This window comes from Lapidilactobacillus achengensis (assembly GCF_003946655.1).
GTDB lineage: Bacteria > Bacillota > Bacilli > Lactobacillales > Lactobacillaceae > Lapidilactobacillus > Lapidilactobacillus achengensis.
The window spans coordinates 1-52,966 of the sequence record NZ_RHOV01000019.1 but is presented as its reverse complement, the minus strand read 5'-3'; the positions used below and the strand labels follow the sequence as shown (position 1 = coordinate 52,966).

The window sequence follows — 52,966 nt, the reverse complement described above, 5'->3', positions numbered from 1 at the left end:
CTCCAGGTCGGGCTGGGGGTGGTGGAACGCAGCGGGCACGATTTTGAGCTTTTCGGAAGTGCACCGAAAATCTCAAAACTCGGCCTTATTGTAGGCGATAAATCGCCAACAATAATATCGCGGCTGACTCACCCCCAGCCCGACCTTCCGCCAACTAGTAAACGGACCACCAACGCCACGCTCCGCTCCAGCCGCTCAACGTTTTAACAGCCGTTTGAGCACTCACGCCGAGTGGCAAGCTATCGCCAATTGATGGGGAGCCACGCAATTGACGACCTTGGTTAGTGGTCACAATTTTTTAATTGGTGACACCAGTACAGTCGGTCTGATGAACAAACCTAGTCTCAGTGAATCCACTGAATCAGTCGGTTTCCACTCAGAGATTGTTTATCACGCAGGTAAAGATGTTCAACTAACGCAAACTGGTCTAACTAATCCAAATCTGTTGATGCTACTGTACCACCAAAAAAGAGGGAGTTGTTTGACCTCTAGCTCGCAAAAGTACTTTGTCAGATGCTTCGCTTAGATTGCAGATAAGCTCAGTTCTGCCCAGCAGCCGGGTGCGCTCACGCACAACGCCCACTCACACCTGCAATCAAGCAAAGATTCAATAACAGCGCACAGACCTTTGGAATCCGTTGGTGTTGCCGTACCACCAAAAAAGAGGGAATTGTTTCACCTCTAGCTCGCAAAACAATTTCATCTATTACTTCGCTTAGATTACAGATAGGCTCAATTCTGCCTAGCAACCGGCTGGGACTGCACGGCTCAGTGGTGAAATTGTCCTTGGCGGCTTTGCCGCTTAGGACAAGGCTCGATTTGAAGACAAGCCGCCGGGCTTGCGGATTGGCTTCAAACGATGCCCACCACGTTCCAGTCCGCATCAGCAGTCCCAGCCGGTTGCGCTCACGCGCTACACCCACCAAAACCTGCAATCAAGCAAAGGTTCAATAACAGCGCACAGACCTTTGGAATCCGTTGGTGTTGCCGTACCACCAAAAAAGAGGGAATTATTCCACCTCTAGCTCGCAAAAGCACTTTGTCAGATACTTCGCTTAGATTGCAGATTGGCTCTATTCTGCCTAGCAACCGGGTCGGGCCATGCGGCTCAGCGGTGAAATTATTCGGTTCTTTCTAACGTTTGGCGAATGGCCTGAAAATTTCTCTTGCAACACGCAACATTAGATAATAGGTTGGCTTGATGTGGCCATTTATTTCCTATCGCTCCAATTAATTTAGTTGGAGTATTTATTCGTCGTCATGAAAGCTGCTATATCAGTGTTGATCGCGTCTTCGCCAAAGTTTAGAAAGAACCAATTATTCTTTGCGGCTTTGCCGCTTAGAATAAGGCTCGATTTTGAGACAAGCCGCGGGTTTTGCGGATTGGCTCAAAACGATGCCCACTGCGTTCCAGCCGCACAAATGGCCCGACCCGGTTGCGCTCACGCGCAACACCCACCAAAACCTGCAATCAAGCAGAAGATTCAGAACAAAAAAAGGAACATCCCCGTAGAGACATCCCTAAAAATCTACAAATCCCGCTCACGCTTACTAGCCGCAGCTTGGGCGACCAATTCAGCGGCGTGTTCCTCGGCTAACGTGGTGACTTCTTTGCCCGCGATCATTTTGGCGATCACTTCGACCCGCTCTTCGCCGGTGACCGGGTGCAATGAAGTCGTGGTGGCATCGTGCTGGATCGTCTTTTCAATCAAATATTGATGATCACTCATCGCCGCCACTTGGGGCAAATGGGTGATACACAGAACCTGCGAATAGCGCGCGATCAGATTGATTTTATCGGCGATCGCTTGGGCGACGCGGCCGCTCACGCCGGTGTCCACTTCATCGAAAATAATACTGGTCACCCCTTCACTGTGGGCAATGATTGTTTTGATGGCCAGCATGATTCGGGATAACTCGCCCCCGGAAGCGATTTTGACCAGGGGCTTCAGGTCCTCGCCGGGATTGGTGCGCAGATAGAAGGCAACCTGATCTTGACCAGCATGGGTAAAATTCGGCGTCTTCTGAGGTTGAAAATGAACGGCGAACACGGCCTTATCCATATATAACGAGGCCAATTGTTGGTGGATCGCCTGGGCCAATTGTTCACTGACTTCGTGACGGGCTTGGGTCAATTTCTGAGCGGCGGCCAGCAAGTTCGTCCGCACCGTTTTATATTCGGTCTCGATTTGATCGCCTGCGTCCGTCACCTGTTTCATCTGCTGATACTCAGCGGCGATCTTCTGCTCATAACTTTGCACATCTGTCAGCGACGGACCGTACTTGCGCTTGAGATTATTGATGATCTCCAGGCGCTGTTCAATCTCACTCAGCCGATCAGCATCGAATTCCAACACATCCAACTGATCCTGCAAGCCGGTGCCCACGTCCTGCAATTCATAATATGCGCTGTCTAAATGATCCGCCAATTCCTGATACTTCGGACTTAGATCGGCAATACTATTCATTTGCTCCATGGCCACGGCCGTCAGATCCAAGGCGTTCGGCTCTTCGTTGGTCAGCATCGCCAGACTTTGTTGCAACGCCAAACTGATTTTCTGAAAATTCATCAGTTGCTGCCGTTCTTGAGTCAGTAACTCATCTTCACGCGCCTGGACCTTGGCGGAATCGATCTCTTGTAATTGGAAACGCAACATATCCAGCCGCTGAACATAAGCCTGTTCATTCTTCTGCTTATCTTCCAGTTGCCGCTTCAAATCGCGGTAGCGGCGATAGATCTGCTGATAGGTCGCCAACAACGGCGCGATCGTCGCCTGACCATACTGATCTAGGATCGCCAGGTGATGCTCAGGATTCATCAGCTCCTGATGTTCGTTTTGCCCATGAATGTCGACCAATTGTTCCCCGATCGTCCGCAAAACGCTGGTTGTGACGATTTTGCCATTGATGCGGCAAACATTGCGGCCCGTGCGGCTCAATTCGCGCTCCAGTAGGACATTCTGGCCGTCCGGCTCAATGTCGTGCTCAGCCAGCAACGCAAATAAGCGGGGATTATGCGCCACCACAAAGAGCCCCTGAATATCTGTTTTCTTAGCCTTGCTGCGAATAAAATCACTGGAGCCACGGCCGCCGACCAATAGTCCTAAGGCGTCGATAATAATCGACTTCCCGGCGCCGGTTTCCCCGGTCAGCACAGTCATGCCTGCGTCAAAATCAACTTCAAGATGTTCAATGATCGCGAAATCGCGAATAATCAAATTGGCTAACACCCTTGAATTCCTCCGCTTCTAACGACTCAATCAACTAATTCGGACAGCCGTTGCCAAATCGTGGCAATGTCAGCCGGATCATTCTTAATGATCAACAAAACCCCATCATCGTTGGCGATGGCCATGAAGAGTTCCGGCCATTGCAAGGCTTTGATGGCGCTGGCGACAACCGGACCGCTGCCCGGCAATGTCTGCATCCGCACCAAATTGCCTTGACGCGCCAAAACGACCTGCGCCGAGGCCAATAACGCCCGCAACGCTGGTTGATCCGCCTCAATGGCGATTTCATTTTGTTGGGAAAGCTGATAAATAAAGCCATGGGCAGTATTGATCTTGATCAGCTGCATTTCTTTGATATCTCGCGAAATCGTTGCCTGGGTGACCTCGTAGCCGCTCGCCTTCAAATAATCGACCAGATCAAGTTGATTATGGATACTATTTGTTGCCACTGCTTGGCGGATCAATTGCTGCCGTCGTTCTTTTTTCATGTTCTACCTCATATCTTCTTGCTAGTCAAAACGGACCAGGCGTTTGCCACAACTTGATCGACGGTTTGGGGGTCATAAGGTACGAGCGGCGTTTCTTGACCGATCAATTTAAAGTACGCCAAGAATTCAATATTTCCCGAACCCCCGGTGATCGGCGAGAAATCCAACCCCATGACTTGATAGCCTTGTGTTTGAGCAAAGTCCAAGATCTTCGTCAAAACAGTCCGATGGACCGCGGGATCCCGCACGATGCCATGCTTACCCACATGATCGCGACCCGCTTCGAATTGAGGCTTGATCAACGCCGCCAAATGCCCCCCTGGCGCTAAAATTTTCGTCAAAGGCGGTAAAATCAGCTCCAATGATATAAAGGAAACGTCCGTCACCGCGATCGTTGGCTGCCCCTGGGTGAAATCAGTTGGTTGACTAAAGCGGAAATTCTGACGCTCCATCACGACAACTTGCGGGTCTTCCCGTAGTTTCCAAGCCAATTGATTATAGCCGACATCCAGCGCGTAGACTAAGCGGGCGCCATTTTGCAAGGCCACATCGGTGAACCCGCCCGTTGACGCGCCGATATCGAGAACCGTCGCGCCAGCAAAGTCAATGGCGAAAACGTCCTGAGCTTTAGCCAGCTTGAAGCCCCCCCGCGAAACATACGGATTGACTTGACCCTTGACCCGTAAACTGATGGCCGGATCGATTTTCTCCCCCGGTTTATCCAAGCGCTCATCGTTTTTGCCGACGACTTGCCCGGCCATGACGGCGCGTTTGGCCTGTTCCCGAGAAGTAAACAGCCCTTGTTGTACTAATAAAATGTCGACCCGTTCTTTTTTCACGATTTCATTTCCTCATCAAAGTAATTCAAAAATCCCAGTAAAGCCGTCACCTCAACGTGGGCGACGGTCGCTAATTGGACGGCGGCTTGCCGCGCCTGCGTCACTTCTTGGGTCAAGGCGTTTCGCGCGCCAGTTAAGCCCAGCAAACTGGGATAAGTATTCTTGCCCGCCGCCACATCCTTGTGAACCGCCTTACCCAAGTGCTGGGCATCGCCGTTCAAGTCCTGCAGATCATCGAAAATTTGGAACGCTAACCCAAAATGACCACCAAAATCCCGTAAAAGCTCAGTTTGTTGGTCATCCAAACCTAACCGCGTCGCCGCCAAAGTGAAGGGCGCCGTCAGCAGGGCCCCTGTTTTCAACGCGTCAAGTTGCTTGACCGCGTCCAAAGCGCCTAACGTGGTGCCCGTGGCGCTAATATCGATGGCCTGGCCGGCAACCATCCCAGTCGGCCCACTGGCTAGAGCCAACTGCGCGCACATTGCGCCAGCTAACGTTGCGGGCGCGGCGTTACCGACCCATTGAAAGGCCAGCGTCAACAAGCCATCGCCAGCCAAGATTGCCATGGCTTCGCCAAATTTCTTGTGATTGGTCAATTGACCCCGGCGATAATCATCATTATCCATCGCTGGCAAATCGTCATGGATCAACGAATAGGTGTGGATCAACTCGATCGCGCCGGCAACCGCCAGATCACAATCCGCCTCAATCGGCTCGAACGCTTGCACTGTCGCCAAGTATAGCAGGGGCCGCAATCTTTTACCACCAGCTAGAACGGAATACTTCATACTGGCGGCCAGTTCTGGTTGGGTCAACTCTGTCGTCAGCCGTTTCGCCAAATACGCATTCAGCCGCGGCCGCCATTCTTGATCAAATGCTACACTTACCACAAAAAATCGTCCCCTTCACGATCCACATACCAACCCCAGCTTGCGCCGAGAAATTTGTCACCCAGCGGCCGCCAGCGCAGCGTGGTCCTATTTCGCGCCAGCGTCCGGGGGCAAATCACTCACCTGTCCCTGCTCGTCGACCACTTTTGTCAACGTTTGTTCTGCTTGCGTCAACGTTTGTTCCAAGGAACGGGACAAAGCAATCCCACTTTGAAATTTCGCTAAGGCCGTTTCGAGAGGGACGTTACCCTGCTCCAATTCATTGACGATCTGACTTAATTCATCTAATTGCGCTTCAAAACTCTTTTTCTGCGGCTCACTCATTGTTTGCTTGCTCCTTTTGTAAAACCTTGGCCTTGACTTGACCATCCTTTAAATGAAGTGCGAAAACTTGGTCGGCAGCAAAGTCCTGCACACTAGTCAGCGCGTGGCCTTGATCATCCAACGCGTAACCATAGCCCCGGTCCACCGTGCGCAAGGGACTTAACTGATCCAACGCCTGCATTTGCTGGCCCACCTGTTGCCGTTTTTGCTGCAAAATCGTCGCCATGCTTCGTTGCAACCGCTGGGTCAAGTTGGCGACTTGCAGCTGATCAGTCACCACTCGTTGCTGGGGATTGACCTGCAGCAAGCGCCGTTGCCACAACTGCCACTCCTGCTTTTGACCTTGGAGATAATTCTGGCTGGCCTGATCAAATCGCTGGCGCAGCAGATCCAACTGCTGGACATAGCCTTGGTACAAGCGTTCAGGATGCTGAAAGAGAAAACTTTGTTCTTGCCGCTGTAATTGTTGACGCCAAAGCTGGAGTTGGCGCTGGAAACTCCGCAGCAAACGCGTCCGACTATCCAAAATACCCGCCAACACTTCACTGAGTTGCGGCGTGGCCAGTTCCGCCGCAGCCGTCGGGGTCGCGGCCCGTTGATCCGCCACCAGATCGGCGATGGTCGTATCCGTTTCGTGGCCCACCGATGAAATGATCGGAATTGGACTGGTGACCATGGTTCGCGCCACGATTTCTTCGTTGAACGGCCAAAGATCCTCGATCGAGCCGCCACCACGACCAATGATAATGACATCAAAATCCGCGTAACTGTATACTTGACGCAACCGTTGCACCAGTGAATCCGCGGCCTGATTGCCTTGAACCACCGCTGGGAAAAGCACGATCTGGGCCAACGGATCACGCCGCGCGGCCGTGGTCATGATATCATGGATCACCGCGCCCGAACGGCTGGTGATCACCGCGATCCGTTTAGGAAAACGAGGCAGCTCCCGTTTAGGCCGACTGAATAGGCCTTCTTGAGCCAATTTGGCCTTCAATTGTTCATAAGCCAAATACAAAGCACCGACACCATCTGGCTCCATTCGATCGATCGTGATCTGATATTGGCCACTTTGCCCATACAACGTGACCTGTCCCACCACGTTGACCTTCATCCCGGTTTCCGGTTGGAACTTGACCCGTTGAAAGGCGCTGGCAAACATGACCACATTGATTTTGGCATGGTCGTCTTTCAGAGAAAAATATTGGTGCCCAGGTCGCGGCCGAAAATTAGAGATCTCCCCAGTCAAATAAACCCGTTGTAAATAGGGATCATAATCAAATTTCCGCTTCAAATAAGTGGTCAGTTGGGTCACTGAGAGATAATTCGATTCAGCCACGTTGCTGCCTTCTCTCTGCCAAATCAACCGTTTGACTTAACAACGCCGCGATCGTCATTGGCCCGACACCACCGGGAACAGGTGTTAAATAGCCGGCCTGACTGGCCACCTCCGCGGCCACATCACCCACTAAATGACCAGCGACGCGGTTGGTGCCCACATCGATCACCACAGCGCCAGGTTTGACGAATGCGGGAGTAACGAAATTCGCCTGACCCACCGCCGCAATCAAAATATCCGCTTGCTGCGCCAATTTTTCAACAGCTTGGGTGTGGGAGTGAGCGACGGTGACGGTGGCGTCCGCCGCTAAAAGTAACGCCGCGACTGGGCGACCGACAATCAAGCTGCGTCCAAGCACCACCGCGTTCTTGCCGGCCACAGGTAGTTGATAGGCCTCAAGCAAGGCCATGATTCCGGCCGCCGTCGCGGGAACCAAGTCCGGATGACCCGACCACAATTGACCTAAATTGAAGGGATGAAAACCATCCACATCTTTGGCCGGCGCCACCGCCAATAAAACCGCGGTTTCGTCCAGTTGGACCGGCAGCGGTAATTGAACCAAAATACCATCAACGTGGGGATCATGGTTCAGCCGGTCCACCAAAGCCAGCACCGCCGCCTGGGTAGTATCTTCAGGCAATCGCTCCACAATCGACGTGATGCCCACCTGCTCAGCTTGGCGCGCCTTATTGCGAACATAGATTTCGCTAGCCGGATCATGTCCCACCAAAACCACCGCTAACCCCGGCGTGATCGCCGCCTGGCGCAACTGGTCCACCCGAGCTTTTGTCGCCGCGCGCCAAGTCCGGGCCGTGGTTTTTCCATCTAATAAAGTCGCTGTCATCCAAAGTCCCCCAATTTAGCTTATTTCAAAAAATAAAACTGTCCCGCAAAGCCAGCCCACCCCAAAAAAGGTGTGGCTTTCTTTGTAGCGACAGTTCAGTGTGAAACGCCTTTATTTCTTGACTTGATCGGTGGTGGCTGAGACAAAACTAGCCAACACCCCATTGACGAATTTAGCTGAGCTCTCATCACTGAAAGTTTTAGCCAACTCAATTGCCTCATTGATCGCCACTGCGTCTGGCACCTCGGCTTCATGCTGCAATTCATACAAACCTAAGCGCAGAATCAAGAGATCTGTTTTGGATAACCGCGGTAACGACCAGCCACGTTTCAGTTTAGGCGCCAAGGCCGCGTCCAACTCAGTCGCGTTGCTCAACACGCCGGTAGTCAGTTGTTCCAAATAAGCCTGATTAGGATCACTTAAATCCAAAATCACGGGTGTTTCCTCAGCCGCGTCTTGGTGCTGATCACGGTCATTCGTCAGAACTTCTTGTAAAGCCTGATCAACCGATAAATCAGGATTACCGGCGATCATAAAGAGCGCTTGAAAAGCGAACGCTCGCGCTTGATGACGATTTAACATTTTTTACTCACCTGCAGGCTGATCCGGCGCCGGCGATGGGGTCGCCCCATCATTCACAGCTTCTGCTGACTCTGCGTCATTTTCTTCCGCTTCATCGGCCGCGTCCGCAAAAAAGGTCTTCGGATCAACTTTCGCTTCCTTTTCAGGAACAATGCCTTCTACATGAACATTGACTTCCGCCAACTTCAAATCGGTCATGTAATATAATTGTTCTTTCAGAGTTTGTTGCATCTCCAAGGCCACTTTCGGCACCGAGACACCATAATTCAAATAAACATAAACATTCGCGCTCAACCGCTCGCCATCAACCGTCAATTCAACGCCACGGCCATGATCTTGCCGACCTAGCAAATAATTGATGCTGCTGGCCAAGTTGCCCCGCATTTCATAAACGCCATCGATTTGTTTCGCGGCGATCCCGAGAATGATCTCGATCACTTGCGGTGCGATCTGGATCGCGCCCCGATGACCTTCACGTTCTGCTAAAACAATATTTTGTTCTTCTGCCATGAGCTTGTTACCTCCTAGCTATTCGCTCTTGAGATATAACTGCCATCTGAAGTATTGATACTTAATACATCACCAGCATTGATGAAAAATGGCACGTTGACCACCAACCCAGTTTCCATCGTCGCCGGCTTGGTCCCACCGGAAGACGTATCGCCGCGAATACCTGGTTCCGTTTCAGCGACGGTCAAATCAACCGTGTTCGGTAAATCAACGCCTAACGTTTCAGCACCGTACATCATGACACCAACAACCATATTTTCCTTCAAGTATTTCAACTCATCTTGAATCTCCGCGCCAGGTAATTCAAGTTGTTCGTAAGTTGACGTATCCATGAAGACATAGTTGTCGCCATCGGCATAAAGATACTGCATTTGCTTGCTGTCGATCTGAGCCCGTTCAACTTTTTCGGTTGCCCGGAAGGTCTTTTCTTGGACGGCGCCGTTACGCAGATTCTTCAACTTCGTCCGCACAAAAGCACCACCCTTACCAGGCTTAACGTGCTGAAATTCAACAACCCGCCATAAGCCGCCATCAACTTTAATGGTCAAGCCGTTTTTCAATTCGTTTACTGAAATCATATTTATGCCTCACTTATTTATTCAATACTCTTACTATATCAATCAAACCCACTATAATGCAACAAAAAACGTAGGTTCGCGCTTGGTTTTGTCCATCCCGCCGCAGCCTGTGCTGGCTAAAAGTAGATTGGCCGCAGCTTGCGCTGCGCGTGGCGTTGGTGGATGGCAGATGTGGTGGGGCTCCAGGTCGGGCTGGGGGTGGTGGAACGCGGCGGGCACGACTTGAAGCTTTTCGGAAGTGCGCCGAAAATCTTCAAGCTCGGCCTTATTGTAGGCGATAAATCGCCAACAATAATATCGCGGCTGACTCACCCCCAGCCCAACCCTCCGCCAAACGAGCAAACAGCCCACCAACGCCACGCTCCGCTCCAGCCGCTCAACGTTTTAACAGTCGTTTGAACACTCACGCCGACTGGCAAGCTATGATCAGTTGATGGGGAGCCACGCAAATGATGACCGTGGTTAGTGGTCACAATCTTTATATTGGTGACACCAGTGCAGTCTGACTGATGAACTGAGACAAGTTCTTGATGAATCAACTTGATCGGTCAGTTCCCAACCCAAGCCCGCTTAGGTAAGTGAGATAAAGTTAGCGGCACTATCCGAAATGTACCAACTTATGCCCCAAATTCGTTGGTGTTGCAGTACCACCAAAAAAACTAGTGATTGTTTGACCTCTAACTTGCAAAAGCACTTCGTCTAATCCTTCACCTTGATTGCAGATAAGCTCAATTCTGTTCAGCAACCGCCTCAGGACGTGTGGCTCAGCGGTGAGATTATTCTTAGCGATTTATCGCTTAGAATAAGGCTCGATTTGAAGACAAGCCGCGCTTTTTGCGGATTGGCTTCAAACGATGCCCACTGCGTTCCAGCCACGACAAACGTCCTGAGGCGGTTGCGTCACCACCCAAACCCACCACTTCTGCCATCAAGCGAAAAATCATGAATAGGACCCAGTTGCGCTTACGTGCAACACCCACCAGCCCTGCAATCAAGCATAAATCCACGAACAGAACCAGTCATTCCAAGCAATTCAAGAACGATAACCACCTGCCCAGATTCACCAAAATTATAACACAATCAGCGCTTCCTTAGGTGCTTTTGTCAAAACCTCACAACCATTGGCCGTTACCAGAAGGTCATCTTCGATTCTGACGCCGCCGAAGTCTTCAATGTAAATGCCCGGTTCATCGGTTACAACATTGCCAGCAACCAAGGGCTGTTTCTGATAGATGCCCCAAGCGCCAGGACCTTCGTGAATATCTAACCCGATACCATGACCGGTCCCGTGACCAAAGTTGGGACCGTAACCAGCGGCGCCAATCAAGCCATGGGCGAGATCATTGATTTCACCGCCGGTCACACCTGGTTTAGTCGCCGCGATCACAGCCTGATTCGCCTGCAACACCAGGTCATAGATTTCATAGGCTTTATCTGTCGGTTCACCCACCGCGACCGTCCGCGTAATATCGGAAGTATAACCTTGGAAGTAGCAGCCAAAGTCAAACGTCACCAACTCATGCGGTTCAATTTTCTTCGTGGAGGCAACACCGTGGGGCCATGCGGAACGAAAACCGGAGGCCACGATCGTCGCGAATGATGAACCGCTGGCGCCATGTTGCCGCATGAAGTATTCCATTTCCGTCGCCACTTGCAATTCGGTCATGCCCGCTTCAACGTAGCCTAGCAAATAATCAAAACAATCATCTGTGATTTGAATTGCCTGACGCAACAGCGCGATTTCTGCGGCGTCCTTGACTTCGCGAAGTTGTTCGATCAACCCAGTAGTTGGTACTAATTCACTGTGACTGAACAATTGGGTCAAGCGTTGGAACGTGGCCACGTTGATATCATCGGCCTCGATTCCCACGGTGGTCAACGCCCCGCGATCCGCCAACGCCGCGGCTTCTTGATAAAGTCCATGTTGATGACAAACAATCGTGAAATCCTTGACCTGAACCGCTGCCTGAGCAGTATACCGTGAATCAGTGATGAACCAGCCCGCATCAGCGCTGATCAGCAGCGCGCTTTCGTCGCCGGTAAAGCCACTTAAATAAGTGACATTTTTCGGTGCCGTCACCAAAATCGCTGGTAATTCCTGAGCCGCCATTTTTTGTTGTAATTTTTCTAAACGAGTCATACTTTCCACCTCAGTCTTCATTGCTGTGTCACTGTCTTTCGTGATTATCGCCTATCAAAAAAAGCCCGGGGATCCCCCGAGCTCTCACATTCATTCTTATTCGTTCACTGCAACTGGGTAAACAGAAACTTGCTTGCGATCTTTGCCTAAACGTTCGAATTTAACGACGCCATCAGCTAAAGCAAACAAAGTATCGTCACCGCCGCGGCCAACGTTGGTCCCAGGATGAATCTTAGTCCCACGTTGACGATAAAGAATTGAACCAGCAGTAACAGTTTGGCCATCAGCCCGTTTTGAGCCTAAACGACGACCAGCAGAGTTACGACCGTTTGTACTGGAACCGCCACCTTTATGGTGAGCGAGAAATTGTAAATTATGCATTTCCATTACGATGCACCTCCGTCTGTTGATTATGCGTTGATTGTGTCAATGACAACCTTGGTATATGGTTGACGATGACCTTTTTTCTGATGTGAGTGTTTCTTTGGCTTATACTTATAAGTAACGACCTTTTTCTCACGGCCTTGCTTTTCTACTGTGCCAACAACGCTAGCGCCATCAAGAACGGGAGCCCCAATCTTAGTTTCGCCTTCGCCACCAACAAGCAAAACGTCAGAGAAAGTTACTTGCTCGCCTGCTTCAACGTCGAGTTTCTCAACGTAAACGGCTTGGCCAGCTTCGACCTTATATTGTTTGCCACCTGTTTGAATAATTGCGTACATCATGTGCACCTCCTATTATCTTAGACTCGCCAAAAGAGGTAGTCTGAACTTTTAAACCTCTGATTGTGCGGTTGCAGCTGTGGTGTCACAATTACAACTCATACATCTTACCAAAAAAAGCCTGCTGTTGCAAGCAATCCTCAGAAAGAATTATCATCTTTTTAGCCGTGAAAACGGACTAACCAGAAAGCGATACGATGCGACGCGATGGCAAAAGTAGGTTGGCCGCAGCACTAGACAGATGAAAGTAGGTTGGCCGCGGCTTGCGCTGCGAAATTCGGGGTGAGCTCGCTGTGGGCGCTGTTTTGAGCCAATCCGCAAAGGACGCGGCTTGTCTCAAAATCAGGCCTTGTCCTAAGCGGCAAAGCCGCCAAGGACAATTTCACGGCGATCTCACCCCGAATTTCTCCGCTCCAGCCGCTCAATGTTATAACAGCCGTTTGAGCACTCACGCCAAGTGGCAAGCTATGGCCAATTGATGGGGAGCACCGCAATTGACGACCGTGGTTAGTGGTCACCAGCTTTAAATTGGTGACACCAGTACAGTCTGTCTGATGAACTAAAACAAGTTCTTGATAAATCAGCTGGATTGGTCGGTTTCCAACCAGTGATTGTTAAGGAAACGAGTCGAGATGTTCCGCCGACGCAAAATATCCCGACCTCCTAATCCAAATCAGTTGGCATTGCCGTACTATCTCAAAAGTGGGCAATTGTTTGACCACCACACTTGCAACAGCACTTCATCAGATATCCATCTTCGATTGCAGATAAGCTCAATTCTGCCTAGCAACCGCCTCAGGACGTGTGGCGCAGCGGTGAGATTATTCTTAGCGATTTATCGCTTAGAATAAGGCTCGATTTGAAGACAAGCCGCTGGGCTTGCGGATTGGCTTCAAACGATGCCCACCACGTTCCAGTCCGCAACAGCAGTCCCAGCCGGTTGCGCTCACGCGCAATACCCTGCCCTGCAGCAATTACGTGAAAGAATAAAGGCAGGACGCTTCAAATCAATTGCAAACGATGCCCACCGCAATAATTTTTGGAAAATAAAAAGCCTATCGAATCAAGGCTTTCAGTGGGGTATAATAAACTTGTAACAGCTAACTTGGTTCAAATGACGCAGGAGAGGTTCGAACTCTCGACCTACGGTTTAGAAGACCGTTGCTCTATCCAGCTGAGCTACTGCGCCATCAAATTCAACAAATGGCGGCCCCAATCGCGCGCGTTGCCAAAACAAGTGCGGTTAGTTCGTCACGACCTCAGTCATTATAGTCAAAAAGTTAAGAAGTTGTCAATCGTTCAAGGAGGAAATCATGAAGTTTAATCAATTCGCTGTGACATTACCCGCTCAAGATCAACAGATTCTGGAGTTACAGAAAATCAAAATTTATCCCACCGATTTGGCCCAGTATTCCTTGGCTCAGTTGGTCGCTCACGTTTACCGGCACTTTTTCCCAGATTATCGCTCGCCGGAAGCCCTGACCGATCGTTATCAGCGTCTGCTGATCGATCCAGAAACTGATCTGGCGACTTATTTGACGCAAATCGATCAAAGTGTGGACCAACAAGCATTTTATAATGTTGGGTTGCAGTTATTGGGTTTCCTGACTCCCCGGGATTTCCGTTTAAATGATCCACTGACCGCGATGACCAGTATGGGCCTACCCTTTGTCGCCGCATCGGAATTGGACTTTACCGCTTTTACCACCGCCGTCTATCAGCTGCTGGTCACCCGGAGTCAAAATGGTTTGCTGATGATCGATAATCTGGCTAATCGTGGCTATTATCAGGTTAATTTCAGTGTTAGTGAGCGGCAACGTCACTTGATTTTCAACGGTAAGGTGCAAGCGACCTTCGACGTCAGCGAGTTGATCCGCGAAATTGTTTATGTCGAATCCGATCAAGATACTGATCATGATGGTCAGCGTGACCTGCTTCAAGCGACGATCATTCGTCCTCGGGTCAAGGATAGTTTCACCAAGTTGCCAGCGCTTTACACCGCTAATCCTTATTTCCTGGGCACCAATGGCGCGCCAATGAATCCAGTCGACCAGCCGCTGACCGTCAAAGCTAGCGGGGATGCGCGGGAGAATCCTGATCAGTTCGACCAGTTTGATCACTTCGCGCCAGACCCCGTGACCGGTCAAACGGATGACCCGTTTGCGCGAGCGGAAACCACGATCAGCTCATCTGGCGATAACACCGTCGTTCTCAGCGATTTCTTCTTGGCTCGTGGGTTCGCGTCGGTTTATGCCGCGGGGATTGGCACTCGTGGTTCTGATGGGATCCGGACTTGCGGCTCACCAGAAGAGACCTTGTCAACCATTGCGATCATTGAATGGCTGCATGGTGATCGCCGCGCCTTCACCGATCGCAGTAAGCAACAAGAAATCACCGCTGCTTGGTGCAATGGTCAAGTGGCGATGACCGGCAAATCTTATCTCGGAACTTTGGCGATCGCGGCCGCGACCACCGGTGTGGCTGGTCTGGCCACCGTGATTTCCGAGGCGGCGATTTCCAGCTGGTACGATTATTATCGCGAACACGGGTTGGTGATCGCGCCAGAAACCTTCCAAGGCGAAGACGCGGATGTCCTCACCGATGAATGCTTCAGTCGGATGAAAGACGCCGGCGATTATCGGCGCGTCAAACCGTTCTACCAACAGAAATTAGCGGAAATGCGGCAAGATCAAGATCGGGAAACCGGTAGCTATAATCACTTCTGGGATCTGCGCAATTACCGCAACCAAATGGCCCAAGTCAAATGTCCCGTTGTCAGCGTTCATGGCTTGAATGACTGGAACGTTAAGCCGAAAAATGTCTTCAAACTCAATCAGGATCTGCACGCTTTAGGGAAAACGCATAAGGTTATTTTGCATCAAGGTCCGCACATTTACTTGAATAATTTCCCTAGTCTTGACTTCTACGATCTGATCAATCTTTGGCTCACCAATAAATTGTTGGCTGTGGCCAACAACGCCGATCAACTTTTCCCTGATTATTTGATCCAGAGCAACCGGCAAGCCGATCGTTGGGAACAACCGACAGCCTGGACGGCGGCAACCACTCAGCGTTTCCAACTGAACCAGGACTTTACCGGCGCGCCTTCGCCAGCGTCATTTCGGGATGATGGTAGCCAAGCGTTTCAGGCCAGTGGGTTAAGTGGACTGGGCTGGGAGCAGGCCTTCATGAATCAGGATCCGCGCTTTGCCGCGAACCAGATCGTTTTGAAGAGCGCGAAATTGCAGCAAGAGATGTTGCTAACTGGCCGACCTGAGCTACACTTGCGGGTCAAAAGTAGCGCCGATCACGGTCTGATCAGCGCGATGCTGGTTGACTTCGGGCAAAGTCATCGGTTGACGCCGCGTCCGCAGATCGTGGCGTTTGACGCCCGCCAACTTGGCTATCAAGGCCCGTTGGAAACCACGATGGAATTCGCGCCTGACGCGGTTTCCAAGGTAAAACTGATTGCCAAGAGTCATATCAATCTGCAAAATCGCCACAGCAGCGCCATCAATGAACCATTGAGCAGCGACGAGTACGTTGATGTCAATATGGCGCTACAACCAACGTACTATCACTTGCCAGCCGGCCATCAACTGGGTCTGATCATTTACGCCACGGATATGGGCATGACCCTCCGCGGCCAAAACGACCTGGTTTATACCCTGGACTTAACTCAATCCACCTTAACGTTGGCGACCCCTTCGGCTAAACCAGCGCACATCTAGCCACGGTCCCAACGACGGGTTCAATGGGCCTGGGTCACTCAGCCAATTGAGCCAGTCGCCAAGAACGCGACCGAAAGACGGATCCAGCGGCGCAAACGCTGCGCCGTCACCTGAACTTGACTTTTGCCCTCATCAGACAAGCGCCCCAGCCTGATGAGGGTTTTTGGTCGACAAAAATGAGTGTGAGCCAGTCCGGGTAGCTTCTGAGCATTAACCTAGCCAGGATTTTAGAGGCGCTCCTTGCCTCCAGAAGCCTGGCGTAGTTAAGCGCAAGAAGCTGGACTGGCGAACACGTTTCAAAAATGAGTGTGAGCCAGTCCGGGTAGCTTCTGAGCATTAACCTAGCCAGGATTTTAGAGGCGCTCCTTGCCTCCAGAAGCCTGGCGTAGTTAAGCGCAAGAAGCTGGACTGGCGAACACGTTTCAAAAAGAGCCAAGTCGAAAGTTACGACTTGGCTCTTTTAAACTCAATTCAGACTGGCAGTTAGTAAAGACGTAAATATTGTTCGCGTTCCCATTCGGAAATGGTTTGACGATAAGCGTTCCACTCATGCCGCTTTGAGTCCATGAAACTTTGATAAAGGTGTGGTCCCAAAGCGTCTTGGATGACCTTATCTTTTTCCAACGCCTTCAAGGCATTGTGCAAGGTCGAGGGCAGATCAGCGATGCCATTGGCGCGGCGTTCATCCGCAGTCATGCCGTAAATATTCCGATCGATCGGCGACATTGGAGTTTCTTGCTGCTCAAGGCCAGCCAACCCGGCCGCTAGAATCGAAGCGATCGCCAAATATGGATTGGCGGTGGGATCAACACTGCGTAACTCCAGCCGTGTTGAAAGTCCCCGAGCTTGTGGGACCCGAATCAATGGTGACCGGTTGTGGCCCGACCAGGCAATGTACACCGGCGCCTCATAGCCTGGAACCAAGCGTTTGTAAGAATTGACGGTGGGATTATTGACAGCGGTCAACGCGCGGGCATGTTCCAGCACGCCGGCCAAGAAGTGGTCCGCGATCTCCGAAAGCCCATCGTCCGTGGTCCCATCGTAAAACGCATTTTCACCTTGGGCGTTAGACAAGGACATGTTGATGTGCATCCCGGAACCAGCGATCTTCGGCAAAGGTTTGGGCATAAAGGTGGCGTGTAACCCATATTTGCGGGCAATGGTTTTGACCACCAACTTAAAGGTCTGGATATTATCCGCCGCTTCCAAAGCGTCCGCATACTTAAAGTCGATCTCGTGCTGACCAGGGCCGACTTCGTGATGGCTGGCCTCAACTTCAAAGCCCATCTTCTCCAATTCCAGCACGATATCGCGGCGACAATTCTCGCCCAGATCAATCGGCGCAAAATCGAAATAGCCGCCATCATCGTTCAAATCTAAAGTTGGCTCCTCATTCTCGTCTAGTTTGAACAGGAAGAATTCAGGTTCCGGGCCAATATTGAAGCGAGAATAGCCAGCCGCCTGCATTAACGCGATCACCCGCCGCAAGTTATTCCGCGGATCACCCATGAAAGGCTCGCCAGTAGGTGTATGAATGTCGCAGATCAAGCGGGCCACCTTGCCATGTTCAGAACCCCATGGGAAAATCAAGAAAGTCGAAAGATCTGGGATCAGTAACATGTCACTTTCTTCGATCCGAACGAAGCCGTCGATCGATGAGCCGTCAAACATGACCTTATTGGCCAAAACTTTATCGATTTGACTGATAGGCACTTCCACGTTTTTGATGATACCGTTGATATCGGTAAACATCAAACGGAGAAATTGAACGTTCTCTTCTGCGGTTATTTTTTTGATTTCAGCAGCGCTATAATTCTTTCTTGCCATGATGCTCCCCTTATCTTTCTGAGCCGATCAACTCATTGAAATAACTAGACCAATTTGAGAATTATTGGTAAATCCAAGCAAATCAACAGGAAAATCCAACCGTTTTTAAAAGCATTTTTATCATACCAATGTTTGTTTTATTCTGCAACCAATTACTTTTGACTGGCGTTATTTTTTTCAGGCTGGTGGAGCCGTCCGCAACCATTGGGTCAAGGCGGTGTCGATTTCCAGCTGGGCGCTTTGTGGTTGGTCCAACAGATCGAACCAGTGCGTCGCGAATTGATGGCGGAAATAAGTTAATTGTCGTTTCGCGTAATGCCGGGAATCGGTTTGGATCGCGGTGATCGTCGCCGCCAAACTAGCCTGTTGCTGAAAATATGGCGGCCACTCGCGGTAGCCGATTCCTTTGGCGGCCTGCGCCTCAGGATCAACTTGCTGAAATAACCAGCGCGCCTCATCCGCTAACCCCGCCGCGACCATTTGTTCCACCCGCTGATTGATCCGCTGATAGAGCAAGGGCCGCTGGCAGTTCAGACCAAGCACGAAGGCATCATAAGGCGCGGTCAATGGCGGCTGAGCGGAGAACCGTTGACCGGTCAGCTGCCAGACCTCCAGCGCCCGCAAAACACGTTGGCGGTTTTTGGCGGGGATACCTGCGGCGGCATCGGGATCCACCGTCGCCAACCGTTGCCACATGGCTTGACTGCCCAACGCTTGCCATTCGGCCGCTAACTGCTGCCGAACGCGTTGTTGCGCCTGAGCAGTCACCGGCGTGTCCGTGGTTGCGCCCAAGGTGAAATCCTTCAACAGACTGGCCAAATACATGCCCGTGCCGCCAACGATGATCGGCAAATGCCCCCGACCACTGATTTCCGTGATCAATCTCCCCGCCGCCACTTTAAAGTCATAGGCGGAAAATGAATCACTCACGTCGCGGATATCCAACAAATAATGGGGCACTTGTCCCCGTTCAGCCGCGGTGATTTTAGCGGTACCAATATCCAGATGACGATAAACTTGCAGCGAATCTCCCGAAATGATCTCACCGTTGAACTTTGTCGCCAGGGCCAAACTTAAGGCCGTTTTGCCAACTGCGGTCGGACCAACGATTGCCAATACTTTCTCTTTCATTCCACACATCGCACCATTCTTAAACATTGATTCGGACCAACGCCATCATTTAGTGACGCTCAGCGCGAACCCAGGAAAATAACCAGTAAAAGAGCCAAAAGACTTGTTCTTGAGCCGTAAATAAGTGATAATAGACCTGAATAACAAAGGAGGTCATGTCCAATGACAAAACATTTCGTCAAAGGGTTTCTCTTAGGCAGTTTAACCACCCTGGGCGCTGTCGCCGGCTCGATTTTTGCCTTCAAGAAGACAGTCATCGAACCCCAAGAAGCTTATGATAATAAGATCGAAGAGAACCGGCGCCGCGCGAACCGCAAGAGTCACGCCGCTCATCAAGGTTAAACAAATTTATAATAAGAAAAGAGGTCGTTGACATTTCGTCAGCCGCCTCTTTTTTTATCCGCGCCACGCGCAACTGACTTCTGCGCTTAGCTACTGAATTGTCTCAGAAGCATAGCCCAGCTTCCAAGCCAATTCTTAGGCTAATGCTCGAAGTCAAACCGTTGCGTTCCGCACTCTGTTTTCCAAAACGTGCTTGCCACCCCAGCTTCTTCCGCTTAACTACGCTAGGCTTCCGGAGGCAAAGACCTGCCTCCAAAATCCTAGCTAGGTTAATGCTCAGAAGCTACCCAGGGGTGGTTCACACTCTGTTTTTAAACGTGCTTGCCACCCCAGCTTCTTCCGCTTAACTACGCTAGGCTTTCGGAGGCAAAGACCTGCCTCCAAAATCCTAGCTAGGTTAATGCTCAGAAGCTACCCGGGGTGGTTCGCACTCTGTTTTTAATCCTCAGTTTTTTTCTTGGTTTTCTTGCCTTCCCATTCGCCGTAACCGCCTTTAAGCCATTTGACGTCTGCGTAGCCGGCCTTTTTCAAGCGTAAGGCGATTCGGATCGAGAGGTTTTCGCCGGTCTCATACAGGTAGATCGGCATATCATGGCGGAGTTCATTCTGCCATGTTTTGATTTGCGTATACGGGAAATTCCGCGCGCCTAAGATATGACTTGCCTTGAAGTCCTTCTTCTCGCGAATATCGATCAACTGCGCTTTACGCATGTCTTTTTCGAATTCAGCGGACGTCAACGCGCCGTGGAGTCGCTTGCCGCGAATCTTGTAGTACGACCAATTGCCGACCATCCAAAGGAGCACGGCAATCAAAACGATATTTAAAATAAGAAAACCATTATTAGATTTACTAGCCAAAAGAATCATGTATCCACCCTAATCCTTATTATTCGCGATCACCAACGATGCGGCGCCAATCACGCCAGCGACATTACCTAAGGTCGCTAACCGTAATTTGGTGTTGTCCCGCACGTTAGGGAACGTGAATTCTTCAAAATATTTCTGAACTTGTTGTAAGAGGAAGTCACCAGCGGCGCTGACCCCACCACCGATCACGATGTAAGCCGGGTTCAACGTATTCCCAATATTCGCCACGGCCAAGCCTAAGTAGAAGCAGACCCGATCGATCACACGCACTGCTAACGGATCATTGGCTTTGGCGAGATCGAAGACGATTTTAGCGGAGATCTCATCGCCGTCATCCAACTGCTTCTTCAACTGCGAATCACCAGCGTATTCTTCCGCCATGTCGCGCGCGACCCGGACCACGCCAGTCGCGGATGCGATCGTCTCTAAACAACCGCGCTTGCCGCAAGTACACATATAGCCTTGAGGGTCAACGGTGATATGGCCGATCTCTCCAGCGGAACCAGCGACACCATGAAGTAATTCGTTATTGGCGATGATCCCGCCACCGATACCTGTGCCCAACGTAATGAAGGCCACATCTGGTTGATTATCACCAGCGCCCTTCCAGCGTTCGCCTAACGCGGCCACGTTAGCATCATTGTCGATATAGAAAGGAATTTTGGTCGCGGCTTCGATGTCGCGTTTCGGATAAACCGTCTGTTTCCAGTTCAGATTATAGGCCCCGATCACCGTACCTTGATCACGATCAACACTACCAGGTGAGCCCATCCCGATGCCGGCAAAATCCGCCGCATCCATCGCGTACATCGTCAAATGGTGATTGATCGAATCAATGATATCAGGAATGATATGAGCGCCTTCATCCAAAATATTGGTTTCTTCGCTCCAACGTTGCTGGATCTCACCAGTCATGGTCATGATCGCAAATTTGATCGATGTCCCGCCTAGATCGACCCCAATCAGTTTCTTCTCTTCCATCGTACCGTATTTCCTCCTTAAACCCTCTTAGTCAGTGTTCTGATCTCGTTTTAGCTCTTCTTCATGTTCATGACGGAGAACAATTTTGGCTCGGGCGTAGAGGTGATCATCGATCAAACCAGAGTGATGCAGATTCTGCAGTTCCACACCAGTCATCTCCAGATCCCACAGCCGCTTACCCAGGTAAACGTAGATCCCGAACCGTTTCAATAATTGCTCGATGTCATAATAATTACGAAGTTCTGGCTCAAAATTAGACATTATTAGCGTACCATTCCTATCCGATATAAGAAAGCACAAATTACAAAATAACCAATGATCGCACAAATCTGCACGATTCGTCCCTGCCGCCGTCGTTGTCCAGGCAAGGGGAAGACCAGCAACAATAAGAAGCCTCCGATCAAACCGCCTAAGTGCCCCCAAAGATCGATGCCCTGGGCAATGAGGTCAAAGACGAAGTTGAACAGCGCCAGTACGGCAAATTGACGGCCGGTAGCGCGCAGATAAGCATCATCACGGAAAACCACCCCTAAGGCGATATAAACGCCGAATAGGCCAAACAACGCGGTACTGGCCCCAGCAGAAATGCTATTCATCGCGCCAAACGCAAAACTCATCAAATTACCGGTGATCCCACTCAACAGATAGATCACGAAATAACGCCAATGCCCGATCATTTGTTCAACCGAACCACCGATATAATACAAGGTCGCTGAATTAACCAGCAAATGCATCCAGCCAATGTGCACGAACATCGGCGTCAGCAGCCGCCACCATTCCCCGGCCTGAACGCTAACGTTGATCTTCGCGCCAAACTGATACAGAACCGCCGGGGACTCACTGCCCCCAGCAGCCGTTTCACCAATAAAAATCGCCACCTGAAAGGCCAGTAACAGGACCGTGACCCAATTCCCGGTGAAAAATCGTCGTCGCCGCATTAGTTTGCCTCACTTTCCACCGTGATCAACTGGTCAAACGGTTGATCATGTTGTGATACGGGCCAAGTCGCAGTGGTAAAAACCATCGGACTCAATGCCAAAACCACAGTTTGACCCAGATAGTTTTGTAAGAAACGATCATAGTAGCCACCGCCAAAACCGACCCGCCAATGATCGCGGCTATACGCAAGACCGGGGACGATCAACAAGTCTGGCTGATCGTTCTGCAGTGTCGGCGCGGCCATGGGCTCCATGATCCCGAAAGCAGAGCGCACCAACTGATCGCCTTGCTGATAACGATAGAAGTGCATGCCATGTGTGTCAGGCAATGTTTTCGGCAAGTAGATCACCTTTTGATCCTGCCATGCCGCTTCGATCAGCGCCACCGTTGAGAATTCTAATGGTGAGCTCGCGGTGACGCCAATTTCATGCGCCTGTTGATACAAGGGACTGGCCAGGAACTGGGCCAAGATCTGTGCTTCTTCCTGCCGTTTAACCGCCAACGGTAACTGTTGCAACCGCTGAATCTGTTGTTTCCGCAAACTTTTCTTGTCGATGACCCTCACCTCTCATTAAGCAAAACAAGTTTCATAAACAAGTTCTAATCAACATGGGTCCAGCAGCCAGAGCCGAAAACGCGACTGACCACTGCTAGAACCGACGCCGTTTCCGGTCAAGTGAGCGCCAGACGCCACGCAAAAAACAAAAGAGGCCAGAACAAAACATCTCCATGTTCTGCCCCAGCCTGTTTTTTTGTTATGCCTCGAGCTTGTCACTCATGACTGAGCTAACCGGCTACAAACAGGCACATTGACCCCTAAATGTTGATTACTTAGTTTCGCGATGCAAAGTAACTTTATGATCGCGTGGGCAATACTTTTTCAATTCCAAGCGATCAGGATTATTCCGCTTATTTTTGTTAGATAAGTATGTCCGTTCATGACATTCAGTACATTCTAAAGTGATGTTAACACGCATGTGATAACCCTCCAATCTGGTTGATCTACGTTATTCACGACTTTAACAAGTATAGCAGAAAAGATTATTCTGCGCTACATTTTTTTTGGTAAGAATCCGGATCCTTGAAAAAAATCTCAATTATTTCCTTCAATCTTGAAATAATCCTCGATCATCGCCTTCGCCAAGGTGGTGTTGTAACCCCCCTTGGAGCTGGTGCTCAAGTTTGGAAAGACAATCGCGATGGCCACTTTCGGCTTATCCGCCGGTGCGTACCCGACGAAACTCAGTGTGGTTGTTTCCGGTGGATTAGCATTAGTAGGATTAGTGGGATCATAGTAGAAGGATTGAGCTGTTCCGGTTTTGGCGGCAATCGCTGGTGTCACGTCTTTCAACGCGTGCGCCGTGCCCCAAGCGTTGGTCCCATGAACCACGTTGTACAACCCTTGCTTGACCAAGGCTAATTGTCCGTTCGTGACGTCGACGCGATTTAGCACCAATGGTTGACGCTGATAAGTGGTAGTCTTGATTTTGCCTGCATCGGTCGTCTTTTGCACGGAGTCAACGACGTAAGGTTCCATCCGATAACCACCGTTGGCCACAGTCGAAATATACTGAATCATTTGGATCAAGGTATAAGCATCGTAGTTACCGTAACTCAAGTCGAGCACAGAACCACTTTTCAGCTGGCCGTTCACCTTGGTCGTCCCCAGATAACCGTCGATTTCACCAGGTAGATCGATTCCTGTTTTATAGCCAAGTCCATACTGTTGGAAATTATTACGCATATCTTGGAAAATATTGTCGTTTTTCATTTTGATGTAGGAATGCGGGGTGTAAACCGCATTGGCCTCACGCATCGCCAGCCACATCATGTAGATGTTCGAGGAGACTTCCAAAGCGGAAACTGCGTTCAAACTGCTGAATGTCCCCACTGGATAGACTGACTTCTTGATTGGTGTCGCGGGTAAGTAAAGCGGTGTATCAGCAATCGTATTGTTATCAACACTGATCACGCCTTTTTGCAACGCACCCAGCACCATGGCTGCCTTGATCGAGGACCCCATGACAAAAGTCCGATTGATCACGCCTAACGCATCATCAGTGGTCTTGCCGGTCTTCGGGTCATTCTGGATCCCCGCGATCGCCTTGATTGCACCTGTGTTCGGATCCATCGCCACCGCATAGGCGCCGTCAGAATATTGGGTATCGCCAGCCGTCTTCGCCGAGGCATAAACTTTCGCTAATTCGGCTTCCACTTTGGTTTGATAGGCGGAATCGATCGTCAAATTCAAATCTGAACCTTTTTGGCCAGAATACGCGGAGACACTATTAAGAATTTGGTTCGAATTGCTGACTTCAACCTCAGTCTGGGATTTCGTGCCGCGCAAGATCGATTCGTACTGCTTCTCCAAGTAGCTATTGCCGACGCGGTCATTGCGAGAATATCCCGACGCCAACATGCTATCCAAACTATCTTCTGGCAAACCTTGTTGTTCCGTGGTGACATTGCCCAGAATACTCCGGATCGAATCGCCATTAGGATATTCTCGTTGCCAATTGGTCCCCACCGCGATCCCCGGCAAATCAGATAGATGTTCACCGATCTCGGCCACCTCTGTCGCTGTCACCGCTTGGTTCTTGATGAAAACAGTGGAGAGTTGATAAGCAGCCGCCATTTTCGTATAAATGATCGCCACTTGACGCTGAGCAGGCGTTAAGTCTTGCTTAACGTTCGCCTGCACATATTGACTCGCATTATGGTATAGTTTATTCTCAGCTAAGGAGTCACCAGCACTGTTGACACGCTGGTTCTTCGGTAATTTCGTTAAAACCGACTGATAGTGTGCGGTGCTAGCCAAATAGTAATCCGCTAACGCCGACGCCTGCAAAGTGGTCTCAGGCACGGTCAAGTACTGACTAAGCTTGCGAGCCACGCTGAGCATTTCCTCGCTTTTAACGTTGATGCCCTTGGTGTAGGTGATCGCGTTCTGGGCCTCATTTCCCACCAGAACACGTCCCTTCGTATCGTAGATCATGCCCCGGGGAACATTGCCTGAGATGACGGTTTTGTCCGTCCGCTCGACTTCCGCTTCGAACTTGTCGCCGAAGACGATTTGCAAATACCCTAGTTGAGCGACTAAAATAGCTAAGAGTAGGAACGCAATAAAGAATAATAAATTGAGCCGAAACCTCAAAGAAGAAGTTTTCGGCTTTGCCTTCCGAGTTCGTTGACGACGCATCATGGATGTGCGTCCCCCTTTCCGTGTACTAGCCCATTCTAACAAAAAAAGCTGGGACTGACAAAACTTCCCGGCAGATTTTCACTTTTCTTACAAATTTGGAGGAATCGATCCATGGATGTCCGCTTGACCCGCACCACCATCAAAAAAAGACCGACCGCGCTTTGGTATTATTGGCTTAGCGCCTTGATTCCGTTCATAACGGTTCTCATTTACTTCGCGATCAAAGGCGCGTTCCCCTTTGGCTCTTCCTCGATCTTAACCACCGATCTTGGTCAAGAATATATTGATTTCTATGCCTATGTCCGCCGAGTCCTGCTTGGTCACCCCCACGAATTTCTCTATAGCTTCAACAATAGTCTTGGCGGCGCGATGCTGGGTACTTGGGCCTATTACTTGATCAGTCCGTTCAATTTGATTCTCTTGTTGACCCCAGGCAAGTGGATCACGGTGGGCGTTTGGTTGATGACCGCCCTGAAATTAGGCACTTGTGGTCTAACCATGTTTTACTACCTGCAAAAACGAACGCGTTCAGTTCAACCTAGCCTAGCCTTGGCGCTCAGTACCGCTTATGCGCTTTGTGGCTATAACACCGCCTATCAACTGAATATCATGTGGCTGGAAGGCGTGATGTTGCTGCCACTGATCCTCTTGAGTCTGGAACGGCTAGTTGACCACTTACAATGGCGTGGTTATCTGATTTGGTTGAGTTTGGCGATTTTGACCAATTATTACATTGGCTATATGCTCTGCCTATTCAGCCTGATTTATTTCGCCTATCTCATGCTGTTGCGCACAAAATGGCGCCAACAAATTTGGCCGCGGGTTTGGCGTTTCGCCGGGAGTTCGATTCTGGCCGCTGGCTTGAATGCCTGGCTTTTGTGGCCGACTTGGCGGGAATTGCAAACCACTAAGGCAACCTACAACGCGGTCCATTGGGATTGGTCCTGGGAGTTCAGTCCGATTTCCCTACTACCCAAGCTTAGTCTGGGTAGTTACAGCTTTGACCAAATGTCTTCCGGCCAAGCGAATATCTTTACCGGCAGTCTGGTCCTGATCTTGGCTTTGTTGTTCTGGACCGCCCGGGAATTCTCCGTCAAGCAACGCGCGTTGGCTGGTGGTGTGACTATCTTCTTACTGCTTTCGTTCATGTTGGAACCCTTGGATCTGCTCTGGCATGGCGGGCAATTTCCCGTTTGGTACCCCTCTCGGTTTAGTTTTATCTTTAGCGCTTGGCTGATTCTCTTGGCGGCCGAGGTTTTAACACAGGTCAAACAGCCTCGACTTTGGCAATTTATCGTGGTTGGGGGCCTACTCAGCGCTTGGTTGATCACGTTGATCGTCATCAGAGGCGATGTCGCCTACTTGACCGATGTCAACCTTGGTCTGACTGGTTTCTTCACGATCGCAAGTTTCGCCTTGGTACTCCTGTATTTCAATCACCGCCACCATCGCCTGCTACTGGCGGTGATGAGTCTGGTCTTGATTGGTGAAGTCCTGACCAACTACCAAGCCTCCCTGGAGCAAATTTCCTACACCAAGCAAACTGAATATTGGAACTACACCAACGTGGTTCGCCAAAGTTTGGCCAAGGCAGACCAACAGAAAGTGGCCAATCAACGGACCGGACGAACTTTCAATCGAGACAATGATGACCCAATGCAATTTAGCATCAATGGCGGTGACCATTTCAACTCAATGTTGAACCCGATCATTGGTCGCTTTTATGACAAAATCGGTCAAGCTGCCGGGGATAATTTCGTTAACTACAAATTCGGTACCCAAGTCACCGATAATTTCTTGGGCTTTCAAACTTGGTTGACCAACAATTCGCCTGACCCCGCGCTGCTTTCACAACTCAGTGACTTGAATTCCGGTTTAACGACAACTTCCTATCGTCCGGATGTTTTCAACTATCCCAGCGAGAAGAACGACGGCTTGATCACGATCCGTAATAATCCCAACGCCTTGAACCTGCTGTTTGCCGCGAATCAGAGCCTCCTGACCACCAAGTTGGGCATCAGTCAACCTGTTCTCAATCAAGAGAAACTGGTCAGTGATGCCCTAGGCGAGCAGGATTATCTTGCTCTCTACAGTCAGACTAATTTTGACAAAATCACCTTGAAAAATATTCAACGTGATCTGCCCAACACCGCGGCGACCTACACCAAGAAAGTGGCGGCCTTACCTGGGACGGTCACCTACACCTTCAAGGCGATGACCAACGATTCCTACTACCTAGCTTTGGGCAGCAGCGTCGACAAGGATGCCATTAGCCTGACCGTTGACGGTGAGAATGTGCCAATTGACGAGAACTTTCGCGACACGATCATGCTAAACGTCGCTCGGAGGGACATTGGCAAGACGATCAAGATCGTGATGACCCTGAAGAAGAACTCAGTTTGGATTCAACACCTGGAATTGTATCAATTGAATCAAAAGCGGCTCGACCAGAAATTTAAGCAACTTAAACAAGGCGACGCCAAAAAGGTGACCCTGAACGGTGACCAAGTCCAAGCGCAGGTGACTCTGAAAAAAGGACAAATCTTAATGACCACGATTCCAGCCAATCAAGGTTGGCAACTAACGGTTGATGGTCAGCGCCAGGCCACCACCACAGTTCTGCAAACTTTTATTGGGGCGAAATTGAGTCCCGGGACCCACCAGATCAGTCTACGCTTTCGGCCTGACGGTTGGCGCCAAGGCTGGCTGAGCACAGGGGGCTTCATCTTGATCACCTTGATCGTTTGGTTCTGGCCCAGCGTATTGAGCAAACGACGGCGGTTCAAATGACCACTCCTAAACTACCAAAGCATTAAAAAAACTGACTCACCTAATTCGGTGGGTCAGTTTTTTGTTGGTCAATAACGCTAGCGGCGCCTGACAAAATTACGGCGCGGCTATTCCGCGAAGAAATATTCAGGTTCTTGCAAACTGTCATTGAACTTGATCGCCAAATCGTGGTCCGCGAAGAACCACTCATCTTGCTTTTCAGTAAACAGCGTCAGTCCATCTTGTTCAAACTGATCACGCACGTTAGCTAACGGCGCCAGCTCGATTCCCACGGAAAAGCCATCGTGGATCGTTGTCTTCCCATAGACCTTACCAAACAAATGGATGCCTTGCCCCGCACCGATCGTAAATTCTTCTTTGAACCAATCGATCGAGTGGTTGTCAATCGTGATCTTCATCAGTTTCCTCCAAGTTTGCTCATTTGCTTTGATTGTAGACAATTTATTTCGAAAAAGCAACCAAACTGCTGGCTTCTTTTCCTCAAAAAATGGGAGAGCTTCTCTGCGCTGGATGTTGGTGGAATGCTACACTTCGCAGACAAAAGTATGATGGCCGCGGCTTGCGCTGCAAAATTCGGGGTGAGCTCGCTGTGGGCGTCACTTTGAGCTTTTCGGAAGGGCACCGAAAATCTCAAAGCTGAGCCTTGTCCTAAGCGGCACAGCCGCCAAGGACAATTTCACGGCGATCTCACCCCGAATTTCTCCGCTCCAGCCGCTCAACGTTATCTGATTCGCTTGAGCACTCACGCCAACGGGCTGGCTATGTCCAATTGATGTGGAGCCACTAAACTGATGATCGTGGTTAGCAGTGGCAATCCTTAAATTGGTGACAACGGTGCAGTCTGCTTGATGGACTTGCACATGATCTTTATGAATCAACTTAATTGATCGGTTTCCGACTCCAATTCTTTTAAGTGAGATAAATCCGTTGGACTACTCGAAATGCACCTGCCTCCTGATCTAAACCCGTTGGTATGCCAGACCACTTTAAAAGTGGGTAATTGTTTGTCCTCTGGCTTGCCAAAACACAACTTCAATTACAGCCAGGCTCAATTCTGTCCAACCGGCTACGCTCACCCGCAATATTCACCAAAACTTGCAATTAGCCGCAGAAAACAAAAAAACGGCGCCGTGGCAGCCGTTGTTCGTCTTACAAATTAAAAATTAACAATTAACAATATAAGGGTAAATCATTGCACCAACTTATGCTTGAACGCATAAATCGCGGCTTGGGTCCGATCCTCCACTTGGAGCTTGGCCAGAATGTTGGACACATGGGTCTTGACCGTTTTCAGGGTAATGAACAACTCATCAGCGATTTCCTTGTTGCTTTTTCCTTTGGCGATCAACATCAGGACTTCCCGTTCCCGAGCGGTCAAGTCTTCGTATAATTGCGGTTGGCTCTTCTGTGACATCCGGTTCATCATTTTCGTGGTGACTTCTGGTTCCAAAACTGACTCGCCTTTCGCGGTCGCACGGATTGCTTGGGCGATCTCGGCGGCGGTGGAAGTTTTCAGAATATAGCTTGCGGCACCAGCTTCGATTGCTGGATAAACTTTCTCGTCATCAATGAAGCTTGTCAAGATGATAATCTTCGCTTGGGGCCACTGTTTCAGGATCTCTTTTGTCGCTTCGATCCCATCCATCTCTGGCATGACCACGTCCATTAAAATCGCGTCGGGACGCAGGGTCAGCGCCTTCTCCAGGCCTTCGCGCCCATTGACTGCCTCACCGATAACTTCAATATCCGACTGGATCGAAAGATACGACGAGATCCCTAAACGGACCATTTCGTGATCATCAACTATCAAAACTTTAATCATGATTTTCCTCCATTACAATCGGGACCCGCACTTCCACACTGGTTCCTTCGTTTTTGAAACTGATTGTCCGGACTGAACCGCCAACGGACTCGGCGCGCTCGCGAATATTGGACAAGCCATAACTACCCGCGTTTTCTTGTTGCGCCATATCAAAACCGACCCCATTGTCAACAACTCGGAGGAGGACATTTTGATTAACTTGCTTTAAATAAACTTGCATCTGGTCAGCGTGGGCATGGCGTAATGTATTGGACAACAACTCTTGGACAATTCGAAAGAGATTATCCTCTACTCCTGATTTTAACCGAACATCATCCATTTCCCAAGTGATTTTGATTTTTATTTTCGTTTGGAGTTCTTTCAGTAGCGAGATAATGCCGTCTTTGAGCGAACGTCCTTCCAAATTAGTCGGCCGTAGATGCAACAAAAGCGCCCGCATTTCTGACTGGGCTTCATTGATCACTTTCTCAATTCGCATGATCATTTGCTGATAATTCGGGTCCAAATCGATCTGCTGGGCAGTTTCACTTAACGCGGAAAGCATCATCATCGCCGCAAAAAGCTGTTGCGACACAGAATCGTGCAATTCGCGCGCCAGCCGATGGCGTTCACCCTCGAGAATTTGTTCCCGTGTCTCACCATCAAAGCGCAAAGGTTGACTGGAAAAAGTTTGCAACTCTTGCTGCAAACTCACGATTTTCTCATTTAATTGATCATAACTGGCGGTCAACTGATCATCCGCCGAATCATCGTGATTGACGGGCCGGACCCCCTGCCCTTGGCGATAGGTCCCTTCCATGATCTGCTCGATCTGTCGCAGTTGTCGTCGCTCCAACTGCCGCACCGACAAGTTCACGATCGCGACGATCAGGATCCCGAACAAGGCGGCGCCAATGATCACATAGGCAATGACCGGCACCGAGACGATCCGATCGGTCAACCCTTTGATCAACAGATTTAGGTCACCGGCGCGATAGGCCATTAAGCTTAGCGGTGCTAGGAAAAAGAGCAAACTTCCCATCGTTGTCAGGGTAAAGATCCAAATGCTTCGTTTGCGAGTGGTCATACGTAGACCACCTCCAAATCACCGATCAAGCAACTGGTGACGATGCGAATCCGCCGTTCGCTCTCTTGATAATCCGGGGTTTTGACCCGCAGCGTCTGATTTTTCAACTGATGGATCTGGTCGGAAAATTTAACATCACCGACGAAAACCGAGTGCTCCAAATAGACTGCGGTGCCAAAGGGAACTAGGACCCGCGTATTGCCGAAGCCTTTCTGAATGATGACCACATTCTCCCGATCGGTGGGCAAAAGTGTATTGCCTAAATCAATGATCGTGTCGCCACCCAGCTCTTTCAAGTTGATATCATGCCATTGATAGACCTGCTTACCAATGTTTTGGTCGCCCCACCACCGATTTGTCGTCATTTGCCATTCGTGATCAGGAACTGCGCCATCCACGTCCGGATCGACCTGCGGCGCCGTATACTTCTTTTTACGCCAGAAGAAATGATCAGGCTTCCCCAAGACTGTGGGGAATAGTAGCATCAGAAAAACCAAAGTCAAAAACAGCAATAGCCAAAAGGACTGGTGGCTCGCCACACTGACACCGATGGAAATCCCGGCAATTACCTTCAAAACAGAGTTACGTTCCTTGCCTTTTTGCCGGCGACGATTCACGATCAGCGCTAAAATGATACCGATCGTGAGGAAAACAATCGATTGCGGGGTGCTGAAGATCTGCCAACCCAACATAATCAAGGTCGCCACCAGGATCACACCCATAAAGGGCAAAAACTTGCGCATGCTTAGTCCTCTCTTCATCTTAATGCTTCAATTATAACAATTTTGGCGACCGTCGCCATCTGTCTTAAGTCTGAATATCGAGTTGACTCAGCCCCGCCGTAAGTCCTAGCGTCCAAAAAAATATTAAGGATCATCGATAAGATTCCTGCAGAGCAAACAAAGCGGGTAAAAGAAAAATCCTTGCTAGATGTAGCGAACATCTAACAAGGAAAAATAAAAACCAGCAACCCGATTATCGTCTAGGTAGAGATTTTTGCGCCTTTTTGCGCTTGCGGTCTCATTAAAAAACTGAGCCAGCGATTTTGACTCAGTTTTCAGAACTGCGACTTGCGGAGAAATATCGGTTTAGAGTGATTCTACCGCCGTGATTTTGACTGCGAATGATCCGCCTGGCGTTTGAATATCAACGATGTCACCAATTTTCTTGCCGATCAGTGCTCGCGCAATTGGCGAATCATTGCTGATCTTGCCGGCCATGGGATCGGATTCGGCAGAACCCACGATCGAATATGACTCTGCGTCGTCTTCGCCGTCTTCCACAAACGTCACCTTCTTGCCAATGGCAACTTCGTCCGGTGCAGTGTCACTAGCATCAACGACCTTGGAATAGCGCAGTTGTTCTTCTAACAAACTGATGCGCGTTTCGTTGGTACTTTGTTCGTCTTTTGCTGATTCATACTCGGAATTCTCTGACAAGTCGCCAAAGCCGCGGGCAACTTTGATCCGTTCAATGATTTCTTGACGTTTAACTGTCTTTAATGTTTCCAATTCTTTTTCTATGTTTGCTTTTCCCTCAGCCGTCATTGGGAATGATTTCTCGGCCATTCAAAACACCTCTGAATAATTATTTCACGAATTACTTTTGTGTACAAGACAATATGATATGTGTTTGCCCTCGCTTTGTCAATCAAAAAAACAAAAACCTGATTGTCTTGGTTGGCGGATGGCAGTTTGCTACTGGGAAATTTGCTTGGTGTGAGCGTGTATTGGGCCTAACCAAGGTAGGTTGGCCGCAGCTTGCGCTGCGAAATTCGGGGTGAGCTCGCTGTGGGCGCTGTTTTGAGCCAATCCGCAAAGTGCGCGGCTTGTCTCAAAATCAGGCCTTGTCCTAAGCGGCAGAGCCGCCAAGGACAATTTCACGGCGATCTCACCCCGAATTTCTCCGCTCCAGCCGCTCAACGTTTTAACAGCCGTTTGAGCACTCCCGCCGACCAGCAAACTATCGCCAATTGATGGAGAGCCGCGCAATTGACGACCATGGTCAGTGGTTACAATCTTTAAATTGGTGACATCAGTGCAGTCTGTCTGCTGAACTAGGACAAGATTTTTCTGAATTAACTGAATCGGTCGTTCTTCACCCAAGAATTGTTCAGGAAACGAGTAGAGATGTTTGGCCTACGCAAAATGTCCTGACTTCCTAATCCGAACCCGTTGGTGTTACCGTACCACCTCAAAAGGGGCGATTGCTTTGACCTCTAGCTTGCAAAACCACTTCGTCAGATATCCAACTTCGATTGCAGATAGGCTCAATTCTGCCTACCTCAGGACGTGTGGCTCGGCGGTGAGATTATTCTTAGCGATTTATCGCTTAGAATAAGGCTCGATTTGAAGACAAGCCGCGCACTTTGCGGATTGGCTTCAAACGACGCCCACCGCGTTCCAGCCACGACAAACGTCCTGAGGCGGTTGCGTCCACACTATCCCCATCAACACCTGCAATCAAGCACCGACCGTTGGCATTGTCGTACCACCTCAAAAGTGGGCGATCGTTTTGACCGCTACCTCGCAAAAGCGCTTCGTTAAATACACAGCTTCGACTGCAGATAGGCTCAATTCTGCCTAGCAACCGGGTCGGGCCATGCGGCTCAGCGGTGAAATTATTCTTTGCGGCTTTGCCGCTTAGAATAAGGCTCGATTTTGAGACAAGCCGTGGGTTTCGGATTGGCTCAAAACGACGCCCACTGCGTTCCAGCCGCACAAATGGCCCGACCCGGTTGCGCTCACGCACAACACCCACCTAAAACCTGCAATCAAACACAAATCCAAGAATAGAAACCCAATCGCAAAAAGCGATGGACCAGCCGTAAATTCCGGCCGGTCACATCACTTTTTCACTCACTTATTTGCTAATTTCGATTGATTGATGACCGAACGCACCTTGGTCACGAGTAAATCGATCGCCACGCTGTTCTGTCCACCTTCTGGAATAATCACATCCGCATAACGCTTGGTCGGCTCAACGAATTGGTGGTAGGTGGGCTTGACCGTTTTGATATATTGGGCGAAAACGCTGTCGACACTCCGCCCGCGCTCATGAATGTCCCGTTCGACCCGACGTAACAAGCGAATGTCATCATCAGTGTCAACGTAAACTTTGATATCCATCAAATCACGAATCCGCGGATCATCCAGGATCAGGATGCCTTCAACGATAATCACATCCCGCGCCTCTTGGTGTCGCGTTTGTTCCGAGGGATTGTAGATCTCATAATCATACAAAGGTACATCGACCGGTTCCCGCCGCAGCAGCGTCTGTAAATGAGCCAAGAGTAGGTCATTATCAAAAGCCAAGGGATGGTCAAAATTGATTTGTTGACGCTGGGCTAAGGGTAACGGTGAATATTTATAATAGGCATCTTGCTGCAACATGGCGACAGAATGACCGGCAACACTTTCGAAAATTTTCTGACTAACCGTAGTCTTGCCGCTACCAGAACCTCCGGTAACGCCAATGATAACTGGCTTTTGCAACATGGGACGCCTCACTTTAACTTTTTACGCGAAATTTTTTAACAAAATAAAACGAGTACGGAGCGACACGAACTGTGATTACTGATCGAGACTGGCATTCCTAGCCAAATGCTCGTCATAGGTGACTGAGTAGTAAACTTTCCCAGTCTTCAAGTTGGCCACGAAGTACAAATAATTCTGATCACGATCGCTAGGTTCTAACACCGCTTGGATCGACTGCAAACTTGGCGAGTTGAAAGGTCCCGGCCCATACCCCTTGTTGATATACAAGTTATATGGCGAGTCCACCGATGTATCTTCATTTGTCAAAGACTCTTTGTGGGTATTCAAGGCATACATCACCGAAATATCAGATTGCAGCGGCATGTCGATTGCTAAACGGTTCAAAAAGACCCCCGCGATTTTCTTGCGGTCGGTTTCCTTGACCCCTTCACGCTCAACCAACGAAGCCAAGGTCAGCAACTCTTGAACGGTCATATCATTTTGTTTGAGGGTCGCGTAATACGGCGCTAACCGATCGTTGGTCGCTTTGACCATTGCCGTGACAGTACTCTTCAAGGTATCCCCTTGATAAATACTATAGGTCAATGGGAACAAGTAACCTTCCAACCGATAACGAACGCCCTTGGCCGCCATGGCAGATCCCATCAAATCAGGATATTTCTTCGCTAGATCTTGTAAATAGCTGTCATTCTTCATCAAGGATAGAAATTGTTTCTTGGTCCATTTGGTGTTCTTACCAATTGCCGTTCCGATTTCTTCGACAGTTACCCCTTCTTTGACCAGGACTTTCGCGATCACTTTCCGCTCCGAATGGCCTTTTTGCAACTGGGTAATGATCTGATCCAACGTCATTGATGGACTCAGGGAATATTCTCCCGCCTGAAAATCAGTATAATTATGCGCCTTGACATAGTAACTGAACACGGCTGCACTCTTAATGACTTTTTTATTTTGAAGCTTGGCGGCAATCTGCTTATTACTGGAACCGATCGGGATCTTGATCTCAACTTTGGTTTTGTCCGCACGATTGAGCGGTTCTAGTGAGGTGTGGATATAACGATACCCCATAAACGCAATCACGATCACTAAAATCGAAATAATGCCCACGATCCAATAAGCGATCCGGCTGGCTGCCCTTTTCTCAGCATTGTGGCGTGCTTTCTTCTCCTGCATCAACGCGGGACCTTCAGGCTGTGGTGACTCCTGTTTATCTTGGGAATGGTGAAAAGCCAAGGTAGATGCCCTCCTCTAAAAACATTCTTGCCCCATTATACCAAAAAGGGCGCCATTGCACCCTTTTTTTTACCAATTTTTATTAAATTAGTATTTGTCTGAAAACCAAGCAGAGAAAGTACTATGTTTTCTGAAAGAATTAACCTAACGAACTTGAGCGTGTAATTGCTCCGTCAATGCCTGGGTCACCTTGGCCATCGCCTGGTTGATCTCATCATCGGTCAAAGTCGCCGCAGGATTTTGGAAGTGGAGCCGATAAGCCAACGAGCGCTTCAAATGACCGATCTTCTCGCCAGCAAAGACGTCGAAGATTTGAACATTTTGCAAATACTTGCCAGCCTGCGCTGTAATCACCGCTTCAACTTCCGCGTTGGTCACCTGCTGATCCAAAATCAAGGCCAGATCACGATCGATCGCAGGATACTTAGCGGCTGGTTGCGCAACTAACGCTGGCAGGCTCGCCGCCAAAATCACGCTTAGATCCAGTTGCATCACATAAGTAGCCGGCAAATTGTGTTCATGTTGAACGTTGGGATGCACTTCACCGACAAACCCCAGTGTGGCTTCACCCAATTTAAGCCGTGCCGTCCGGCCTGGATGCAGATCACTCAAGCCTGTTTCCGCTTCGTAGACGACTTGATCTTGAACCCCGAGGATCGTCAGAAGTTCCTCAACCACACCCTTAGCGTCATAGAAATCGACCGCGCGCGGTTTGTTCAGCCAGCTGGGCTCGCTTAATTCTCCGCTCCACAGCGCCGCGATCATGGGCACTTCCAACGGCTGTGTTTCGGCGCCCTGAGGAATAAAAACATTGCCCTGTTCGAAAATTTGAACATTGTTTTGATGGCGGGCCAAATTATATTGCAAATCCAAAATCAGACCACTAACCAGATTTTCGCGCAAGTAGGCATGGTCTTGGGTCATGGGCCACGCTAACTTGATCGGTGCCGGCGCGTGCGCGGCAAAGGCGGTCGCTTGTGGCTCGGTCAGCAAGGAATAGCTGATCACTTCATCCAAGCCTTGGGCCAATAAATTCCGTTTCGCGGTGCGAATCAGTTGCTGGCGGTGATTGTAGGCGCCTTGCGTTTGAACCCCAGTTGGCAAAGTGCTGGGGAGTTTATCATAGCCATAAAGACGCGCGATCTCCTCGATCAAATCGGCTTCAATGCTAATGTCCCAACGACGCCGGGGCACGGTGACGAGAATTTGATCGCCTTGGTCTTGATGCTTGAATTGCAGATCCGTCAAGATCTGGCGCATTTCCGCCGCGCTGATCTGAGTGCCCAGCACATGGTTGACCCGCTGGGGATCGACCAGGACTTCTGGTTCGGCAGGCAAGACCTGATGCCCAATCACGGTGCCTTCACTGGCGGTTCCGTCGGCCAGATCACAAAGCAGTTGCACGGCGCGATCCAAGGCTTGGCCCACGTCATCTTGATTGATACCCTTTTCAAAACGAGTCGACGCCTCACTGTGCAAGTTGGTCCACTGCGCGGTTTTGCGAATAGCGGTCCCATTGAAAACAGCGGACTCAAGCAACACATTGGTCGTTTGTGCGTCGATTTCGCTATCGAGTCCGCCCATCACTCCGGCCAAGGCTAGCGGCTTTGTGCCATCAGTGATGACCAAATCGGTTGGGCGCAACGTCCATTCTTCGTCATCCAGGGTGGTTAGCTGCTCGTCAGTTCTAGCGGTCCGAACAACGATTTGCTTGCTAGGGATCTTATCGTAGTCGAACGCATGGAGCGGTTGCCCATATTCCAGTAAAACAAAATTCGTCACATCGACCACATTATTGATCGGACGAATGCCATTGTTCCACAGCCGAATTTGCAGCCACAAAGGACTAGGCTTGATGGTCACGTTTTGGACGACGCGCATTAGGTATTGCGGTACCAGTTCAAGATTCTCAACGTCAACTTTGATCAGCTCGTGGGTCGGTAAACCGGTGGCGTTCAAATTAACTTCTGGGAAGCGGGGTCGCTCGTGGAGCATCGCCCCAACTTCGTAAGCCGCGCCATGCATCCCTAGGGTATCCGCACGGTTTGGGGTAATATCGAAGTCGATCAGGCGATCGTCCATTCCTAAATAAAGGAACACCGCGTCACCCACTGGCTCCGGCTGTGGAAAAACATAGATTCCATTGGCAAATTCCTTAGGAACCACGCTATCACTGAACCCGATCTCTTGTAGACTGCAAATCATCCCTTCGGAAGCTTCACCGCGCATTTTACCGCGTTTGATCTTGACGTTCCCCGCAATCCGTGACCCAGGCAACGCAACGATCACATACTGATCAGCGGCCACATTCGGTGCGCCACAAACAATTTGGACAGGTTCGGCGGCTCCCAGATCAACTTGACACAAGGTCAAATGATCGGAATCTGGATGGGGTTTGGTACTCAAGATGTGGCCGATCACAATTTTCTTCAGGCCAGCGTCTGGCGCGATCACACTGGCAACTTCGATCCCGGTCACGGAGACTTGATCCGCCAATTTCTGCGGATCGATCCCGTGTAAATCGACCATTTGGTTCAACCATTGATATGAAATTTTCATTGTTATTTAACCTCCCGCTGGAACTGATGCAAAAAGCGCAGATCATTTTGGTAGAATTCGCGAATGTCATTGACCCCATATTTCAACATGGCGAAGCGGTCAGGTCCCAGTCCAAAGGCAAACCCACCAAATTCGACCGGATCAACACCGGCGCCGCGCAGAACATTGGGATGAACCATCCCCGCGCCTAAAACTTCGATCCAGCCCGTGTGTTTACAAACGCTGCAGCCCTTACCACCGCAAGCAAAACAAGAAATATCGACCTCGATCGAAGGCTCCGTGAACGGAAAATAACTTGGGCGCAAACGAATCTCACGTTCATCACCGAAAACATGACGCGCGACAACCTCCAACGTTCCTTTCAAATCGGCCATCGTCACATGATGATCGATCACCAATCCTTCGATCTGGTTGAATTGATGCGAGTGGGTCGCGTCGTCATTGTCCCGCCGGAAAACGCGGCCTGGACTGATCATTTTCAAAGGACCCTTGCTGAAATCGTGTGTCTCCAAAGTGCGGGCCTGGTTAGGTGATGTGTGGGTCCGCATCAACAATTCATCCGTGATATAAAAGGTGTCCTGCATATCGCGGGCGGGGTGATCCTTGGGGATATTCATCATTTCGAAATTATAATGGTCCGTTTCCACCTCAGGCCCATCAATGACTTCATAGCCCAAACCGATGAATAAATCTTCCAAATCATCGATCACCTGATTCAAGATATGCGGTGTCCCAACTTGCGCCTGCCGCCCCGGTAAGGTCACATCGACCGTTTCGTGAGCCAACCGTTGTTGCAACGACTTTTGGTCTAGCACTTGCAACTGCTGATCGATCGCGGTCGCCAATTCGGTCTTGATTTTATTGGCAAACTCGCCGACTTGCGGGCGCTCCGCAGCGCTGAGATCCTTCATCCCGCGCAAAACTTCGGTCAATGGTCCTTTTTTACCTAATAACTTGACTCTGATCTCATTCAACTGGCGCTGATCATCAGCCGCTTGAATATCCACCAGACCCTTTGTTTTCAATTCTTCCAATTTAGCTTTCAAGCCCATGGAAATGCCTCCCTTTTCTTACAAAAAATATTCTGAAAGCGTCAATCACTGTCTCGATTCTTTCTGAAAACGCGTTCAGAAAACAGCAAAAAACCTCGTCCCAATCAAGGGACGAGGCATCGCGGTACCACCCTACTTCAAACCAATTTCGACTTTGGTTTGCACTTTGTCATATCGCCGACCCGCGTGGTTTCCTAATAGCAGTCTTCGCACTGCGAAAACTCATTCAAAAACCAACTCAGAAAGGAATTCAATACCCTGATCAACTAACGAATTTTCAGCAAACATCGTCTCTCTGATGTTGTCTCAAGTACCTACTTGCTCTCTTCAACGCATTTATTATAGCATTATCTTACCGTTAGATCGGCCACAAGTCAAGGGGCACACCAATCAATGACGACAACTGAAAAGGCGTTACGATCGCGGTCACCACTTGGCGGCGCAACTTGATGGCGGTTGCCACTTTTCAAGGCGGTTTGATCGCGGTCACCACCTATCAAGACAATTTGAACGGGGCCACTGACACTGAGCGTTTGCGCTTTGGTCGTAATCTCCCTGATTGCTTGCCGGATCAGCAGGCGAGGCTGCGCCTGCGTAAATCCAATTAATCGCGATTGCTTCGTAATTGTTTCGCCCCAACTGACCGATTTCTTGGCGCTGTTGCTTGTTTTTAACGGGGCGTTTCTTAGCTTGTCAGGTCGAGTTGTTCGTTATTCAAGGAACTAAAAAACTGAACGCCTCGAGGATAACTTCGTGACGTTCAGTTCGCTTATTTCAAAGTAAGAACTCGTTTAAATCTCCCACTGATCCGCCCAAGCATGAACGGCATCCATCACTGGCAAGAGCGCGCGTCCTTTTTCGGTTAGGGCGTAGCTAACTTGGTGTCCTTCGGATTCAGAATGGCGATCAATAATCCCGGCGCTTTCCAGCTCCTTCAAGCGTTCAACCAGAACTCGATCAGAACATTTGGCGATTGCCTTGGCTAGGTCCTTAAAGCGTAATTCATTGTTCTCGCAAAGAACGCTAATGATCAGACCATTCCATTTCTTACCGAGAAATTCAAAAGTTTTTTCAAAACGTGGACAAATTTGACAAGGTTCATCTTCAACCACGTTCGTTGCGAAAAGATGAGTTGTTGTCATGGTATCTCCTCCATAATCTTTGGTCATACTATACAAGTGAACGAATAAATCTTAACGGTTTTTGTAAACGGTGCTTGGCGATTGCCCGCCAAGGCTTGGCAACTTCTTCGACGGCAACATAATCATCCACCAGAGAAACCACCCAACTCTCGCGATATTTCGGCACCGCTAGGGTCGCGCCAAACATATGCTTGATGATAATGTCCTTCTCTTTAGCTGACAGTTCAGTCAAGCGTTCGGCGTTCCGCAATGCGATTCGCGGATGAATGTACGCGTGTGTGCCACTATCAAATTTAGTCGTCCGCCAATCATAATAAAATAAATCATGCAACAAGCCAGCGCGCGCGGCCGCGCGATAATCCAAGCGTTGCCGCTTGCAGATCAAGTAGCTCATATACGAAACGCGCAAACTATGATCCAAGCGATTGGTATAGTGATGCTGGGTAAATTCTGCCAGCTTCTGCACTTGTGGTGTCCTTAATAAATTCTCAATGATCGCAACATATTCTTGGTCATCGCGCCAAGAAGCTAAATCTGTCATGCAAACGCTCCCTCATCAACACAATTGGGCCAACTTCAATTGGGAACATTGTACCAACTTTTCCCGGAAAAATAAACTTTTCTGACTTACCTTAACTTAGTCTTTAACTTGCAGCTGGAATTGATACATTAAAACTGCCGCCGCGATCGCCACATTAAGCGATTCCGCTTGGCCAAATATCGGCAAATACAAATTGTCATCCATCTGCGCCGCTAACTCCGGCCGCAAGCCATGGGCCTCATTACCCATCACCAAGCAATAACGCTCGCTGGCCAATTGACAGCGCCGAACATCAGTCGCCTGTTCATCGACCAACGTACCCAAAAGTTGATAACCAGCCGCTTGTTTAGTTGCCAGCCATTGCCCAAGGTCCGTTGTCGTCATAACTGGTAAATGGAACTCGCTACCTTGCATGGCGCGAACTGTTTTGCTATTCCAAGGATCGATCGAGCCTTCGCCAAACACCACGCCAGCAAAGCCAGCCGCGTCGGCGGTGCGCACCATCGTCCCGGCATTGCCAGGATCCTGAACATGATCAAGCGCAAGCCAAGGCAGCGCGGTCGCTGTGGTTTCCGCGCTATTTTCCAGCGGCATTTTGACGACTGCGAAATAACCATCCGTGGTTGTCGTGGACCGTAACGCTTCAGCGACACGCTGGCTGATTGTAAACTGCTCGATCGCGCTATCCGTTGGCCGCAACGCCAATTCCGCCTGGATCGTCGGCCAATGTTCCGCCACAGCCAAAATCACCGTCACGGTCGCTGTCGGGGCATGGAGCGCTTCTTTGAGCGAGTGCCAACCCTCCAACAAAAAGCTGCCGGTTTGTTCGCGATATTTTTTTTGTTGGAGCTTGCGGATCGTTTTAATTCGGTCATTTTTGGGTGAATCGATCACTTGCATCTGCGTCATTCCTTTTTTTGAAGTCCTAACTGCCATTCTACCACGCCTGCGACTGCGGCGCTGGGTTTTCCGCTGATTAAGGTCAACTCGCCGGTGTGCGCTTGTCGATATGTTTGGCGGACTTGGGTTGGAATAGCTTATGCGGTTGGTTATAAAGCAAAGTAGATTGGCCGCAGCTTGCGCTGCGCGTGGCGTTGGTGGCGGGCAAGTGTAGTAGGGCTCCAGGTCGGGCTGGGGGTGGTGGAACGCGGCGGGCACGATTTTGAGCTTTTCGGAAGTGCACCGAAAATCTCAAAACTCGGCCTTATTGTAGGCGATAAATCGCCAACAATAATATCGCGGCTGACTCACCCCCAGCCCGACCTTCCGCCGACAAGCGAACAGATCACCAACGCCACGCTCCGCTCCAGCCGCTCAACGTTATAGCAGCCGTTTGAGCACTCACGCCAATTGAAAAGCGATGGCCCATTGATGGAGAACCACGCAAATGACGACTGTGGTTAGTGGTTACCAGCTTTAAATTGGTGACACCAGTACAGTTTGTATGATGAAGGAACCAACTCTCAGCGAATCAACTGAATCGGTCGGTCTCCACTTAAGGATTGATGAGTGAACTGGTAAAGATGTTCAGTCTACACAAAATGCCCCGACAGCTTGATCCAATTCAGTTGGTGTTGCAGCATCACCTCAAAACGGGCAATTGTTTGACCTCTATCTTGCAAAACCACTTTGTCAGATACCCAACTTCAATTGCAGATAAGCTCAATTCTGTTCAGCAACCGGCTGGGACTGCGCGGCTCAGTGGTGAAATTGTCCTTTGCGGCTTTGCCGCTTAGGACAAGGCTCGATTTGAAGACAAGCCGCGCACTTTGCGGATTGGCTTCAAACGACGCCCACCACGTTCCAGTCCGCAACAGCAGTCCCAGCCGGTTGCGCTCACGCGCAACACCCACCAAAAACCTGCAATCAAGCGCAGGTTCAACAATAGAAACCTAGTGTTCCAACAACGCCCTTAATCTTTTTTACATTCGACAGAAAAATCCTGCTCTGGCGAACACGCCGGGGCAGGATCAAGATTGGTGCTACGTTAAATGATCAGTGCCGCTAGTCACGATCGCCGTCAGACGAGTCGTTGCGGCGCTGTTGTTTACCGGCGTTCCGAGCGCGATTACTTTCGTGAGAAGCTTGGACCTCAGGCGCTGTTTGGCTTTGATTAACACGCCAGTCAGCAAAAGTTGCTTCCGAAACAACCGTAACGATCGGATGTTCTTTCAAATCGGTATCGACTTCCCGACGAATTTTCGGCGTGATGACGTAGTTGGTGATCAATTGTTGGACCACGCCAATAATTGCAGTGGCAAAGAAGTACAGCCCTAAGCCAGCTGGCGCTACGATACTGATGAAGAAGGTCATGGCCGGGCTGATGATCATCATGGTCATCATTTGGCGGCGCTGTTCTTTCGGCGTGATGACGATCGACAGGCCTGATTGAACGGCATAGAGTAAGGTCGCGATCACCGCGATCAGAATACTTCGTTGCCCTAAAGAAATGCCGAAGAAGGTGGCTTTGGCGATCTCGGGCGAGAACTGTACCGCTTCGTAGAGTCCAGCCATGATCGGTAATTGCAGCAGTAACGGCAGGCAGCCCATGCCACCGGTCATACTCAAGTGGTTTTCTTGATAGACTTTCATGGTCAACTGGCTTAATTGGGCCGCTTCCGCTTGGGTTGCTTTGGAACGATAAGATTGGATCAAATCGATCTGCGGTTTAACTGCCTTCATTTTCTCAGTTTGCTTGGTTGATTTCTGCATTTGGTTCAATCGCAGTGGTAGCAAAATCAGTTGTACTGCCAACGTGATCAAAATCACACCCCAGCCAAAACTATTGGAGCCACCAATCAAATCACCGAACCATTGGATCATTGATTGCATTGGTGTCGCTAAATATTTATAGATCAAGCCATACAATCCACTGGAAGGTGGCTTGGCGTTCGTATAAGTCGCCGCGTTGGCACAGCCACTCAAGAGCAATAGTAGCGCCGCTGATAGGCCGCCTAGTTGCAACACCTGACGCTTGTTTTTCATTCGTTGAAATTCCCCTTTAATCCAATTTTCCACGTAACCTCCGCCGTGCGAAATCGTCGCGACCGCGGAAACATTCTAAAAACCACTATACCGAATCTGGCCGCGAAATACCAGTTGATTTTGATCCGACCGGCAAAAATACAGCTTTAGACTGAGACCAAAAGCTGACGGGTGCCGGTCCAACGACGACCGATTGGTGAGCCTCATCGGACGATGATGGCACCACCACTGGATCATCATTGGATCATCATTGAATCATCGTTGACCCAGCCCCCACATCAGTGGCGGCGCGGCGAACTTAGCCCACGACCCGAAATTTACCTAAAGCTGGCGCCGGCTCAATAGCGCTGACGGCAACTTCATCAACCCGTCCACTTGGTGTTGGCGACACCCTGACTGCGGCGATAAATTCTTTCAAATCAGCCGCTTCACCACTGGCTTCGATGTAAACCGAGCCATCGTCATTATTCCGCGTGATGCCCACGATTCGTAACCGATCCGCTACCATTTTCGTCATCCACCGAAAGCCGACACCTTGAACCCGACCGCGAACGGTCATTGCTACACCTTCACGCATGCTTTTTTGCCTCATTTCTTCAGTTGAACTTGATTTCCTGACGCCATCAATCGCTAAAACAACACCACGAATATCTCAACGCTTGGCCCAATCATTACTTTCATTATAACCGATTATCATAACCGATTATCAGCGAAAGTTGAGACCGACGAAACTTTCCGTGGCCGACGTCAAGGTCAATTTTGAACGTCAATTAGACCAAACCAAAACCTCGAATTCAATGAGACTGACTTCGAGGTCGGTTGCGGACACGGTATTCACAAAAAAGAGTGAGCGTCGGCCCGGGTAGCTAATGCTCAGAAGCTGGGCCGACAAACACGTTTCAATAAAAAACAGCGTTGCCAACAATAATTAAGCGCCAGTCAGGCTCATTTCCCGCCAGTGGGTTCATCAGGGCCCGCAATTAGAGCAGTCGCAGGTGGTTTGAGCGGCAAGGTCACCTTAAACAAGGACCCGGAATTCTCCACACTTTCCACGGTCAAATCGCCCCCATAGGCCTTGACCAAGCGATAGGCGATCGAAAGGCCTAAGCCATTGCCGCCGCGTTCCCGAGAACGCGCCTTGTCAACCCGATAAAAGCGGTTGAAGATGCGTTGCTGGTCTTGCGCGGAGATACCTAGCCCAAAGTCTTGTACCACAATATGCAGATGATGTTGGCCCATATCGGCGCCCAAATGGACTTCCTTGCGACTGGCTGAATATTTGACGGCGTTATCCAACAAAATAATCAACAGCTGCTCCAAGTGATGCCGATTCATGCGGACCATCGTTGCCGGTGGGAGATCCACGTCGGCTTGCACCAGGAAATCAGGATGCAACATCTGAATGTTGTCAACAACTTGAGAAATAACCGCCGGGACATCAGCCTCTTCATGAACGGATTTCAAATCGACCTGTTCCGCCCTGGTTAACTGCAACATTTCCTCGATCAGCGAATTCATCCGCGTGGCTTCTTGTGTCGCCGCCTCTAAGGATTCCGCGAGAACTTCGGGATCATCCTTGCCCCACCGATTCAACAATTGCAGGTGCCCTTGGATCACCGCCACCGGTGTCCGCAATTCATGGGACACATCGCCGACAAATTGCTTTTGTTGTTCAATGTATTGCTGGATTTGATCCAACATGCTATTGAATTGTTGGGCCAAGTCGCTGATCTCATCATTGCCCGACAATTGTGGAATCCGCGCGGTAGATTCGGGCGATTGATCGATCGTCCGAATTGTTTTGGAAATCAAATTCAACCGCTTTAACAGGCGATGAACAATAATATAGCCGACACTCCCACTGAATAGCACCGCCACCGCGATCAAAACGGTCATTTGCCAACGGAGTTCTTGGGTGGAGCGATAAAGGCTGTCCATTTGATTGACCAGCATGACATACCCGGTCAACCGATTGCTGGTTCTTTCGCGGACAGGAATCGTGGTCACGATCACCCGCCGCCCCTGGGAACGAATCAATTGTTGCGTGCGTTTACTGACTGGTTTGAATTCAATCGCCGTGTCCCGCGAAATAAAGACTTGTTCTTCTTCGCGGTTATAAACCGAAACGGATAAGTCTGACCGGGACAACTGATTGAAAATCGAGTCCTCGTAGAAAGGATCGGAATTGGTTTGTTCGCGGCTGGCGCCACTCACATCGTCGTTTTGATAATATTCAGGGGTCATCAACGGCACCACTTTGGCGATAGTCAAATTGTCCTTGACACTCCGCAAGCGGTCGGTGACCAGTTTGGTCGTTTCAGCGGTGGCTGTTTTCTCTTGCGCCAACAAATTATTGCTAAATGTCGCGTAAATAATACTGGCAAAAATCACGAATGTAAAAAAAATGGTCAGGCCAACAGCGGCTGACCATTTAACTCGCAAAGTTAAACGCATTTTTTTCTTGGGTTGCTTGGTTGGTTCGTCACGTTTCTCTGCCATTGTTCGCGCCTACGAATGCATGACATAGCCCGTGCCACGGACTGTTTGAATGTAACTGCGGCGGTTGGGCCGATCGATCTTGTTCCGTAGATAACGGACGTAAACATCAACAACATTGGTCGCGACTTGCTCATTGTAGCCCCAAACCTGCCGCAAAAGTTCATCACGAGCAACAACGGTGTTGGCGTTTTCCACCAGGATCATCAACAAGGAGGATTCCCGCTTTGAAAGTTGAATGATCTCATTACCGCGAATCACGGTTCTGGTCTGCGGTTCAATGATCAAATCACGGAAAACGATCTGCTTTTGTTGGGAAGCGCGGGATTGCCGTTCCATATCAGAACGCCGAATCAAAGCCCGCAACCGTGCCAGTAATTCCTCGATTGCAAACGGCTTCACCAAATAATCATCCGCGCCATCATCTAAACCAGCGACCCGATCTAACACGGAATCCTTGGCGGTAACCATAATGATTGGCGTAGACTTCTCCTTGCGCACCCGGCGACAAACTTCAAAGCCATTCAAATCTGGTAACATCAAATCAAGCAAAATCACGTCCCAGTCTTCTTTCAAGGCTAGATCCAACCCTGCCCGGCCATTACCTTCAACCTTGGTTTCATAACCTTCATGAGACAATTCCAAGTCTAAAAAACGGGCTAAGTTTTTCTCATCTTCGATTATTAAAATCTTCTTACTCGAGTCTAATTTAGACACCCCCATTATATTTACAACAACCTTTGTCTGGAGAATCAATCTTATTGCTGCTAGTATTTTAACATAAGATGGAGATTCCCGCCAGACAATCTCTCATATTGTTTTAATATATTAGACTTTCCCGGAAAAGTCAATCACTAAGGACAAGGCTTAACGAAATTGTCACTAAAATTACACAGGTTTAAGATTTCTCAGAAACATTCACCTGAATTTCTTCCAATTTCGGCGTTCTTGCGTGGCTTAGCTTTCTTTTCGTAGGGGCAGCCTTTATAATTGAAAGAGCAGGCCAAGCCAAGAGAAGCTGATTGTCAACCATGTTCAACCTGATTCTCACCACGATTCCCCTACGATCATGGCCTTGATCGAACTGATTTGGGTAAAGCGGTTCGGCCATTCTGGAGAACGGGCTAGCACTTGCAAATTTGCTTGAGCAACACGCAAGCAACAATGGAGGAGTAAGATGTATACATTCACGATGCTGATCGCAATGATCGGCATGTTGCTGATCCCCTATGGTGTGATCACTTGGCTGAAGCGCCGGAAAAGTCAGCAAACGACCAAGCTAGCGGCTGTTTTGGCTGCCGCTGGGGTTGTCCTGTTCTTAGGCGGCGCCACCGCCAACGGGCAAGTCAAAACAGCCCAGGAGCAGCAAGTCGCGGCGGACAAAGCCGCCAGTGTTTCTAGTCGGCAAGTCGCGGCCAAGACCAGTTCCAAAGCCGCCGCGAAAGCAGAGAAGGCAGCCGCGGCCAGTTCCCGCAGCGCCGCCAGCAGTTCCAAAAAGGCGGCCGCCCAGTCCTCATCGATCAAGGTGGCCACCGAGAAGGCCGCGGCCGAGAAAAAAGCGGCCGAAACCAAGCGCAAACAAAGCAACACGAATCTGGCCAGTTTGACCTACCAAGGGACGCAAACAATCAATGTCAATCAGGGTCAACCAACTTTTTCCAGCGCTGACCTCAGTCTGGCCGAAGGTGCTTGGGAGAAATACGGCGAGCTCGATCAACTGAACCGTGCCACCTCCGCTGAGGCGATGCTCAACCAAAGCATTATGCCCACAGGGAAACGTGGTAGTATTAGCGAAGTTACCCCCACCGGCTGGAAAAATAAGAAAATCAACGGTGGTTATCTGTTCAACCGCTCTCATTTGATTGGCTGGGCCTTAGCCGGCGAGAACGCGAATTGGAAGAACTTAATCACCGGCACGCGGCAATTGAACAGCCCCGAAATGTTACGTTATGAAATGGACGTGAAGGCTTATCTCGAACAGAGTAGCAAGAATTATGTGCGCTATTCTGTCACGCCGATTTTCCGCGGTAATGAGCTGCTGGCCCGCGGTGTCCATATGATGGCGCAAGCGGTCAACAGCCAAGCCATCTCTTTCAATGTTTATATTTTCAATGTCCAAAGTGGCGTCACCCTAAATTACGCCGATGGCTCCAGCAACGTTGGTCAAGCGACCGGCTCAACGGGAACCACGAGCGCGGCCGGCGCCGGCAGTACCACCCGGCCCAGCCAGAATAGTGGTAACCAAGCAGCCAGTAGCTCCCAGACCACCACGCAAAATAACCAGGCCCAAAATAACCAAAACACCACACCAACTGGCCAAGTTGTTTTCGTCACCCCGACTGGCAAACGTTACCACAAATACGCCCACGGCAACGGCACTTTCACCAAAACCTCTTTACAGGACGCCAAAAGTCGCGGTCTGACGCCTTGCCAAGTTTGTTGGTAAGCCACCGGATCTGTGAGACTCGCGCCTCGTCGCCAAATGATTGTCTTGGCTAAATCGCGACGAGGCCAGAATCAACCATCGCTTCCGGCCTTAACCGTTATCTGAAGCCCAGACGGTCGAAAACGTCCGCTTCCAGCCATTCAACCGGCAGCACCGATAACGCACTCAAGCCAAGCAAAAAGAGCTTGACCCTTTTCTAGCAATCACACTAGATTTTGGGTCAAGCTCTTTTTAATGGGGCTAAAATTTTTTATGGTCGAGTTTCTCTATTGTTCTGTGTACCACGTATAGTGAACTTTCAACGGTGACAGCTCATTAACGTGGCATGTACCGTATTTGTACCATATTTTGACTTCTTAAGATCACATTTTATTTAAATGCGGCTATTTTCTTCCTATATAATGGAACCAACTTTTAAAATATCGCTGAAACTTTAAAAGTTTAGGATATATATTTGATTTAGTTTGTAAGTCTACCGATTTTTAGAAAACCCCAAATCAGCTTGCAGACCAATTTAGCGGAAATCACTACTTTAAAAGCCTTAAATATGGTTTTTCGTCTGCAACAGATGGACTTTGATCAGCAAGACTTGTTTCTAACATACTTTCGAGTTCATCGATAGGCAAAGGTAATTCAGAAAAAAACTCATTTTTAGAAACAACGTTATTTTCAATAATCATTTTAAACATTTTTTTAAATAAAGATGGGTGCTCAATTGGTAGTACATCATCGAATGGCTCAGATTTTCTCCACTTATGCCAAGAAATTTGTTTATTCAAATATAGTTTTTGATCGTCATTAATTAATCCAAGCAAGGATGTCTTCTGCACCATGGCAGCAATCGACACAAGCCAATATTTTTTCAGTCTTTTATAAAACTCTAACGAGGTTGAAAGCAAGCTATCTGAAAAAGCTTCATCAGGCAACAAAAAATATGATGCAAATAAGTTCGCCTGATGTTCAATCTTATTTTTCAAAATTCGATCAGAATAATTCTCTAAATCCTCTACAGAACTATGAAGTAACATATGCCCAAGTTCATGGGCAATGTTAAACCTTCTTCTCACGGCCGATTCATGATTATCAGCAAGAACAATAAATGGCCTTCCTTGATACATGTGTGATACTGCATCTAACGTGTGATCTTCCATATTTGATTCTACAATCACTATTCCGTTAACTTCCGCCTTATTTATCAGATGCACGATGGGACTTGATGAATCAAAGTTCCACGTAACTCTTAATTCCTCAGCCTTTTCCTTAATTTCATCATCAGTAATTTCATCAATATCTTTATCAATTATTTCTGGCAAGTTTACATTGGGAAAATTGATATATTTTGAAAAAAAGTTATATGTCGCAATAGAAAATTTTATTCTTTCAGATTGCATGTTACGCTTTTTCTTTGTCGCCGCACTCTGACTTCTAAAAAATGTTGCACCAACCATCAATTCAGTAGAATCACTCGTAAAGAATTGAATTGGATACTTTAAAACTGAAATAATCTTTAATAAACTCTCACCTTTTGGGACGGTTTTCCCCGACTCATAATTTGAAATCATTTGACGCGATATATTTGATTTTTCAGCAAGCTCTTTCATGGTTAAGCCTTCAGCAACGCGCGCAGAAGTCAACTGTCGGGGATTGAAATTAGTTTCCACCCGTTCCTTCATTTTTATCACCTGCTATAATATTTTGTGCCGTTTGAGTAAAGGACAATTGCAGTTGTTCCCTCATGCTTGATTCTGACGATCCTAATATAATTGGATAGTTATAAATTGAAAGATTATCAACCCAAGCTGATTCTCCCGCAGCTGGTAAACTTAAATTAACGAACTGTAGTTTATAATTATATCCGCCATATGTCAATATCAAAGACAGTTGACTTGATGAATCTATCATGATCGAAGACTCTTCTTTAGGGGCAAATAAATCAATTTGTCGATTCAATAAGCTATCATTATATCGGTAGGCTGCATTTTTGGGAAAGCTATTTTTACTTTGAATTTTTGCAGGCGTTATTACTGCACCATCAACTCTAATTAACGGATAAGTATAACCATTTGCGTATTTACTAACCGTTTTTGGAAGAATTTCAATATCTATTCCTGAATTAATCAGTGTTTTTTTCAATGCAACATCAACAAGTCCATTTCTAAGATGACCATAAGCCTTTCTTAAATCTGGCTGTTGCAAAATCTTATTTTGATTAACTAAATCATCCAAATACCTATAGGCTTCGCGTACCGCAAAATTCAGCATTCCTGGTAGACGCTTATCAAACTTATTATCAATGCACTCCTGAATAATTCCCATTCAATGGTCCTCCTATTAACATCATACTATGTATGTTAATAGATTACCTTTTTTTAAAAAAAATGTCAACACATAACTATATTAGCTCAAAATAAAAAAGCCTACCTCCAATTAAGGAAGTAGGCTTGTTTTAATAAACTAATATTTGATTAGGGTAAATCATAGAATTAATGGTCTTACCGTTTTGAGCTGCAAGCGTGTACATGCTGATACCTAGTTTTGAACCAATCAACCACCAACTATCTCCGTGCTTAACCGTGTAAGTTAGAGCGGTGTTGGCAGTTGTCGAGCCGATAGTTAGACGTTGTCCGGGATAAATCATTGAGTTAATGGTTTTGCCGTTACGTGCAGCCAATGTATACATGCTAACGCCAAATTTATTAGCAATCGCCCACCAGCTATCTCCGTACTGCACGGTGTAATCACCGGTGGAACTATTAACTGCTGTACTTGTATTGCCAACACTTAATAACTCAATGTCGGACTTGTTAATCCAACTCATGATACCAGCAAGTAACACTTGGTTGCCACTGACTTGTTGCACTTTATAGGTTTTACCGCGAACCCAAGTTGGCATCCCAACGCCATTAGCCCAACGACTGGTGGTCAAATTGACCTTAACAGTATCACCGACTTTGATGTTAGCTTTAGCTGTATTATTAGCCGCCTGACCAGCATTAGTCGCGGGCGTCGAAGTGTCCGGCTTAACAATAACCTTGCCAGTATCAGTCTTGTGACTCGAACCATAACCGTTGTCAGTAATACCAGTTAAATCAATATTACCATCAAGGCCGCCGGCGATATATGTGCTGGTAAACTGGAAAATCGCAATGTTGTTGAATGATGGAAAATAATTGTAATTAGGTGTCGGTGTCACAGCATAATTAGGATACTCGGCCATCCAGAGTGGGTACTGCGCCGCAATCGTACTTAGATTAAGATGGCTTGTCAGGAACGATTTATAGCCATACAGCATCGCTGTGTAACCTGCGGCCTGTACACGACCTAAAGCATACAAAACTGAGTCAGTATCGGGATAACCATCCTCAATATCCAATGCTACGATTGAGCCTTTAGGTGTCTGAACCTTTGGCAAATAGTAATTAAGCATCTGATCGGCTTGCTGACGTCCAGTAAATCGACCGTAGATATAAGTGTGAGTTCGCTTACCCGCAGCAATTGCAGATGAAACTTGTGTCTTGTAAGTCCACTGATCAATAAAGCTGCCATTATAATAACCGCCAACTTGGCTGATGACAAACTTGTCTCGCTGATATCCGTAAACGCCGTTAGCTCCTTGGTATTTACTCCAGTCAACTCCCTGGTCACCCTTGGCCGCATTCACATAATTTGCTGGCACGGCCATAAATCATAACCACCCGTAAAACGGGTGGTTTGCTCCAGGGCTATAAGCCCTATGTACTGGCCAGCGTCTCAAGGCGCTGGCTTTTATAATTCAAAGCCAAACTGCGTTTGTCACTTCTGCCACCGCTTTAAGCGGTGTTTGTACTACTC

At 49.0% G+C, this 52,966-nt stretch carries 57 protein-coding genes, 1 tRNA gene and 2 other annotated features; of the genes, 6 read left to right on the top strand and 52 right to left on the bottom strand.

The window, feature by feature from the left end; all coding sequences use genetic code 11:
* Nucleotides 1–154 precede the first annotated feature (154 nt).
* The 20 genes from EKM94_RS12470 to EKM94_RS09730 all read right to left on the bottom strand — a co-directional run bounded on the left by EKM94_RS12470 (nucleotide 155) and on the right by EKM94_RS09730 (nucleotide 13,675).
* Complete coding sequence (locus tag EKM94_RS12470; protein WP_164511190.1) at nucleotides 155–292, bottom strand: hypothetical protein; 138 nt, start codon at nucleotides 290–292, stop codon at nucleotides 155–157.
* A gap of 274 nt (nucleotides 293–566) precedes the next feature.
* Nucleotides 567–923: a hypothetical protein gene (locus tag EKM94_RS09810; protein ID WP_125601160.1), complete on the bottom strand. Its 357-nt coding sequence runs from the start codon at nucleotides 921–923 to the stop codon at nucleotides 567–569.
* Between the two features lie 606 nt (nucleotides 924–1,529).
* A complete protein-coding gene (recN, locus tag EKM94_RS09805; RefSeq protein WP_125601157.1) occupies nucleotides 1,530–3,230 on the bottom strand; it encodes a DNA repair protein RecN in 1,701 nt (566 codons plus the stop codon).
* 26 nt (nucleotides 3,231–3,256) lie between these two features.
* Nucleotides 3,257–3,718: an arginine repressor gene (locus tag EKM94_RS09800; protein ID WP_125601154.1), complete on the bottom strand. Its 462-nt coding sequence runs from the start codon at nucleotides 3,716–3,718 to the stop codon at nucleotides 3,257–3,259.
* An 8-nt stretch (nucleotides 3,719–3,726) separates the two neighbouring features.
* Nucleotides 3,727–4,557, bottom strand: coding sequence for a TlyA family RNA methyltransferase (locus EKM94_RS09795; protein ID WP_125601151.1), 831 nt, complete (start codon nucleotides 4,555–4,557; stop codon nucleotides 3,727–3,729).
* Nucleotides 4,554–5,447 carry a polyprenyl synthetase family protein gene (locus EKM94_RS09790; RefSeq protein WP_225422206.1) on the bottom strand — a complete coding sequence of 298 codons (894 nt, stop codon included), beginning with the start codon at nucleotides 5,445–5,447 and terminating at the stop codon, nucleotides 4,554–4,556. The genes EKM94_RS09795 and EKM94_RS09790 overlap by 4 nt, the downstream gene beginning before the upstream one ends.
* An 87-nt stretch (nucleotides 5,448–5,534) precedes the next feature.
* Nucleotides 5,535–5,771 carry an exodeoxyribonuclease VII small subunit gene (locus EKM94_RS09785; RefSeq protein ID WP_125601148.1) on the bottom strand — a complete coding sequence of 79 codons (237 nt, stop codon included), beginning with the start codon at nucleotides 5,769–5,771 and terminating at the stop codon, nucleotides 5,535–5,537.
* Complete coding sequence (gene xseA, locus EKM94_RS09780) at nucleotides 5,764–7,110, bottom strand: exodeoxyribonuclease VII large subunit (protein WP_125601145.1); 1,347 nt, start codon at nucleotides 7,108–7,110, stop codon at nucleotides 5,764–5,766. Before xseA ends, EKM94_RS09785 begins: the two co-directional genes overlap by 8 nt.
* Complete coding sequence (locus EKM94_RS09775) at nucleotides 7,103–7,954, bottom strand: bifunctional 5,10-methylenetetrahydrofolate dehydrogenase/5,10-methenyltetrahydrofolate cyclohydrolase (protein ID WP_125601142.1); 852 nt, start codon at nucleotides 7,952–7,954, stop codon at nucleotides 7,103–7,105. Before EKM94_RS09775 ends, xseA begins: the two co-directional genes overlap by 8 nt.
* 111 nt (nucleotides 7,955–8,065) lie before the next feature.
* The gene (gene nusB / locus EKM94_RS09770) at nucleotides 8,066–8,536 is read right to left on the bottom strand and encodes a transcription antitermination factor NusB (RefSeq protein ID WP_125601139.1); all 471 of its coding nucleotides are present in this window, start codon (nucleotides 8,534–8,536) and stop codon (nucleotides 8,066–8,068) included.
* Nucleotides 8,537–8,539: 3 nt separating this feature from the next.
* Nucleotides 8,540–9,046, bottom strand: a complete 507-nt coding sequence (locus tag EKM94_RS09765; protein WP_125601136.1) for an Asp23/Gls24 family envelope stress response protein — start codon at nucleotides 9,044–9,046, stop codon at nucleotides 8,540–8,542.
* A gap of 14 nt (nucleotides 9,047–9,060) precedes the next feature.
* Nucleotides 9,061–9,624: an elongation factor P gene (efp, locus tag EKM94_RS09760; RefSeq protein WP_125601134.1), complete on the bottom strand. Its 564-nt coding sequence runs from the start codon at nucleotides 9,622–9,624 to the stop codon at nucleotides 9,061–9,063.
* A gap of 308 nt (nucleotides 9,625–9,932) precedes the next feature.
* The gene (locus EKM94_RS09755; RefSeq protein WP_125601131.1) at nucleotides 9,933–10,163 is read right to left on the bottom strand and encodes a hypothetical protein; all 231 of its coding nucleotides are present in this window, start codon (nucleotides 10,161–10,163) and stop codon (nucleotides 9,933–9,935) included.
* A 211-nt stretch (nucleotides 10,164–10,374) separates the two neighbouring features.
* On the bottom strand, nucleotides 10,375–10,500 hold the full coding sequence (locus tag EKM94_RS12885; protein ID WP_263853253.1) for a hypothetical protein: 126 nt from the start codon (nucleotides 10,498–10,500) through the stop codon (nucleotides 10,375–10,377).
* Nucleotides 10,501–10,693: 193 nt separating this feature from the next.
* Entirely contained in the window at nucleotides 10,694–11,764 is a 1,071-nt protein-coding gene (locus EKM94_RS09750; RefSeq protein ID WP_125601128.1) for a M24 family metallopeptidase, read from the bottom strand.
* Between the two features lie 96 nt (nucleotides 11,765–11,860).
* Nucleotides 11,861–12,151 (bottom strand): 50S ribosomal protein L27, encoded by a 291-nt coding sequence (rpmA, locus tag EKM94_RS09745; RefSeq protein ID WP_125601125.1) that lies wholly within the window; start codon nucleotides 12,149–12,151, stop codon nucleotides 11,861–11,863.
* Between the two features lie 23 nt (nucleotides 12,152–12,174).
* The gene (gene rplU, locus EKM94_RS09740; RefSeq protein ID WP_125601122.1) at nucleotides 12,175–12,486 is read right to left on the bottom strand and encodes a 50S ribosomal protein L21; all 312 of its coding nucleotides are present in this window, start codon (nucleotides 12,484–12,486) and stop codon (nucleotides 12,175–12,177) included.
* A 12-nt stretch (nucleotides 12,487–12,498) separates the two neighbouring features.
* Nucleotides 12,499–12,569: a sequence feature (ribosomal protein L21 leader region), on the bottom strand.
* 150 nt (nucleotides 12,570–12,719) lie between these two features.
* Nucleotides 12,720–13,004: a hypothetical protein gene (locus EKM94_RS09735; protein WP_125601120.1), complete on the bottom strand. Its 285-nt coding sequence runs from the start codon at nucleotides 13,002–13,004 to the stop codon at nucleotides 12,720–12,722.
* A gap of 277 nt (nucleotides 13,005–13,281) precedes the next feature.
* Nucleotides 13,282–13,410: a hypothetical protein gene (locus tag EKM94_RS12880; protein WP_263853252.1), complete on the bottom strand. Its 129-nt coding sequence runs from the start codon at nucleotides 13,408–13,410 to the stop codon at nucleotides 13,282–13,284.
* 191 nt (nucleotides 13,411–13,601) lie between these two features.
* A tRNA-Arg gene (locus EKM94_RS09730) sits at nucleotides 13,602–13,675 on the bottom strand.
* Nucleotides 13,676–13,799: 124 nt separating this feature from the next.
* Between EKM94_RS09730 and EKM94_RS09725 the strand changes: the two genes are divergently transcribed.
* A complete protein-coding gene (locus EKM94_RS09725; protein ID WP_125601117.1) occupies nucleotides 13,800–16,217 on the top strand; it encodes a Xaa-Pro dipeptidyl-peptidase in 2,418 nt (805 codons plus the stop codon).
* Nucleotides 16,218–16,700: 483 nt separating this feature from the next.
* On the opposite strand, the gene glnA is transcribed toward EKM94_RS09725, so the two are convergent.
* The gene (glnA, locus tag EKM94_RS09720; protein ID WP_125601114.1) at nucleotides 16,701–18,044 is read right to left on the bottom strand and encodes a type I glutamate--ammonia ligase; all 1,344 of its coding nucleotides are present in this window, start codon (nucleotides 18,042–18,044) and stop codon (nucleotides 16,701–16,703) included.
* Nucleotides 18,045–18,221: 177 nt separating this feature from the next.
* Nucleotides 18,222–19,175, bottom strand: a complete 954-nt coding sequence (gene miaA, locus EKM94_RS09715) for a tRNA (adenosine(37)-N6)-dimethylallyltransferase MiaA (RefSeq protein ID WP_125601111.1) — start codon at nucleotides 19,173–19,175, stop codon at nucleotides 18,222–18,224.
* Between the two features lie 162 nt (nucleotides 19,176–19,337).
* Here miaA and EKM94_RS09710 point away from each other — a divergent pair, with 162 nt between their 5' ends.
* Complete coding sequence (locus EKM94_RS09710) at nucleotides 19,338–19,517, top strand: DUF3042 family protein (protein WP_125601108.1); 180 nt, start codon at nucleotides 19,338–19,340, stop codon at nucleotides 19,515–19,517.
* Between the two features lie 438 nt (nucleotides 19,518–19,955).
* Here EKM94_RS09710 and EKM94_RS09705 read toward each other — a convergent pair whose 3' ends face one another.
* The 7 genes from EKM94_RS09705 to EKM94_RS09675 all read right to left on the bottom strand — a co-directional run bounded on the left by EKM94_RS09705 (nucleotide 19,956) and on the right by EKM94_RS09675 (nucleotide 25,503).
* Nucleotides 19,956–20,375: a rhodanese-like domain-containing protein gene (locus tag EKM94_RS09705; protein ID WP_379861796.1), complete on the bottom strand. Its 420-nt coding sequence runs from the start codon at nucleotides 20,373–20,375 to the stop codon at nucleotides 19,956–19,958.
* 18 nt (nucleotides 20,376–20,393) lie between these two features.
* Nucleotides 20,394–21,365 (bottom strand): ROK family glucokinase, encoded by a 972-nt coding sequence (locus EKM94_RS09700; protein ID WP_125601102.1) that lies wholly within the window; start codon nucleotides 21,363–21,365, stop codon nucleotides 20,394–20,396.
* A gap of 27 nt (nucleotides 21,366–21,392) precedes the next feature.
* Nucleotides 21,393–21,626, bottom strand: coding sequence for a YqgQ family protein (locus tag EKM94_RS09695; protein WP_125601099.1), 234 nt, complete (start codon nucleotides 21,624–21,626; stop codon nucleotides 21,393–21,395).
* Nucleotides 21,627–21,628: 2 nt separating this feature from the next.
* The gene (locus tag EKM94_RS09690) at nucleotides 21,629–22,303 is read right to left on the bottom strand and encodes a rhomboid family intramembrane serine protease (RefSeq protein ID WP_125601096.1); all 675 of its coding nucleotides are present in this window, start codon (nucleotides 22,301–22,303) and stop codon (nucleotides 21,629–21,631) included.
* Nucleotides 22,303–22,869 (bottom strand): 5-formyltetrahydrofolate cyclo-ligase, encoded by a 567-nt coding sequence (locus EKM94_RS09685; protein ID WP_125601093.1) that lies wholly within the window; start codon nucleotides 22,867–22,869, stop codon nucleotides 22,303–22,305. Before EKM94_RS09685 ends, EKM94_RS09690 begins: the two co-directional genes overlap by 1 nt.
* Before the next feature lie 262 nt (nucleotides 22,870–23,131).
* Nucleotides 23,132–23,281 (bottom strand): 50S ribosomal protein L33, encoded by a 150-nt coding sequence (gene rpmG / locus EKM94_RS09680; RefSeq protein ID WP_125601090.1) that lies wholly within the window; start codon nucleotides 23,279–23,281, stop codon nucleotides 23,132–23,134.
* 116 nt (nucleotides 23,282–23,397) lie between these two features.
* A complete protein-coding gene (locus EKM94_RS09675; RefSeq protein WP_379861800.1) occupies nucleotides 23,398–25,503 on the bottom strand; it encodes a peptidoglycan D,D-transpeptidase FtsI family protein in 2,106 nt (701 codons plus the stop codon).
* Nucleotides 25,504–25,617: 114 nt separating this feature from the next.
* On the opposite strand from EKM94_RS09675, the gene EKM94_RS09670 reads away from it, so the two are divergent.
* Entirely contained in the window at nucleotides 25,618–28,296 is a 2,679-nt protein-coding gene (locus EKM94_RS09670; protein ID WP_125601084.1) for a YfhO family protein, read from the top strand.
* Between the two features lie 107 nt (nucleotides 28,297–28,403).
* Here the strand turns inward: EKM94_RS09670 and EKM94_RS09665 are convergent, their stop codons facing one another.
* The 8 genes from EKM94_RS09665 to EKM94_RS12875 form a co-directional block, all read right to left on the bottom strand.
* Nucleotides 28,404–28,694 (bottom strand): HesB/YadR/YfhF family protein, encoded by a 291-nt coding sequence (locus tag EKM94_RS09665; protein WP_125601082.1) that lies wholly within the window; start codon nucleotides 28,692–28,694, stop codon nucleotides 28,404–28,406.
* Nucleotides 28,695–28,892: 198 nt separating this feature from the next.
* Nucleotides 28,893–29,174, bottom strand: coding sequence for a hypothetical protein (locus EKM94_RS09660; RefSeq protein ID WP_125601079.1), 282 nt, complete (start codon nucleotides 29,172–29,174; stop codon nucleotides 28,893–28,895).
* 311 nt (nucleotides 29,175–29,485) lie between these two features.
* Nucleotides 29,486–30,118 (bottom strand): response regulator transcription factor, encoded by a 633-nt coding sequence (locus EKM94_RS09655; protein ID WP_125601076.1) that lies wholly within the window; start codon nucleotides 30,116–30,118, stop codon nucleotides 29,486–29,488.
* The gene (locus EKM94_RS09650) at nucleotides 30,111–31,184 is read right to left on the bottom strand and encodes a sensor histidine kinase (protein WP_125601073.1); all 1,074 of its coding nucleotides are present in this window, start codon (nucleotides 31,182–31,184) and stop codon (nucleotides 30,111–30,113) included. The genes EKM94_RS09655 and EKM94_RS09650 overlap by 8 nt, the downstream gene beginning before the upstream one ends.
* Nucleotides 31,181–31,927 (bottom strand): cell wall-active antibiotics response protein LiaF, encoded by a 747-nt coding sequence (gene liaF, locus EKM94_RS09645; protein WP_164511188.1) that lies wholly within the window; start codon nucleotides 31,925–31,927, stop codon nucleotides 31,181–31,183. The genes EKM94_RS09650 and liaF overlap by 4 nt, the downstream gene beginning before the upstream one ends.
* A gap of 345 nt (nucleotides 31,928–32,272) precedes the next feature.
* Nucleotides 32,273–32,752 carry a transcription elongation factor GreA gene (gene greA / locus EKM94_RS09640; protein WP_125601067.1) on the bottom strand — a complete coding sequence of 160 codons (480 nt, stop codon included), beginning with the start codon at nucleotides 32,750–32,752 and terminating at the stop codon, nucleotides 32,273–32,275.
* A 129-nt stretch (nucleotides 32,753–32,881) separates the two neighbouring features.
* Nucleotides 32,882–33,289 (bottom strand): hypothetical protein, encoded by a 408-nt coding sequence (locus tag EKM94_RS09635; protein WP_125601064.1) that lies wholly within the window; start codon nucleotides 33,287–33,289, stop codon nucleotides 32,882–32,884.
* Between the two features lie 179 nt (nucleotides 33,290–33,468).
* Nucleotides 33,469–33,594 carry a hypothetical protein gene (locus EKM94_RS12875; protein WP_263853251.1) on the bottom strand — a complete coding sequence of 42 codons (126 nt, stop codon included), beginning with the start codon at nucleotides 33,592–33,594 and terminating at the stop codon, nucleotides 33,469–33,471.
* 204 nt (nucleotides 33,595–33,798) lie between these two features.
* Here EKM94_RS12875 and EKM94_RS12465 point away from each other — a divergent pair, with 204 nt between their 5' ends.
* The gene (locus EKM94_RS12465; RefSeq protein WP_164511187.1) at nucleotides 33,799–33,948 is read left to right on the top strand and encodes a hypothetical protein; all 150 of its coding nucleotides are present in this window, start codon (nucleotides 33,799–33,801) and stop codon (nucleotides 33,946–33,948) included.
* A 94-nt stretch (nucleotides 33,949–34,042) separates the two neighbouring features.
* On the opposite strand, the gene udk is transcribed toward EKM94_RS12465, so the two are convergent.
* The 4 genes from udk to pheS form a co-directional block, all read right to left on the bottom strand.
* Nucleotides 34,043–34,678: a uridine kinase gene (gene udk / locus EKM94_RS09630; protein ID WP_379861806.1), complete on the bottom strand. Its 636-nt coding sequence runs from the start codon at nucleotides 34,676–34,678 to the stop codon at nucleotides 34,043–34,045.
* Nucleotides 34,679–34,756: 78 nt separating this feature from the next.
* Nucleotides 34,757–35,854 carry an endolytic transglycosylase MltG gene (gene mltG / locus EKM94_RS09625; RefSeq protein ID WP_125601170.1) on the bottom strand — a complete coding sequence of 366 codons (1,098 nt, stop codon included), beginning with the start codon at nucleotides 35,852–35,854 and terminating at the stop codon, nucleotides 34,757–34,759.
* A gap of 204 nt (nucleotides 35,855–36,058) precedes the next feature.
* Nucleotides 36,059–38,473: a phenylalanine--tRNA ligase subunit beta gene (gene pheT / locus EKM94_RS09620; protein ID WP_125601058.1), complete on the bottom strand. Its 2,415-nt coding sequence runs from the start codon at nucleotides 38,471–38,473 to the stop codon at nucleotides 36,059–36,061.
* Between the two features lie 2 nt (nucleotides 38,474–38,475).
* The gene (gene pheS, locus EKM94_RS09615; protein ID WP_164511186.1) at nucleotides 38,476–39,525 is read right to left on the bottom strand and encodes a phenylalanine--tRNA ligase subunit alpha; all 1,050 of its coding nucleotides are present in this window, start codon (nucleotides 39,523–39,525) and stop codon (nucleotides 38,476–38,478) included.
* 104 nt (nucleotides 39,526–39,629) lie between these two features.
* Nucleotides 39,630–39,865 (bottom strand) — a binding site (T-box leader).
* A 109-nt stretch (nucleotides 39,866–39,974) separates the two neighbouring features.
* On the opposite strand from pheS, the gene EKM94_RS12460 reads away from it, so the two are divergent.
* The gene (locus EKM94_RS12460; protein ID WP_164511185.1) at nucleotides 39,975–40,133 is read left to right on the top strand and encodes a hypothetical protein; all 159 of its coding nucleotides are present in this window, start codon (nucleotides 39,975–39,977) and stop codon (nucleotides 40,131–40,133) included.
* Nucleotides 40,134–40,316: 183 nt separating this feature from the next.
* Here EKM94_RS12460 and EKM94_RS09610 read toward each other — a convergent pair whose 3' ends face one another.
* From EKM94_RS09610 to EKM94_RS09575, 8 genes are all read right to left on the bottom strand, one after another.
* Nucleotides 40,317–40,667: a winged helix-turn-helix transcriptional regulator gene (locus EKM94_RS09610; protein WP_125601055.1), complete on the bottom strand. Its 351-nt coding sequence runs from the start codon at nucleotides 40,665–40,667 to the stop codon at nucleotides 40,317–40,319.
* Between the two features lie 28 nt (nucleotides 40,668–40,695).
* Nucleotides 40,696–41,208, bottom strand: a complete 513-nt coding sequence (locus EKM94_RS09605) for an HD domain-containing protein (RefSeq protein ID WP_125601052.1) — start codon at nucleotides 41,206–41,208, stop codon at nucleotides 40,696–40,698.
* A 96-nt stretch (nucleotides 41,209–41,304) separates the two neighbouring features.
* A complete protein-coding gene (locus EKM94_RS09600) occupies nucleotides 41,305–42,144 on the bottom strand; it encodes a TrmH family RNA methyltransferase (protein WP_125601049.1) in 840 nt (279 codons plus the stop codon).
* A 710-nt stretch (nucleotides 42,145–42,854) separates the two neighbouring features.
* Nucleotides 42,855–43,061, bottom strand: coding sequence for a hypothetical protein (locus EKM94_RS09595; protein WP_125601046.1), 207 nt, complete (start codon nucleotides 43,059–43,061; stop codon nucleotides 42,855–42,857).
* A 151-nt stretch (nucleotides 43,062–43,212) separates the two neighbouring features.
* Nucleotides 43,213–44,193, bottom strand: coding sequence for a membrane protein insertase YidC (yidC, locus tag EKM94_RS09590; protein ID WP_125601043.1), 981 nt, complete (start codon nucleotides 44,191–44,193; stop codon nucleotides 43,213–43,215).
* A gap of 298 nt (nucleotides 44,194–44,491) precedes the next feature.
* On the bottom strand, nucleotides 44,492–44,770 hold the full coding sequence (locus EKM94_RS09585) for an acylphosphatase (protein ID WP_125601040.1): 279 nt from the start codon (nucleotides 44,768–44,770) through the stop codon (nucleotides 44,492–44,494).
* Nucleotides 44,771–45,138: 368 nt separating this feature from the next.
* Nucleotides 45,139–46,692 carry a HAMP domain-containing sensor histidine kinase gene (locus EKM94_RS09580; protein ID WP_125601037.1) on the bottom strand — a complete coding sequence of 518 codons (1,554 nt, stop codon included), beginning with the start codon at nucleotides 46,690–46,692 and terminating at the stop codon, nucleotides 45,139–45,141.
* Nucleotides 46,693–46,701: 9 nt separating this feature from the next.
* Complete coding sequence (locus tag EKM94_RS09575) at nucleotides 46,702–47,406, bottom strand: response regulator transcription factor (RefSeq protein WP_379861811.1); 705 nt, start codon at nucleotides 47,404–47,406, stop codon at nucleotides 46,702–46,704.
* A 502-nt stretch (nucleotides 47,407–47,908) separates the two neighbouring features.
* Here EKM94_RS09575 and EKM94_RS09570 point away from each other — a divergent pair.
* A complete protein-coding gene (locus tag EKM94_RS09570) occupies nucleotides 47,909–49,135 on the top strand; it encodes a DNA/RNA non-specific endonuclease (protein ID WP_449826294.1) in 1,227 nt (408 codons plus the stop codon).
* 527 nt (nucleotides 49,136–49,662) lie between these two features.
* Here the strand turns inward: EKM94_RS09570 and EKM94_RS09565 are convergent.
* The 3 genes from EKM94_RS09565 to EKM94_RS09555 all read right to left on the bottom strand — a co-directional run bounded on the left by EKM94_RS09565 (nucleotide 49,663) and on the right by EKM94_RS09555 (nucleotide 52,817).
* Entirely contained in the window at nucleotides 49,663–50,808 is a 1,146-nt protein-coding gene (locus EKM94_RS09565; protein WP_125601032.1) for an XRE family transcriptional regulator, read from the bottom strand.
* Complete coding sequence (locus tag EKM94_RS09560; RefSeq protein WP_125601029.1) at nucleotides 50,786–51,451, bottom strand: hypothetical protein; 666 nt, start codon at nucleotides 51,449–51,451, stop codon at nucleotides 50,786–50,788. The genes EKM94_RS09565 and EKM94_RS09560 overlap by 23 nt, the downstream gene beginning before the upstream one ends.
* A 130-nt stretch (nucleotides 51,452–51,581) precedes the next feature.
* Entirely contained in the window at nucleotides 51,582–52,817 is a 1,236-nt protein-coding gene (locus EKM94_RS09555) for a LysM peptidoglycan-binding domain-containing protein (RefSeq protein WP_125601026.1), read from the bottom strand.
* Nucleotides 52,818–52,966: the final 149 nt, after the last annotated feature.

Excerpts from the sequence above, each read along its gene's own strand:
- rpmG (WP_125601090.1), bottom strand. The coding sequence starts at position 23,281 with ATGCGTGTTAACATCACTTTAGAATGTACTGAATGTCATGAACGGACA.
- EKM94_RS09725 (WP_125601117.1), top strand. The coding sequence starts at position 13,800 with ATGAAGTTTAATCAATTCGCTGTGACATTACCCGCTCAAGATCAACAG.
- EKM94_RS09565 (WP_125601032.1), bottom strand. The coding sequence starts at position 50,808 with ATGAAGGAACGGGTGGAAACTAATTTCAATCCCCGACAGTTGACTTCT.
- EKM94_RS09800 (WP_125601154.1), bottom strand. The coding sequence starts at position 3,718 with ATGAAAAAAGAACGACGGCAGCAATTGATCCGCCAAGCAGTGGCAACA.
- EKM94_RS09675 (WP_379861800.1), bottom strand. The coding sequence starts at position 25,503 with ATGCGTCGTCAACGAACTCGGAAGGCAAAGCCGAAAACTTCTTCTTTG.
- rpmA (WP_125601125.1), bottom strand. The coding sequence starts at position 12,151 with ATGGAAATGCATAATTTACAATTTCTCGCTCACCATAAAGGTGGCGGT.
- nusB (WP_125601139.1), bottom strand. The coding sequence starts at position 8,536 with ATGTTAAATCGTCATCAAGCGCGAGCGTTCGCTTTTCAAGCGCTCTTT.
- EKM94_RS09695 (WP_125601099.1), bottom strand. The coding sequence starts at position 21,626 with ATGTCTAATTTTGAGCCAGAACTTCGTAATTATTATGACATCGAGCAA.
- EKM94_RS09655 (WP_125601076.1), bottom strand. The coding sequence starts at position 30,118 with ATGATTAAAGTTTTGATAGTTGATGATCACGAAATGGTCCGTTTAGGG.
- EKM94_RS09750 (WP_125601128.1), bottom strand. The coding sequence starts at position 11,764 with ATGACTCGTTTAGAAAAATTACAACAAAAAATGGCGGCTCAGGAATTA.
- EKM94_RS09665 (WP_125601082.1), bottom strand. The coding sequence starts at position 28,694 with ATGAAGATCACGATTGACAACCACTCGATCGATTGGTTCAAAGAAGAA.
- EKM94_RS09610 (WP_125601055.1), bottom strand. The coding sequence starts at position 40,667 with ATGACAACAACTCATCTTTTCGCAACGAACGTGGTTGAAGATGAACCT.
- glnA (WP_125601114.1), bottom strand. The coding sequence starts at position 18,044 with ATGGCAAGAAAGAATTATAGCGCTGCTGAAATCAAAAAAATAACCGCA.
- EKM94_RS09605 (WP_125601052.1), bottom strand. The coding sequence starts at position 41,208 with ATGACAGATTTAGCTTCTTGGCGCGATGACCAAGAATATGTTGCGATC.
- yidC (WP_125601043.1), bottom strand. The coding sequence starts at position 44,193 with ATGAAAAACAAGCGTCAGGTGTTGCAACTAGGCGGCCTATCAGCGGCG.
- EKM94_RS09765 (WP_125601136.1), bottom strand. The coding sequence starts at position 9,046 with ATGGCAGAAGAACAAAATATTGTTTTAGCAGAACGTGAAGGTCATCGG.
- pheS (WP_164511186.1), bottom strand. The coding sequence starts at position 39,525 with ATGGGCTTGAAAGCTAAATTGGAAGAATTGAAAACAAAGGGTCTGGTG.
- EKM94_RS09650 (WP_125601073.1), bottom strand. The coding sequence starts at position 31,184 with ATGACCACTCGCAAACGAAGCATTTGGATCTTTACCCTGACAACGATG.
- efp (WP_125601134.1), bottom strand. The coding sequence starts at position 9,624 with ATGATTTCAGTAAACGAATTGAAAAACGGCTTGACCATTAAAGTTGAT.
- greA (WP_125601067.1), bottom strand. The coding sequence starts at position 32,752 with ATGGCCGAGAAATCATTCCCAATGACGGCTGAGGGAAAAGCAAACATA.
- EKM94_RS09690 (WP_125601096.1), bottom strand. The coding sequence starts at position 22,303 with ATGCGGCGACGACGATTTTTCACCGGGAATTGGGTCACGGTCCTGTTA.
- mltG (WP_125601170.1), bottom strand. The coding sequence starts at position 35,854 with ATGCAGGAGAAGAAAGCACGCCACAATGCTGAGAAAAGGGCAGCCAGC.
- EKM94_RS09600 (WP_125601049.1), bottom strand. The coding sequence starts at position 42,144 with ATGGCAGTTAGGACTTCAAAAAAAGGAATGACGCAGATGCAAGTGATC.
- EKM94_RS09560 (WP_125601029.1), bottom strand. The coding sequence starts at position 51,451 with ATGGGAATTATTCAGGAGTGCATTGATAATAAGTTTGATAAGCGTCTA.
- pheT (WP_125601058.1), bottom strand. The coding sequence starts at position 38,473 with ATGAAAATTTCATATCAATGGTTGAACCAAATGGTCGATTTACACGGG.
- EKM94_RS09775 (WP_125601142.1), bottom strand. The coding sequence starts at position 7,954 with ATGACAGCGACTTTATTAGATGGAAAAACCACGGCCCGGACTTGGCGC.
- EKM94_RS09700 (WP_125601102.1), bottom strand. The coding sequence starts at position 21,365 with ATGGAAGAGAAGAAACTGATTGGGGTCGATCTAGGCGGGACATCGATC.
- EKM94_RS12460 (WP_164511185.1), top strand. The coding sequence starts at position 39,975 with ATGGCGGTTGCCACTTTTCAAGGCGGTTTGATCGCGGTCACCACCTAT.
- EKM94_RS09555 (WP_125601026.1), bottom strand. The coding sequence starts at position 52,817 with ATGGCCGTGCCAGCAAATTATGTGAATGCGGCCAAGGGTGACCAGGGA.
- EKM94_RS09785 (WP_125601148.1), bottom strand. The coding sequence starts at position 5,771 with ATGAGTGAGCCGCAGAAAAAGAGTTTTGAAGCGCAATTAGATGAATTA.
- EKM94_RS09710 (WP_125601108.1), top strand. The coding sequence starts at position 19,338 with ATGACAAAACATTTCGTCAAAGGGTTTCTCTTAGGCAGTTTAACCACC.
- liaF (WP_164511188.1), bottom strand. The coding sequence starts at position 31,927 with ATGCGCAAGTTTTTGCCCTTTATGGGTGTGATCCTGGTGGCGACCTTG.
- EKM94_RS09580 (WP_125601037.1), bottom strand. The coding sequence starts at position 46,692 with ATGGCAGAGAAACGTGACGAACCAACCAAGCAACCCAAGAAAAAAATG.
- rplU (WP_125601122.1), bottom strand. The coding sequence starts at position 12,486 with ATGTACGCAATTATTCAAACAGGTGGCAAACAATATAAGGTCGAAGCT.
- EKM94_RS09585 (WP_125601040.1), bottom strand. The coding sequence starts at position 44,770 with ATGCGTGAAGGTGTAGCAATGACCGTTCGCGGTCGGGTTCAAGGTGTC.
- miaA (WP_125601111.1), bottom strand. The coding sequence starts at position 19,175 with ATGAAAGAGAAAGTATTGGCAATCGTTGGTCCGACCGCAGTTGGCAAA.
- EKM94_RS09670 (WP_125601084.1), top strand. The coding sequence starts at position 25,618 with ATGGATGTCCGCTTGACCCGCACCACCATCAAAAAAAGACCGACCGCG.